Here is a 57,556-nt window from a genome sequence, read left to right on the forward strand (position 1 = left end):
GGCTTCGGGCTTCGGGCTTCGGGCTTCGGGCTTCGGGCTTCGGGCTTCGGGCTTCGGGCTTCGGCAGGACGATGCCCCTACGACACTCTCGACGCTAAGGTTTTGGCTCGTGGCTCGTGGCTCGCGGCTCGCGGCTCGTAGCTCGTGGCTCGTGGCTCGCGGCTCGCGGCTCGTAGCTCGTAGCTAGAAAGGCCAGACCAGCGGTATCAGCACGACGGCGGTGATACCTACGATCAGGCTCAAGGGTGCGCCAAGCCTCAGGTAGTCGGTAAAGCGATAGCCACCGGGGCCCAATACCATCAGGTTGGTCTGGTAGCCCAGCGGAGTCATGAAACTGGCCGAGGCAGCAAACATGATGGCGATGACGAAGGGCATGAAACTCACGCCCAACTGCTCGGCAACGGCCACGGCGATGGGAAACATCAGCACGGCGGCCGCGTTGTTGGTGATCAGCTCCGTGAACAGCACCGTCATGAGATAGACGAGGGCCAGCGCCAGCCAAGGCGCCGGGTTGTCTATCAGCAGCAGCCATTGGGCCACCTGGGCGGCGGCTCCGGTTTTCGTCATGGCGGCCCCCAGCGCAAAGGAGGAGGCAATGACTACGAGTACGGAGAGATCCACATAACGGCGCGCCTTGCTGGCCGGCACGCAGCGTGTCACCAGCATGCCGCCGGCGGCCAGCAGTGCCGCTTCAAGAATGCTCAGCAGGCCCGTGGCGCTGACGGCTACCATTGCCGTGAGAATGCCCAGTGCTATTGGCGCCTTGCGGAAATCCGGCGGTGTGGAATCGTGCAGCGCGCTGACCAGCAGGAAATCCTTGCGGTAGCGATACTGGTCGACGAAGTCCTGGGCGGTTTCGATCAGCAGCGTGTCACCCACCTGCAGGCGTACATCGCCGAGCTTGCCGGGCAATCGCTTGCCATGGCGGGAAATCGACAGGATCACGGCCTGATAGCGCGAACGAAAGCGCGATTCACGTACCGTTTGATTGAGCCCACCGAAATCCGGCCCGATCACGGCTTCCACCAGGCAGCGCTGATGGTGGGCAATATCGAGCTTGTGAACGTCACCACTAGCCGGCTTCAAACCATGAATGCGGCGCAGCTCGCGGGCGCACTCAGGGGCACCGATGAAGATGAGAATATCGCCGGCCTGCAATTCGGTGCTCGGCGGCACGGCGGTGAGCAGGCGGCCGTGCCGTTCGATATCCGCCAGGTAGCCAAAGCCCAGATGGCGTAGCCCGGCATCGGCAATGCTCTTGCCCACCAGCGGCCCTTTCTCGTCTACCACTACCTCAACCGAGTATTCACGCGCCTGCTCGAGCTGCTCCAGCACACCCTGCCGATTCGGCAGCAGGCGATCGGCGAATAAGTAGAGAAAAGTGCCACCCACCAGAACGATGGGTATGCCGACCCAGGCAAGCGAGAACATGGCCAGCCGGATGCCCTGTTCGCTTTGCAGGAGACCGTCCACCACCAGGTTGGTACTGGTGCCGATCAGCGTGCAGGTGCCGCCGATGATGGCGGCATAGCTGAGCGGCAGCAACAGCTTGGATGGCGGCAGCCTTAGCCGCCCCGCCCATTCCTGAATGGCAGGGATGAACATGGCCACCACGGTGGTGTTGTTCATGAAGGCACTCATACCCGCAGCCGGTAGCAAAACGCGCAGTTGAGCCTGTCGCAGACGCTGTGGCTGCCCTAGCATGCGGTGCGCCAGCCACTGAATGGCGCCGGTCTCCTTCAGGCCCGCAGCCACGACGTAGAGCACGGCAATCGTCATGACACCCGGGTTGCCGAACCCAGCCAGGGCTTCGCCGGGTGTCAGAATTCCCGAGATGATGAGGATGGCCAGGGCTGCCATGAGAATCGTATCCGGCGCGAACCGGCTCAAAGCCAGCGCAAGCAATACCGATACGACGATTCCTAACGTGAATACCGCTTCAATAGGCATCAGGCGCTTAACGACTTACCGCCCTACCGAGTAATAAGTAAAGCCCTTCACCGCCATGCGCTTCGGCTCGAACATGTTGCGCCCGTCGAAGATCACCGGTGCGCTGAGCTGCTGCTTTATCATCTCGAAATCCGGGGCGCGGAAGCTTTGCCATTCGGTGACGATCACCAGGGCGTCGGCGCCGCGCAGGGTGGCTTCCTTGGTCCCGCAGAGGGTGAGGTCGTCGCGGCTGCCGTAGATGCGCTGGGCTTCTTCCATGGCTTCGGGGTCATAGGCCTGTACCTTGGCGCCGGCTTGCCATAGCGCTTCCATCAACACGCGGCTGGGGGCTTCGCGCATGTCGTCGGTATTGGGCTTGAAGGCCAGGCCCCAGATGGCGAAGGTCTTGCCTTCCAGGTTGCCCTGGTAGTGCTTGTGAAGCTTCTGAAACAGGGTGGTTTTCTGCTCCTCGTTACGGGCTTCCACGGCCTTGAGCACCTTGGCGTCGAAGTCGATGTCGCCGGCGGTGCGAATCAGCGCCTGCACGTCCTTGGGAAAGCAGGAGCCGCCGTAGCCCACGCCGGGGTAGATGAAGTGGTAGCCGATGCGCGGGTCGGAGCCGATGCCCTGGCGCACCATCTCGATATCCGCGCCTAGGCGTTCGGCCAGGTTGGCCATTTCGTTCATGAAGCTGATCTTGGTGGCCAGCATGCAGTTGGCAGCGTATTTGGTCAGCTCGGCGCTGCGCACGTCCATCACGATCATCTTGTCGTGCTGGCGGCTGAAGGGCGCGTAGAGTTCGCGCATCACGTCTTCGGTCTGCTTGCTGGAGGTGCCGATGATGATCCGATCCGGCCGCTGGCAGTCGCCTACCGCACTGCCCTCCTTGAGAAACTCGGGGTTGGAGACCACGTCGAAGCGCAAATCCTTGCGGCCGCGGGCTTCCAGCACGCCATCCACCTTGTCGCGCACTTTGTCGGCGGTGCCCACCGGCACGGTGGATTTGTCGATGATGATCTGGTCGCGTTCCATGTGCTGGGCGATGGTCTCGGCCACGGCCAGCACGTACTTGAGATCGGCGCTGCCGTCTTCATCCGGTGGGGTGCCCACGGCAATGAATTGCACCTGGCCGTGCTTCACGCCGGCGGCAGCATCGGTGGTGAACTGCAGCCGGCCGGCGCCGTAGTTCTCCTTTACCAGCGGTTCCAGACCCGGTTCGTAGATGGGTATGTCGCCGTTCTTGAGGCGCTCTACCTTGGCGGCATCCACATCCACGCACACCACGTGGTGGCCCACGTCGGCCAGCACGGCCCCTTGTACCAGGCCAACATAGCCGGTTCCGAATACGGTAACGTTCATTGCCGTCCCTTTATAAAGGCTCTTTCAAATAGAAATGCTGATTGGCAAGTGCTTGGTCAAAGCAACTCGCCTTGTTCTCTCGCCCGCTTGTGTATGCCCTGCTCGCCGAGGTTCGGTGCACTCACAGGGTACATCGACCTTGCGACCATGCATGGCGCCCATGATACGCACGCTAAGCCGAGCGGATACGAGCGGATAGTTGTGCGGGATGCTCCACGGGTTCGCTGAGTTCGACGAACAGGTCGATATCGCCGCCACGTGCTGTGTCATCAAGAGGTGGGGCTCTTCATGAACGACCCTTCGGATGGTCTGGCACTGGGTATCTGTCAGGCGCATGGGTAGACCACGCTATGACTCACAGCCACTCCCTCAGATCCGGCACCTTGCTCGACGGCTCTGAGTGAAGCACTGCTCCTACACGAATGCCGTGCGCCCTTTCAAGCCGTTCGATTGCCGGCTTGGATAGCATGCCGTTACTCACGATGAATGCTTTTTCAACCATCTGGCCAGGACCGGAGGTATCAAGCAGTTGCTTCAACTGACCGTATTCGGCTCGCTGAAAGCGCGTGTAAGCAAGCTGCTCAAACGCATGTGGGATATCGCCTGCGCCCTTCAACTCCACTAGCGCCACTACCTTCTTGTTGTGGCCCTTGAACAGGTACATGGCATCGCACTTCATGGCGTTATTCGTGAAAACACAGCCATCGAGCACCAACGCCTTTGCCTCTTCATTTGCGCGTAGGCTCAGGGAAACCTTCTTGCCTTGCTCTTCCAGCATCAAATCGGTCTTGCATACCGAATGGATGTTCCCCATCCGTACGCACTCGCAGTGACTATACGGACCTGTGTTGATCATCCATTCGATTCCATTCGATGTCGCGCATACGATCGTAGAGCACGTTGATGTCGTTGAAGTGCATCAGCAAGGTGTCATCCACCAGCCCGGTTTCCTCATCGACCAGTGAGTGCTTGGCGCTGCTCTCCATCAAATAGGCACGCACATCGTCACTGGAGAGAGGCATCAAATGGTCGATTTCCTGATCCCCGGTCGCTGGTTCACCCAGTTGGTGGCGCTTCAGATGGTTGTTCAACGCTTCCACGATAAAGGGGCTATGCGTAGTCAGTATGAACTGGGTATTGCTGAAAGTGCGTAACAGGTCTGCCAATACGCGGCGCTGCCATGAAGGGTGAAGGTGGAGATCCACCTCATCGATCATCACCACCGCCTCCGCACTCAGGGGATTACTCAGGTGTGGATTGGCTAGCCCCATGCGCATGCTCAAATCGATGACAAGGCCTAGCAAGGTCTTGTATCCATCGCTGAGCTGCATCAAATCCAGCGTCTCGCCGTTGAGCGTTACGGCGAGCCTAAGAGGATTGGCTTCTATATGGGGGTTGCTGATGTCCGGAAACACTTGGCGGATGGCGCTACGGACGGCATCCAGCTCCTTGAGTGTCACATCGAAGCTTCGCCGTTCTTTCTGCAGGCGGCTCTCTTCGTTTTCCTTGTTGTAGAACCAGATGAATGCAGACTTGAAACTGCTGTGCGCCTCCAGCGCGTTTTCCAGGGCTTCCATGCGCGTATGGCTCTTGGGAAAACCTTTCCGCCTGAGCGGCACCTGCAGCACGGCTCGGCTCACACCGTAGTAGGCCACCAAGGGTAGATCGTATTGCTCTTCAGCATTCAGGGGATCGATGACGGTGCCGTCGAGGTAGGCTTCCAGCTCCTTGAGCCCCGTGGCTTTCGGCGTAGCGGCTATCGTGGCCTTGCTCTTGTCGCGTCGCTGTATACGGTCCCACTTCACGCCTGAGCGCAGGGTAAGTGCCACGCGGGTATAAGGCGCAAGCGCATTGCCCTGCTGGCGAATGTCTCCCGTTTTCCTGAATGTAATGCCCGACACCGATGGCAGATGCGTCAGTGCAGCCCCCAGGCCAATGGCAATGCCATCCAGCACGGAGGTCTTGCCACTGCCATTGTTACCCAGCAACACTGTCAGGCGCCTGCCCAGCTCAATCTCGAGCTGTTCGCAGGCACGGAAGTTCTCAAGCCTCAGGCGGTCAAGGTGCATAGGCTGTCTCGGGTAGTTTCTCTTCGTACAGATGATCCGCCCCCAGCGTCACGCTCATCTCATGCCCTGCCCCTGCGGCCCACTCCAGCAGCTTGGCCTTGAGTGCCGCCTGGGCGTGGGGGTCGCCGTGTACCAGGCGCACTTCCCTGGGGGGTTGGCGCATGCGGCGTACGAAGTTGAGCAGGTCCTGCTGGTCGGCATGGGCCGAGTAGCCGCTGACGGTTTCGATACGGGCGCGAATGTCGATGCGCTGGCCATCCAGCATCACCCAGCCGCCCTGGGGGCCGTAGCGCTGGATGTCCCGCCCCGGTGTGCCGTGGGCCTGGTAGCCGGTAAAGAGCACGCAGTGGCGTTCGTCGCTGAGCATGCGCTTGAGATAGTTCACCACCCTGCCCCCGCTGACCATGCCGCTGGCGGCGATCACCACCGCGGGCCGGCCGGTCTCACTCAGGTATTCGACGGTGCGCTCGTGGGCTTCGTGGCTGTCCACGGTGTAGAGGTTCTCGAAGCTGAGCGGATGGCGGCCGCTGCGCAGCATCTTGTGGGCTTCGGCGTCCCACCAGGGTTTGAGTTCGCGGTATACCTCGGTGAAGCGGGCGGCCAGGGGCGAGTCGACGATGATTTCGAGTTCGCGCCAGCGCTCGCTGCGTGCGTTGTGTATCAGCCCTTCCAGTTCGTAGAGCAGCTCCTGGGTGCGGCCCACGCTGAAGGCGGGTATTACCACGGTGCCGCCGTTCTCGAGTGCCCTGTCGATGGCGGCCTTGAGCCTTTCGCGGCGGTGGCGCCTGTCTTCGTGCTGGCGGTCGCCGTAGGTACTTTCCAGCACCAGCACGTCGGCGCGATACGGCGGCTTGGGTGCCGGCAGCAACGGCGCGTAGGGGGCGCCCAGGTCGCCGGAGAATACGGTGCGCTGGCCCTTTCCCTGGAGCTGCCCGCTGGCCTTGTCCTGGGTATCCACTTCCACGTAGGCGGAGCCGAGTATGTGCCCGGCGCGCTGCAGCTTGACCCGAATGCGGTGACGCTCGTCGTCGAGCACGGTGTGCCAGGTCGTGTAGTCCAGTGCCACCAGCCGCCCCTGCACTTCGGCCAGGAAGCGCTCGATTAGCGCGCGGTCACGGGTGAAGCCGATTTTCAGGGCGTCTTCTATGACCAGTGGCAGTAGCCGGGCCGAGGGTACCGAGCACAGAATCGGCCCCTGATAGCCCGCCGCTAGCAGGTAGGGCAGCCGGCCGATATGGTCGATGTGCACGTGGGTGACCACCAGCGCCAGCAAATCTTCGACCGGGAAGTGCACCTGATGCTGCGCGAGGCTGTCGAGGTGCTCGGCGTCCTGCCCCTGGAAGATGCCGCAATCGACGAGCAAGGCCCTATCCGCTGCGATCTGCAGCCGGTGGCAGCTGCCGGTGACGCCTGCTCCGCCACCGTGGTGGAGTATGTCCAAGAAGTCATCCCTTACTTATTATTTTTTAGACAAAAAAATCAAACGCCATAGAACCCGCGATACCACTCGACGAAGCGCTTCACGCCTTCTTCCACTTGCATCTTGGGCCGGTAGCCGGTGGCCTTGAGCAGCGCTTCGGTGTCGGCCCAGGTGCGCGGTACGTCGCCGGGCTGCATGGGCAGGTATTCGCAGATGGCCTCTCGCCCGGTGGCGGCTTCCAGCGCGCGGATGAACGACATCAGCGAGACCGGTGCACCGTAGCCGATGTTGTACAGTGCATAGGGGGCGGTGCTTCGGTCGGGCCGGGCGCTGGCGGCGGCACGATCGGGGTTGGGCTGCGGAATCACGTCCTGGATGCGCACGATGCCTTCGACGATGTCGTCGATGTAGGTGAAGTCCCGCGACATGTCGCCGTGGTTGTACACCTGGATCGGCTTGCCTTCGAACATCGCCTTGACGAACTTGAAGATGGCCATGTCGGGCCGGCCCCAGGGGCCGTACACGGTGAAGAAGCGAAGCCCGGTCATCGGTACGCCGTAGAGGTGCGCGTAGGTGTGGCTCATCAGCTCGTTGGCCTTCTTGGTGGCCGCGTAGAGGCTGACGGGATGGTCCACGCTATCGCCGGTATCGAACGGGGTCTTGGCGTTCATGCCGTACACCGAGCTGGAGGAGGCATAGACCAGGTGCCCCACCTTGTGTTGCCGGCACCCCTCCAGCACGTTGAGGTGGCCGATCAGGTTGGAATCGGCGTACACATGGGGGTTTTCCAGCGAGTAGCGCACCCCGGCCTGGGCGGCCAGGTGGATCACGCGATCGAATTCGTTCTCCCGGAACAGGGCGGCCATGCCCTCGCGGTCGCCCAGGTCCATATGGATGAAGCGAATGTCGTGGCAGTCGGCCAGGTCGTGCAGGCGCGCCTGCTTGAGCGAGACATCGTAGTAGGTGTTGAGGTTGTCGATGCCGACGATCTCGTGACCCTGCCCGCTGAGGCGCTTGGCCACGGCGTGGCCGATGAAGCCGGCAATGCCGGTGATCAGCAATTTCACTCGCTTCGTTCCCTTGCGTATGGGCTTTCTTCGAAATCTGCTTCGGAACCCTTGGCTATTTTTTTGTCAGCTGAGCGACAAAATTTTCACTTTCAGGCATGTGGCTCACTTTTTCTTGACCTGCCGCAGCGCATTAGGCAGGCCGCCACCGTTCGGGCACGCTACCGCCCTGGGATTGTTCCGGGCGGTTCCCTGGCCCTGCTGCGAGGCGATACCAGAACGGGAACGGAACGTTGCGGAAATGCGTACGGGAAGCCTCAGGGCAAGAGTCAGCCCAAGGCGCCACTTCTCACGGTCCGTCGCCGAGCTGACGCTCGACACGTCTGAAAACACAGCATGGAAGCTGCGCTTCCTGGTCCCTGCTGGGTATCGTTATTGGAATGACATAATTCTACGGGACTCGAGCGCGATGCTCTACCGCTGAATGCGGCCGAATAATGCCGAACAGTCAGTCATTTGTTCGCACTTTACGAAAATATGACAGCGAGTCGCACAAAGTAGTGGGAAGTAATCTCAGCAACGCTGACTCAACGGCAGCGCCACACGGCCAGCCGATGGATGAGCGCAAGCAGGATCAGGCCGGCGGCAAGCCAACCCAGGCCGGCCACCAGGGCATTGAAGCCACTGGGTACGCTATGAGGCGGGCGAAAGCTCATGCCGTGTTCGGCAAGGCGCGCCACGAGATAGGTAGGCGCCGCCACCAGGGCCAGCGCGGTACTGGAGTGCCATTCGGCCAGGCGCCGGGTAATGCGCCAGGGCTCGCTGGGCGGCTTGGCACCAGCCTTGGCCTTGCTCCTGGTACCGGCGCTGGCGCTACGAGACGCCTTGGCCGCGCCGGCTTGGCGCGTAGCACCGCGCCTGACGGGCTTGCGCTTGGCCTTGCCGCCACCGCCCGGCAGGCCGCCAGCTATCCAGCGCAACAGGCGCGAAAGCGCCCAGCCAAGCGTGAACAGGACAGACAGCACCAGGCTGCCCATCACCAGGAAGTACGTCATTGGCGAATCAGGCGATGTGGCCGAGCGTTTGCATGGTGCGCAGCAGGTCGGCCACGCTCTCCCTGGGCTGGGCGTATTCCTTCATCAGCGTCTTGAGCTGCGTTTCGAACGCCTGCTGGCGCTGCTGTTGCTCTTCCGCCTCCAGCTCCGCCAGGCTGCGCACCGGCGGCCCCGTGGGGATGTCGAGGCGTGAATTTGGCTTTTCCAGTTCGCGAAGCGCCTGGGCAAAGGCGTCATCGAGCTCACGAAACTTGCGTAGTTTCTCGCGCTCGTCCATGGAGCGGTTGGGTTTCTGGTTTCTCATATATATCCGTAATTACTCAAGTACCTGAGGAAACGCTGCGCCAATGGCTGCGCCTCCTGGACGGCACTCGGTGGTGATCGGCCCGAGTATACCGCCAAACCGTGTGGTAGCGAAGGCTGACCATTACGCTACCCTGAGAGATACATGGACTCACGAACGAGGAGCGTCGCATCGTCCGTAGCAACAATTATGCACAAACGGTCAAACTCTCTAACCAAACTTGCCTTTGCCTCCTGCGAAAGCGCATAAAGAGACGCACAAAAACCATAAAAACAGCGGGCGTTATGCCTGCCAGGCATTGCCCAGGCGCCATTGAGGGCACCAGCGTTGATATGGATGCAGCAACCTTCACTTTGCTGCGGGATCAAGCAAGGGACAGTTATGTTTAACGAGATGATGCGGGCGGAGATCTGGCTGCAGGACCATTTGGATAGCCAGCAGGGTATAGAAGACCTCGCCAGCCGACTCGGTTATTCGACCTCACAGGTCCGGCGCAGGTTCAAGCAGTGCTTTGGTCTGTCCCCTAGCGCTTATCGCGACTCCCTGCGATTGGAGAAGGCTGCACGCCTGTTGGCGTTCACCCCTTTCTCCATCCAGACGATTGCGACCCGGTGTGGCTATCAGAATCATTCCGCCTTCAGCCGTGCTTTCCAACGATACCACAATCAAACGCCACGCCAATACCGCCAGGCGCTGCGCGTGAAACTCCACCATAACCCCTACTGCCAGGGGCATGGCGGCAATCCTCCCGAATTCGAAATCTGCAATACACCTTCACGCCAGGCCCTGGTAACACGCCTGTACCGAAAGGAACGAAGCCACCCCCTCGGAATGCTGCGAAAGTGGACCCATCATGCCAAAGGGGTGGAGAGCCTGCCGGAGCGCTTGCGGCAAGGGCATACCATCGCCCTGATGCACAACATTCCGCTGCCCAGCGACATGGAGCGCATCGATGTCGGCCCGATCGTCAATGGGAACGAGGCACCGGGAATCGCCATTCCCGCCTCCTTTCGCTTGCTGAATCTCCCGGCCCAGCAGCACGCTTGCGTGAAACTGGAAGCCATGGAAGTGATTCCAGACATCGTTGAGTACCTGGTTTGCGAAGGCCTTCCGAAACAGAGCCTTCACGCCAGCGGCGATGCCGTTCAGGTGGAATGGGGCACGAAGGGAATTCTGGTCAGGCTGCCGGTTCAACCAGCCTGAATGCCTTTGCAAGAGGGCTCGCGCGGCTTACGCGAGCCCTCTCTTGCCTGCCCTTTCGCTCCAGTGTTCCAGAACCATCGCTCAGGGCTGCTAGCTCCGGGTTCGTCGATCAGGACTCGACGCGAACCAGCCAACCTTCCACTGTGTCGGAACCGAATTCGTCCTTCCACGCCTTGAGCGTTTTCTGGTTACCGCCGCGGGTTTCCACCACTTCGCCGGTCTTCGGGTTCTTGTAGATCTTCAGCTTGCGCTTGCGGCGCCCGGTGCTGGAGGAAGCCGCTGCCTTGGCCGGCGTGGATTTGCCGCCTTGCGGCTCCAGCAGGCCGATTACATCAGCGGAACTCTTGTTGAACTCACGCATCAGCGCTTCGAGCTTATCCTTGAATTCCAGCTCGGCCTTCAGGCGGTCGTCGTTCTGCAGCCGCTCCATTTCAGCCTGAAGCTGCTTGAGCTGCTGTTCTTTCTGCATGAATTCGCTGAGAAGAGACATATGCACGGTCCTTGCAAATGAGAGAATTTTGGGATGCCGCCTATAAATACAACAACCCGCAGCGAATGACAATACTTTCAGCTTAGTTTTAGTCGAACCACATCGGCAGCGTCAAATAGGGAGGCCTATTTGAACGGCGACTAAAACGGTGGGTAACGGCACCTTGCGTTACTCAAGTATGCTCAAACTGAAACGAACGCGGTTGTCAATCACGCAGGTCATGTTCCGCGCTAACTCGGCTCACCTTACCTTGACACCATCTTCGGCGTAGGCTCATTCCGCGGCGAGCCTCCCAGGCTGGAACTGCCCGAATCCTATCGCTCTCGAATACGTTGAAATTTCGCTAACCGGGGGCACAGCGCCCCTCCCTTCCGCCATGGCAGCAAGGATTTAGTACCCTCTGGATTCGCTATCCGCTGGGTTCGCCACCCCCAAAATCAGGCGACATCAAAAAGCAAATTAAATAAGTATACGCTTATCAAGAAATTTGTATACCTCAAGGCCTTTGTTACACTAACTCAGGACACGATCCTAGTATGCGATCGAAAGAAACGACGTAAAGGATGACATGCATTTGCTCCATAACTTCAAGGCGATCAATGACTTATGCGCCGAAGACAAGCGCATATTCGACAGCCATATCGGCCCCGTGCGAGAGGTGAAGAAAGGAAGCCACCTGGCACGCGAAGGCGATACGCTGGAATGCCTGCACCTCATCGAGAAGGGCTGGGCTTGTCGCTACAAGATGCTGCATGACGGCAGCGAGCCCATCACTTCGCTACTGCTGCCGGGCGATATCAGCGATAATGGCCAAGGCCTGTATAGCAGGCTGGAATTTTCCATCAAGGCCATTACGCCGCTTCGCTTCACCACCATCGATTCGGAAAGTGCCGAGCGGCTGTTCGAACGCCCAAGAATACTTCGCCTGTTCAGGGCGTCGGGGCATATCAGCCATAGCGTGGCCTTGAACTGGATCATCAATCTCTCGGTGCGCAGCGCCGAGAGGCGCATCGCCAACTTGCTGTGCGAGTGCTATGCCCGCTCTCACGCCGCCGGCCTGACATATAAGGGGCGTTACTTCTTCCCGCTCACGCAAACGGAAATATCCGACGTACTGGGGCTCTCCAGCGTTCACGTAAGCCGCTCGATGGGCAAGATCAAGCGCAAGGGGCTGATCGAGAACTGCGACAACAAGCAGATCCAGATCAAGAACTGGCACGGTTTGGCCACGCTGGGCGATTTCAAGCGTGAAGACCTGGAGCTTTACCTCTAGACCCGTTTTGCTTGGCGTGCCGGGCGCGGCACATCATTAATCAGCAAGGCTGTGAGCATGTGGCGACACGCGGCGAGGCAACACCCTACCAGAAACGTGGGTAACGCCGATGGCGGGCGAGATTATTGACCAGTATGGCCACCAGCAGCATGACGCTGCAGCCGATACCGATCGGCATCAAGGGATACCACCAACCCAGCGCGGTGATCGGGGAACCACCGATGACAGCCCCCAGCGCTGCGGCTGCACCAGGAGGGTGCACGGTGTGGGTGAGCTGCATGACAAGCACCGAGAGGGATACGGCAAGCGTGACCGCCAGCGGGGTACTGCCCAGCAGCTTGAAGCAGGCCACCCCCACCAGGGCGGAGAGCATGCTACCCACCAGGACATTACGCGGCTGGGCAAAGGGACTGTCGGGCGCGGCATAAATCAGCACCGAGGTGGCGCCGAAGGAAGCCACGATCAAAAGGTGATGGGAAAGCCAGTGCGCGCTTAGCCAACAGATCGCCCCCATGCCGATGAACGCTCCGAACCACGACCACAGGGCATCCTGCCAGTCGGGGCTGGGAGCTCGCGTTCGTTCGGCGCGCATCTTGCCGAGGTAGGTCTTCATGTCCGTCTCTTGCACAAAATAGGTGCAGGAGTCTCGCAGAGCGCACTGCGAAAGTGAAGGCAAGTTTTTTTATAAGAACATGCCAATCCGTTGACCGGGGTCAGCTTTTTGCGGGGAGAAGCGCGCCCTAGGCACGCCCCTATCAGGCTCAATAGAAAATATCGCGCAGTATCTCGTAGATGATGGCGTTGGCAGCATCCACTAGAATGACGTCGGGACCGACCCGGCGCCATTCGTAGCCGTCGTAGCGCGGCAGGTCGCGCAGGATTCGCTCATCGAGCTGCATGGCGATACCGGGAGGCAGCGGTTTGCCGCGCTCCAGGTTCATGCGAATGCCCGGCGGCAGGCTTTCGCGGCTGCGGTCGATCTCGATCCAGTCGCGGCGCTCCAGCAACAGGCGGCGGATCTCGCGCTCATCGATGCGCGGCCCATGGGAAACATCATGCCGCTCCGATCGCCCGTCGCGGTGCCAGTCATCGCTTTCGCGAAATGAACGCTCAGGCTCGCCCGCCTGGCCGCGGCCGGGCTGAGCCTGCGCTGCACCCTGCCCCTGGCCTTTTCCCTGATTGCCGCCCTGGTTCTGCCATTGGCCTTGGCCCTGACCCTTTTGGCCCTGGCCACGATTCTCGGGCGGCTGGGCCTGTAGCCCTGCCCCTCCGAGCACCAATCCAAGTACCGTGGCGCTCAAGAGCAGTGTGCGTTTGGCATGCAGCATTGGCCTGTCCTCCTGAATCCGGTTTCTTTCAGCCTAGGCAGGAAATGCGCAGCAAGCGTGCAACGAAATGCCACATTTCGGCGTATTGTGGAGCCGCTTGGGCAAGTTCTGCTCAAGTTTCATACTGGCTTGCCGATGACAATCAAATCGATCAGCTGACAGGACAATACCATGCAACTCCGCAGGAAGAGTGCACTTGCCCTGATCGTACTCACTTTGGCGCCACTGACCTCTCCGCCTGCTCATGGCAGCGATGCCTATCACGAAGCCATCGCCAAGGGGCATGAGATGGGCTGGGCTTGCTACGAGAGTTCCCGGCATACAGAGCGATGGACCACGGCATGCCGGGCATTTCTCGCCTTTGCCGAGCAGGGTATCGCTTCGGAGATCATGGAGTTCAAGCAGGGCCTGCAGCAGGCCGGCGTTCGATTCCTGCTGGCACAAAATGGCGCTCGTATGCAGGAAAGCGCTATCAAGGCGCAGGACATGTCATACCTGCTGCTCTACGCCAGGGGGCTGCGCACCCGGTACGTAATAAGCTGGAAAGGGGTCCTGCTGCCAGAGTGGCTTCATGGCTCGATTTTGCATTGAAGATCAGCGCCATGACCAGAACAGCCAATGATCCGGGGCAATCATCTGCATGCATTCCAAGCGACCCTGGGCCCAGAAGCGGGGAAACAGATGCAGCCGACCTTCCTTCTGCATGCAAATTAATTGGGAATCCAAGGATAACCAGTACATCTCCAATCCCGCAAATAGCAAATATGCCAGGATAAGCATAACTCCACCCCAAGCCATTCCGCCGTAAAACCTATACTGCATTTTCAATGGTGGGGTATCTACCACACTCTCACTTCGAAACCCGAATACAAACCCTACCGCCACAATAATGATCACGGCACTGGAAGGTGCAATATGCGCACCCGAAAATTGCAGATTAACCATCACAGCCACGAATGACATGATCAAGCAAGCATAAAGCGGTTTCTCTGCATCTGGCACCTCTACTGCACGACGCAAGATCACCAACCCACCCTTGACCAGAACAACAGCCAAGATCACTGCAAGGACAGCCCCCCATTCTGCGGCTGTATTCAAGATCAGGTTATGCGCACTACCACCACGCATTACACCATCACCCGCATACTGCATTGGACCAATGCCAAGTGGAAAATTATCATAAGCATAAAAAATCGCATCTCGCCATAATTCCCAGCGACCCGAGCTATTCTTGATGTCCCGCTGAAACACTTCCCCTGTGCTTTTTTTAACCATCGGGTTAAAAACAAGCCAACCCATTAGACCAATAACTGCTGACAGCAAGAGCACAAAGATCGGAGCCAGCACCGCCTTGCGATATAAGGCCGCCACCACTAACACAGCAAGAATCAGAGAAAGTATTCCAGCACGGCCCTCGCTAATAAAAAGGAGGTACCACCAAACTGCCAGTGGTGGCACACTCAAAGATATAGCGAATACAGACAATTTCTTCCTTGAAACCGAATACAGCACCGCCAGCGGGACAACCCCGGCCGCCATATCCGAGAAGAGCCTATCATGTGCAAAACCGGGAGTCGCGTCATGCCGAGTCATGAAGGAGTGGCGTAACGATATAGTATCTATAGCATACACAGAATGCACCAGAACAAATACCAATAACAATCCGCCAATCACTCTCCACACAACCAAAGACCTTATATTCCTTGAAGCAACACAAACCAGCCAGGCAGACACTAAAAGGCCTACAACATAAGACAACTCTAGAAATGCGACAAACGGCGCAGGACCAAGAAGAACAGCCAGCAGCGCCATAACAAGAATAGTGCAGCAGAGCATTCGCTCATTACTGCAACTAAAAATCAGCTTACCAATGAATTGGGCACGCCAGAACCACCCAAGAAAACCAAAGGAAAGTAAAAAATAAAAAATTAGAATAAGGCGAAAAAAATCTACTTGCAGCATAAAAAAGGCCGGCTTTAAACCGGCCACTCATGAAATGACAGAATAATCAGAAAGAACCGAAACCGAGATCGACTACCTGAGCGTCAACACCAGGAGAGTTAGGTGTTCCGGTAACAACAGTCCCAGAAGCTACAATGCTCTGGCAGGCCGAATCCCCTGAAATTACAGTTGATAAATCTGGTGCTGTTGTTGCCCCCTGGTTGGCAGCAATACCGACGGCTGTTGCATACGCCCGGGTATCAGCTAAGCAGGCATTCTCGGCAGATCGGATCGTATAATTCTGATACTGCGGAATCGCTATCGCCGCCAGAATCCCGATGATCGCCACGACGATCAGCAGTTCGATCAAGGTGAAACCGCCCTGGCCTCGCTTGGCGGCTGCTCGCTTTTGCATCAATTCTTTTACACTCATCGCAGTCGTCCCCTGCTCTAGTGGTGCCCGTTGGCCGCTTTCGGCGGCCCTGGGCGGTTTGCACCTGCGGCGCAGTAGCCGCTTACATCGTGGCTCGGCCCAGCGGGCCTCGCTCGTTCCCTTGCCGGGCTTTCTCAAGCTTATGCCGTAAATGCCTGAGTTCGCGCCCTTCTTCACGGCTACGTGAGCCTTGTTCTTACATTAGATGACTCAGCCTCAAACCCGCAAGCGCTACCTACGTAGGCATGAGGCCAGCTCCATCATAAGTCATTATAGTGTTAATACCAGTTGGTGGGACGTTTGTCAGCTTGCTGTGATGGGCCACGCCAACGGGCTAGAATGCCGGTAACCCTATCTCTCACCGCCCTTGCGGGCCTATGCCTGAGGCGCCATGAACGACTATCGAACGGCAGAACCAGCCAGTGAAGATACCGCCCAGCAGCGCGCGGTCGATGTCGGGGGGCTGCGCGGCTTCGCTCGCAGACTGGTGGAATATGGGATGCTTACCCGTGCAGCGGCCGAACGGGCGGAGCACGAGGCGCGAGAGGCGGAGATCGGCCTGCTGCAGCACGTCATCGATGCCGGCCTGGTCACGGCCCGCCAGGGTACGCTGTGTGCGGCCTGGGAGTATGGCCTGCCGCTGGTCGACCTCGATGCGCTACGCCTGTCGAGCCTGCCCCCGGCCAACGATTACCCTGAGAAGCTGCTGCGCAAGCTGTGCGTGGTGCCACTCAGCCGCCGTAGCCACCGGCTAACCGTGGCGGTGCCCTACCCTTCCACCCTGGCCCTGCTCGACGAGCTGCAGTTCGCCACCGGCCTTGGCATCGAAGCCGTGCTGTGCCCGGTGGACCAGCTGATGCCGGTGCTCGAGGCCTACCTGGCCCAGCACGAGTCCAGCATGATGGACGAGCTGGCGGGTGTGGACGATGCGGTTAGCCAACTGGAATTCGATGAAGGCGTCGACATCAGCGACGAACGCGCCAGCGATGCCGCCGCCAGCGGTGCCGACGATGCACCGATCGTCAAGTTCGTCAACAAGGTGCTGCTGGATGCCATTCGCCGCGGCGCTTCGGACATTCACTTCGAGCCCTACGAGACCAGCTACCGGGTGCGCATGCGCGTGGACGGCATGCTGATGGAGTCGGCGCGCCCGCCCTTTGCCATGCGTTCGCGCATCGCCGCGCGCCTGAAGGTCATGGCACGGCTGGATATCTCCGAGCGCCGCCTGCCGCAGGATGGCGCGATCAAGCTCAAGGTATCGAAGTCCCGCTCGATCGATTTCCGCGTGAACTCGCTGCCTACCGTATACGGCGAGAAGATCGTGTTGCGTATTCTCGACCCCGCCTCGGCGCAGATCGGTATCGATGCGCTGGGCTTCACACCGGAGCAGCGCGCACTGTACGAAGGCGTGCTGGACCACCCCCAGGGCATGATCCTGGTCACCGGCCCTACCGGCAGCGGCAAGACGGTGACGCTCTACACGGGGTTGAACATGCTCAACGAAGTGCAGCGCAACATCTGTACCGCGGAGGACCCGGTGGAGATCAAGGTGCCGGGGGTCAACCAGGTCAACGTGCTGCCCAAGATCGGCCTGGATTTCGCCAGCGCCCTGCGCGCCTTCCTGCGCCAGGACCCTGACGTGGTGATGGTGGGTGAGATCCGCGACCTGGAAACCGCCGAGATTGCGGTGAAGGCGTCGCAGACCGGCCACCTAGTGCTTTCCACGGTACACACCAACTCCGCCGCGGAAACCCTCACCCGCCTGGCCAACATGGGGGTGCCGCCGTTCAACATCGCCAGCTCCGTGAGCCTGATCATCGCCCAGCGCCTGGCGCGGCGGCTGTGCAAGCATTGCCGCCAGGAGGCGGCGCTTCCCCACGAGGTGCTGCTGCAGGAGGGCTTCACGAAAGAGGAAGTGGATGGCGCCACCGTGTATGAAGCAGTAGGCTGCAAACACTGTACCCACGGCTACAAGGGGCGCGTGGGTATCTACGAGGTGGTGCCGATCAGCAATGCCATGAGCCAACTGATCATGCGCAACGGCAATTCGATGGACTTCGACAAGCTGGCGCGGGAAGAGGGCCACCCGGACCTGCGCCGCAGTGGTCTGCTGAAGGTGATGCAGGGTATAACGAGCCTGACCGAGGTCAATCGAGTCACGAAAGACTAACAAATCGCAACAATTTATTGCTGCGTAACTCCATGAAGAACACTTATGTCAGGCACACTTGGGTCGATAATAATTAGGAAAGAAAAACCGACTATCGAAACTGCAGCAGGGAATCTATGGCAACCAGAACGGCTAGAGCGCCAAGGAAGCTGAAACTCCACCGCTGGCGCTGGACGGGCAAGGGTCCCGGTGGGCGCCTGGTCAGCGGGGAGGTCGTGGCCGCCGAGAAGTTCGAGGTGGAACGCGAGCTGGCCAATCAGAACATCATCGTCAAGAGCGTGCGCCGCAAGGGCGGGCTCACCGGAGGGATGGGCACGATCAAGCCCAGGGACGTGATGCTGTTCGCCCGCCAGATGGCCACCATGATTCGTGCCGGGGTGCCGGTGCTGCAGGCCTTCCAGGTGGTGGCCGAGAGCATTCGCAAGCCGGCCATGAGCGCCGTGGTGCAGCAGATGATGAACGAGGTGGCGGCCGGCTCGAATTTTTCCCAGGCGCTGCGCAATCACCCCGAGCACTTCGACAGCCTGTTCTGCAACCTGGTGGAGGCCGGCGAGAGTTCCGGCTCGCTGGATCGCATGCTCGACCGTATCGCCACCTACAAGGAGAAGGTGGAGTCGCTCAAGGGCCGGGTGAAGAAGGCGCTGTGGTACCCCATTGCGGTGATCCTGGTGGGTATCGGGGTCACGGCGCTGCTGCTGATCAAGGTGGTGCCCCAGTTCGAGAGCCTGTTCCATGGCTTTGGCGCCGAGCTGCCGGCCATGACCCGCATGACCATCGCGCTTTCCGAATTCGCCCAGCAGTACTGGCTGTGGGGCCTGGGCGGGATGATCGCCTTCGTCTACCTGATGCGCCAGGGCATCAAGCGCTCGCCGGCTTTCGCTTATCGCGTGCATGCGTTCCTGCTCCGGGTGCCGGTGCTAGGCGATATCTTCGACAAGTCGGCCGTGGCGCGCTATTCCCGCACCCTGGCCACCACCTACGGGGCCGGCGTGCCCATGGTGGAGGCGCTGGACATCGCCGCCGGGGCCACCGGCAACCTGGTGTACGAACGTGCCACGCGGCAGATCCGCGAAGACGTCTCCACCGGCCAGCAGCTCCACTTCGCCATGCGCCTGACCGAACGCTTCCCGGCGCTGGCAGTGCAGATGGTGAGCATCGGCGAGGAATCCGGCGCGCTGGATGCCATGCTCAACCGCGTGGCCGATTACTACGAGGAGGAGGTCGACAACAAGGTCGACGCGTTGACCTCGCTGCTGGAACCCCTGATCATCGTGGTACTCGGCGTACTGGTCGGCGGCCTGGTGGTTTCGATGTACCTGCCGATCTTCGAGCTGGGCACTGTGCTGTGAGGAAGGCGCTGTATTGTTATTGCTGTGCGCGCTACGATCATTCTGATGTACAAAGCACGGGACAAGAGCATGGCGCCTGACGTACTAGAGCGATTGATCTCACTTGCCCGGAAGCGGGATGACCTGGCCGCTCTTTGGCTGTACGGTTCCCGCGCTCGTGGCGACCATGGAGAGCAAAGCGACTACGACCTCGCTGTCGCCTTTACCGATTGGCTGAAGTCGCCCTTGGAACGCAGGCTTCGGCCAGAACTCCTTGCGCTCGATTGGCAACGTGAGTTTGGTCTCTCTGAGAGCCAGCTCAGCGTAGTGGATCTTGGCATCTGCTCCATTCCACTGGGCTGGAGCATTCTCGAACAGGGGCGGCTACTCGTCGATAAACACCCGCAGCTACGGATGACCCAGGAAGCGCGCATCATGTCCCGCTGGGAACAGGATTACTACCACCAAGCGAGGCGTTATGGCTGACTCAAGCCCTGGCATCGCCTATTTGATCTCGCTTCGGCAGCATATCGCGGAATGCGAGACGGATATCGCCACACTTGACCGCATCGCCAAGGATCGTCCTTGGTCGCGCCTGGAAAGACATGCTGCGGAGCGCACGCTGCAGATCTTGATTGAAGGATGCATTGGCGTTGCCAAGCACTGGGCCAAGCGAGAGACCGGCATGGTGAGCCAGAATGCTCTTAGCGCCTTTGAAGCGCTTATTGAACAAGGCTTGATCGGTCATGAGGTCCCATGGCGTAAAGTCGTTGGCCTGCGTAATGCGCTAGTGCATGACTATTTGGAGGTTGATGACCAAATCGTGGCCGAAGTCATCGAAGCTGGTTATTACCGCCCCTTAGTTGCCTTTGCAAGGCAGGCGATCCAGGCACTCGAACCTTGAGAAAATAAGGACTGCCTTTTGCTTGACCTTTCCCCCTCTATCCTCTGGCCGCTCGTGGCCGTACTGGGCCTTTGCCTGGGTAGCTTCCTCAACGTGGTGATCGTGCGCTTGCCGGTCATGCTGATGCTTGGCTGGCGGGCCGAGGCCCGCGAGGCGCTGGAGCTGCCCGAGGAGGAATCGCCCCGCTTCAACCTGCTGGTGCCGCGCTCGATCTGCCCCCGCTGTGAAGCGCCCATTGCCTGGCACGATAACCTGCCGGTCGTCGGCTGGTTCAAGCGCCGCGGCCGCTGCGCTTCCTGTCAGACACGTATCAGCCCTCAGTATCCGCTTGTGGAGCTGGCCGGCGCCGGCCTGGCGCTGGCCGTGCTGGCACTTTACGGGGCCACTTGGCAGGGCCTGTTCGTCTTCGCCGCTTGCCTGGCACTGCTGGCTCTCGCCGTGATCGACCTGCGCACCCAGTTGCTGCCGGATGTCGTTACCCTGCCGCTGCTGTGGGCGGGCCTGCTCTACCAGCTTCTGTTCCAGCCGCTGATGCTGCCCAGCGCGGTGATCGGCGCCATGGTGGGCTACCTTGCCCTGTGGAGCGTCTACTGGCTGTTCAAGCTGATAACCGGCAAGGAAGGCATGGGCTACGGCGACTTCAAGCTGCTGGCGGCACTGGGCGCCTGGCTGGGCTGGCAGTACCTGCCGATGGTGCTGATCCTTTCCGCCGGCGTAGGGGCCATCGTGGGCATCGCCATCCAGCTCGCCCTGCCCCGCCTGCGTGGCGCCCCGATGCCCTTCGGGCCCTACCTGGCCAGCGCCGGCTGGATCGCGCTATTGGTGGGTGAGCCGTTGATGGCCGTCTATGTCGGCATGACACTCTGAGTGAGGGTTGGTGAGGGAGAAGCTGCTTTGATCGTTGGCGTAACGGGCGGTATCGCTTCCGGCAAGAGCACCGTGGCACGGGCCTTCGCGGCGCTGGGCGTGCCGTGGGTGGATGCCGATGACGTGGCTCGCGAAGTGGTCGAACCGGGTGAGCCGGCGCTGGCCGAGATCGCCGAGCGCTTCGGCGGGCAGGTACTACAGGCCGATGGCAGCCTGAACCGCCGCGCGCTGCGCGATATCGTGTTTGCCGAACCGAGCGAGCGACTGTGGCTCGAATCGGTCACCCATCCGCGCATCCGCCAGCGCATCGTGGCACACCTGGAGCGGCTACAGGCCGAAGGCGCGCCCTATGTACTACTGGTCTCGCCGCTGCTGTTCGAATCCGGCCAGAACGAGATGGTGGACCGCTGCCTGGTGATCGACGTGCCGGAGAGCCTGCAGTTCGCCCGCACCGCCGCCCGCGACGATGTCGATGAAGCCCAGGCCCGCGCCATCGTGGCCGCCCAGATGCCGCGCAGCGAACGCCTGGCCCGCGCCGACGACGTGATCGACAACAGCGGCAGCGAGCAGGATCTCGCCGCCCAGGTCGCCGAACTGGATCGACGCTACCGGGAGACCTCTTGAAAGATCTATTAAAAGACCTATAATCTGGTCTCGAAGATCAGGAACTGGAGGCTCCCATGCCCCACACTATCCTTGCCAATACCACAGCCAGTATTTCTGAGCTAAAGAAGAACCCCATGGCGACCGTAGCTGCGGGCGGGGGCTTCCCTGTTGCCGTACTGAATCGGAATGAGCCTGCTTTTTATTGCGTACCGGCAGCTGCTTATGAAGAATTGCTGGAAAAACTGGAAGATGCCGAGTTGAACCGGATCGCCGATGAGCGCAGCTCGCAAGCGGAGATCACGGTGACTCTGGATGAGCTATGAGCTTCGCTTCCGAGAGGAAGCATTGAAGGAGTGGCGTAAGCTCGATGATAGCGTACGCTCACAATTCAAGAAGAAGTTGGCTGCCATTCTCGACACCCCTATCCGGCCAGCGGCTCAACTTTCCGGAAGCAAGTGTCGCTACAAGATCAAGCTTCGCAGCGCTGGTTTTCGCCTTGTTTACGAGGTTCGCGACCAGGAGCTTGTCGTGCTGGTCATTGCCGTGGGGAAGCGCGAACGCAATGGTGTCTATCGCAAAGCCGATCGTCGCCATTGATGAAGCCATGGATCTGGTCTTCTGCCCGCATTAATAGCTAGACTTTACTAAACCATCACACATCCAGGTTTCATGAGCCAACACAACCAACGCCCCCTGACCGTCGCCTGCCCGCAATGCCAGAAGAAGGTGGTGTGGAGCGAGAAGAACCCCTACCGCCCCTTCTGCAGCGAGCGCTGCAAACTGATCGACCTGGGTGCCTGGGCCGATGAGTCGCACCGCATTGCCGGCGAGCCGGCACTCGACGAGAGCAACATCGACGAGTGGCTGGCCCGCGCCGACCGAGGCGACGAGCGGTGACCCTGGCCCCGGCGCCGACCTATCGGCTACTGGCCGAACTGGAGGTCGCCTTCGATATGCTGATCGAGCGCACCGAGGCGCTGCTGGAGGCCTATGCCGCTTCCCCCGCCGAGGCCTGGGCCTTCCAGGCCGAGGCCAGCACCGAGTGGCTGCGCCGTGCATTGCTCGACTTCTGGTACACCGACGGCCAGGACGGCCGCGCCACTCGCAGTCACGTCGGCCTGGTGGCCGCCGATGAGATGTTGATGGCCAGGGTGGTGGAGGTGAATGCGGCCAAGGCCGAATTCGCCGAGCAGCTGGCTCGCATCAAGGCCGAGGATCCACCGCTGCTGGCCGAAGCCAAGGCGGTGCTGCCGTTTCGTCACCCACAGCTGCACGACCACCTGCGCGGTAGCGGCTTGGCACGCTTGCACCTCAAGCAGTGCTGGCGGGCCATTCCCGTGGCCGAGGCAGCCGTGGCCCGGGTGCGCCTGGCCTGGTACTCGAGCGGCCGCTCGATCAAGCGGCTGACGGTACGCGAGGTGGAAAAGAAGCTGCTGGCGCTGGACAGCGACGCACCCCACGTGCGCATCCAGCTACGCAAGCTGGCCGCCCTTCCCTCGAGCGAACCGCTGGCCCAGGTACAAAGCCAGGCGCCCCTGATGCGCGCCAACCTGTTCTACTGCGAGCCGCTGGAGGATGGCCGCACCCGCCGCGCCATGAACGTGGCGCTGCCACTGTTCCTGCCCGCGCCGCGCGGCTGCCTGCCCGACCACAACCTGCCCCCGGCCGCGCCACCGCAGAGCCGCACCCGTGCCCGCCGCAGCGACGAGAAGCTCGAAGATACGCCCTACCTGCCCAGCCTGCGCATCTACCGCTACCGCTGACGTGAGGCTGCGCCCGCTCACTCCTCTTCCATCCGCGCTTCGTACCAGTCGAGTGCCTGTTCCATCCGGTCGTAGCCCCAGAACGGCTCGTCGCCGGCCATGAAGAACGGCGCTCCGAAGATACCTAGTGCCTGGGCCCGCTCCGTGGCTTCCCGCAGCGCCTCCTTGGCTTCGGGCCGCTTGCCCTCTGCCAGCAGCACCTCGGCGTCGAGCTTGAGTTCCGCCAGGCAGTTGGCAATGACCCGAGGGTCGGCAATGTCCTCGTCGTGTTCGAAGTTGGCACGGTAGACGCTGCGCACGAACGCCGGCACCCACTCCTCCTCGGCATGCCAGTTGGCAATGCGCGCCGCCAGCAGGCCGCTGCGGGGAAACTGCGAGGGGCGGTGAAAACGGATGCCGTCGCGATCGCACAGGCGCTCGATGTCGCGCCACATGTAGCTGCCCTTGGCTGGGTACAGCTTGAAGGGCGTGTCGTTCCAGCCCTGGGCCTGGAAGATCGGCCCCAGCAGGAAGGGCTGCCAGCGCACCTCGATATCCCGCTCGGCAGCCAGGTGTTCGAGCCGCATCGCGGCCGGGTAGGAGTAGGTGCTGGCGAATTCGAACCAAAAGGTGAAAGTCATAATGGTGGTCTCCTTGTCGGCAGCCGTGCGAGCCCGCCCGTCATATTGATCTGCATCATGCAGGCTTGTCGCCTCTCCTCCATACTGGACTGTATTAGAGGATAAGGAGAACGGTTGGTGAACCCCCTGGAGCCCTTGAACGCCACACAGGTCTATCGCGCCTGCCCCGAGGACGCCTTCGATTTCGAGATTACCAGTGAACTCGAGTCGTTGGATATGCTGAGTGGCCATGCCCGCGCCCGCGATGCGTTGGATTTCGGCACCTCCATGCGCAGCGAGGGTTTCAACCTCTATGTGCTGGGCCACCCCGGCCATGGCAAGCACCAGTTGGTGGGGCGTTTTCTTGCCGAACGCTCGCGCGACGAACCTACCCCCCCGGACATTGCCTACCGCTACAACTTCGAGGACCACACACAGCCGCTGCACCTGCTGCTGCCCACCGGCATGGGCCGGGTACTGCGGGCCGACCTCGAGCAGTTGGCGGAGGAGTTGCGTTCGGCCATCCCCGCCGTGTTCGAGGGCGATGAGTACCAGAACCGCCTGCATGAGCTGAAACAGGCCATGGGCGAACGCCAGCGCGATGCCATCGAGGCGGTACGCCGCGAGGCCCGCGAACATGACATCCTGCTGCTCTCGACGCCCAACGGTTTCACCTTCGCCCCGGCCGGCGGTGACGACAAGATGATGTCGCCCGAGGAGTTCGAAAAGCTCGAGCGGGACGAGCGTGAGCGCATCGAGGGCACGGTGCAGGTGCTGCAGAAGAAACTCGCCAAAGCCATTCGCCACATGCCACGCCTGGCCAAGCAATTGCGCGAGCAGACCGCCGCGCTCAACGGGGAGATGCTGCAAACGGCCATCGACGCGCCGCTGGCCGAACTGGAAGAGCGCTACACCGACCACGACGGCGTACTGAACCACCTCAATGCGCTGCGCGAGGCCATGCTGCTACACGTCGACTCGTTCATCGCCGATGAACCCGAGTTGCCACCCGATGCGATCTTCAATCGCTTCCAGATCAACCTGCTCGTCGACAATACCGGCTGCGAAGGTGCCCCGGTGGTCTATCTCGACCTGCCGACCCATCAACACCTGGTAGGGCGTATCGAGCATCACGTTCACAACGGCACCCTGCTGACCGATTTCTCGCTGATTCGTGCCGGTGGCCTGCATCGGGCCAATGGCGGTTACCTTGTGGTCGACGTGCGCGCCATGCTGATGCACGCCGGTGCCTGGGAAACGCTCAAGCGGGTGCTGCGTGCCGGCGAGATTCGCACCGAATCGTTGGAGCAGGCCTATGGCCTGATGAGCACCACGACGCTCGAGCCCGAACCGGTGCCGCTGGACCTCAAGGTGGTACTGCTCGGCGAGCGCCTGTTCTATTACCTGCTGTGCGAACAGGATCCCGACTTCCTGGAGCTGTTCAAGGTGCAGGCCGACCTGGAGGACGAACTCGAGCGCAATCACGGCAACCAGCCGCTTTATGCACGCATGGTGGCTACCCTGGCGCGGGATTCGGCGCTGCGACCGCTGGACCGTAGCGGCGTGGCGGCAGTGATCGAGCGGGCCAGCCGCCTGGCCGACGACCAGGGCAAGCTCACCGCCCGCCACCGGGCCTTGAGCGACCTGCTGGAGGAGGCCGACCACTGGGCCGATCGCGACGCCGCCAAGGTGGTATCGCGCCGCCATGTCGAGAAGGCCGTGGCCCAGCAACTGTGGCGCGCCAGCCGCATTCACGAGCGCAGCCACGAGGCGATTGTCCGCGGCACCGTGGCGATCCAGCTCGAGGGTTTCCAGGTCGGCCAGGTGAATGGCCTTTCGGTGATGAGCCTGGGCGACTACGCCTTCGGTCAGCCGACCCGCATCACGGCTACCGCCCGGCCCGGGCCGGGCCATGTGGTGGATATCGAGCGCGAAGCACGCCTGGGCGGGCGCATCCACTCCAAGGCGGTGATGATCCTGTCGCGCTGCCTGGCCAGCCGCTATGCCCCGGATACGCCGCTGTCGCTTTCCGCCAGCCTGGCCTTCGAGCAGTCCTACGGCGGCATCGAAGGCGATAGCGCCTCGGTGGCCGAAGCCTGCGTGTTGATTTCGGCCATCGCCCGGGCAGGCATCGACCAGCGCCTGGCGGTGACCGGCTCCATCGATCAACATGGGCGCGTTCAGGCCGTGGGCGGCGTCAACGAGAAGATCGAGGGCTTCTTCGATATCTGCCAGGCGCGCGGCGGCGTAAAGGGGCACGGCGTGCTGCTGCCCGCCACCAACGTGGAGCATCTGATGCTCAAGCGCGAGGTGCGCGATGCCATCGCCGCCGGCGAGTTCAAGGTCTATGCCATCGAGCACCTGGACCAGGCGCTGGCGCTGCTCACCGGGATGACGCCCGGCGAGCGCGATGGCGACGGCGAGTACCCTGCCGGAAGCCTGAACGCCCAGGTCGTCGAACGGCTCACGGCCTTTCACCAGGCGGTGAAGAAGAGCAAGGGCAAAGAGAGCGAAAAGGCGAACGACGAGCAAGACAGCAAGGAGAGCGAGGGCGAGGCACAACGCGATGACGAATGACGATGCTCCGCACGGCGGCAACCCTCAGACGCCAATGCTGGAAGTGGTGCGAGTGCTGGCCCTGCTCGATGCCTCGCGCCACAGCCTCGCGGCCCTTGCCGCGGCGGTGGACCTGGCCAGCCAGCGCCACGCCGAGCTGGTCGCGCTCTACGTCGAGGACCTGGACCTGCTGAGCTGCGCCGCCTTCCCCTTTTCCTGCGAGATCGGCGCTCAGTCGGGGCTGACACGCCCGCTCACGACCGATTCACTGGAAGCCAGTATCGCCCATCAGCTGCAGCGCGTGCGGCAGGCGCTGGCCACGGCGGTGGCCGGGCGCAACCTGCGCCATCGGCTCGAGGTCAGCCGTGGGCAGATAGCCGCCGAGGCCCTGACCAAGGCCGGGCCGGGCGACGTGCTGGTGCTTGGCAAGGCCGGCACCAGCGAGCGCTGGGGCAGCCGCCTGGGCTCCACCAGCCGCCGGCTGATTCTCGAAGCCCCCTGCACGGTGCTGCTGTGGGATGAGTCACACCCCTTCCGGCGTGGCCCGTTGCGCTGGCTGGCAACGGGGGGTGGCACGCAGGCCCAGGCAGACGCCATCCCTTCTATACCGGGGTGGCTGGCATCGCTGTTCGATGGCGCTGCCCCCCTGCCCACCGCTCACGCCGGAGAGCTGGAAAAAGCGCTGGCCCATGCCAATGCCGGCGGGCTGCTGCTGCATCGAGACGAGCTGGAAACCCTGTTGCGAGAGGATGAGGAAGTGATTGCCAGGGTGCCGCTGCCGGTTCTGATCGTACCCTGACTACAGCTCTTTGCCCTCTTCCACCCGCCGCCGTATCCAGGCACCGATCAGCAGCAACAACGCCAGGGCGAACAATGGCAGCAGGATGTCGAAGGTGAAGGCGTCGTCTTCGCGACTGACCGCCTGCAGCCCGCTATGGATGGCGCTGGCGTAGATGGCCCACTTGATGCCCAGGCCCAGGGCCGCGGCAAGCACGAAGGTGCCGAGGGGAAGTCGGCAAAGGCCGGCGGCGTAATTGATCACCGAGTGCGGAAAGCCCGGCAGGACACGCAGCGCACACTGGGTCAGCAGGTCGCTGCGCACCGTGAGCATCCGCATGATCTTGCGGGTCAGGCCCTTGGGGTTCCAGCGATTGCCGACGCGGGCCGCCAGGTGATAAGCGCCCAAGGCACCGCTGACACTACCGAGAATCAGCATCGGCGTGGCGATATGCGGCGGATAGAAGGGAGCGATCAGCCATAGCCCGATGCTGCCGGGCAGACCTATGGCCAGGGTAATGGCCATGGTCAGCATGACGCCGATGACGACCAGCGGGTGATGGGAGGTTTCCTCGACCCAGTGTCGCATGGCCGAGAGATCCGGTGAGTGCCAGAACCACACATAGGCGGCCATGGTCACGCTGGCGCCCAAGGCAACCCAGCGCCAGCGGCGGCGAAGTGACGAGTCATTCGGCATCGGCAGGTTTCCATTCGGATTTCGGCAATGGTGACATGCCCGCCGTGAGAGGTCACTTCCCGCCCGGTAAGACGATCCATGCAGTGGAGGTCAGGCGTCGAGTTCGCCCTGCTTTTCGAAGGCCGCCGACTCACCCGGTACCGAGCCCTCGACAGGCTCCAGCGGCGGCTCCTTCAGCCGTTCCATCGTGGCAACGCGCAGATCGATATAACGCAGCAGCCCGAGTTGAGCGAACAGCACCGCCATGCACCACATCAGCCCCTTGATCACGCTCACGATGCATTCCTCGACACTAGCGGAAAGACCTGAGGCCGGCTTTGCCTCGTTGAATCGAGTTTAGTCCTCGCCGAGGAAAAGAAAAAGATAGGCGCCTAACTTTAATCCAGCCTGGCCTCGACCCGTTCCAGTATCTGTCGGCTGACCTTGTTCACCAGCGGCTTGGCAGCCTTGGTAACGGCCTTCTCGACCAGGCGGTTGCGTATGGTATAAGTCAGCGTGAAGGACACTTCGGTACCCGCCTCCACCGGGCTGAGCCGATAACAGCCCTGGTTGTGAACGCCATCCACCGATTCCCAGGCCAGCACTTCGGGCGGCCGGTTCTCGGTGATGGCCACGTCGAAGGTCCAGTCCATGCCCACGGCATGCACGTGCCAGCGATAGCGTTCGCCGCCGAGCGGCTCGATCGCCTTGATCAGGTCGGAGTAATCGACGAAGTCCTCGACCCGTTCCAGCAGGGCAAATACCCGCTCCGGCGGGGCCTTGAGAATTGCGCTGTGTTCGATCGTGGCCATGCGGTTCCCTATGCTGCTGTACGACGCTAAAATGCTCCACTTTCATTCCGCAGGTTACTCGTCCTGCTGACCGATAGCTAACGCGAATAGCTAATCTTCGCTTACGCAAGCATTTGTTCAAGGTAACCCAACAAATCGCCGAGCGAGATGAAGCACCCATTTTTCCTCTGAGGTAGTACATGCCCACACCCAAGGTCGGTTTCGTCTCACTAGGCTGCCCCAAGGCGCTGGTGGATTCCGAGCGTATCCTGACCCAGTTGCGCACCGAGGGCTACGAGATCGTGCCCAGCTATGACGACGCCGACGTGGTGGTGGTCAACACCTGCGGCTTCATCGATAGTGCCAAGGCCGAGTCGCTGGACGCCATCGGCGAGGCCATCGCCGAGAACGGCAAGGTGATCGTTACCGGCTGCATGGGCGTGGACGAGAGCGCTATTCGCCAAGTTCACCCCAGCGTGCTGGCAGTGACCGGCCCGCAGCAGTATGAGCGGGTGGTCGGCGCCGTGCACGAGGCGGCGCCGCGCAACCACCGGCACGACCCGCACCTCGACCTGGTGCCGGCCCAGGGCGTGAAGCTCACCCCACGCCACTATGCTTACCTGAAGATTTCCGAGGGCTGCAACCACAGCTGCAGCTTCTGCATCATTCCCTCCATGCGCGGCAAGCTGGTGAGCCGCCCGGTAGGCGATGTACTGAAGGAGGCCGAGGGGCTGGCCAAGGCCGGCGTGAAGGAGCTGCTGGTGATCTCCCAGGATACCAGCGCCTACGGCGTGGACCTGCGCTATGCGCCGAGCGAATGGCGCGGCCGCGAGGTCAAGACGCGGCTCACCGAGCTGTGCGAGGCGCTCTCGGAGCTGGGCATTCGCGTGCGGCTGCACTACGTCTACCCCTATCCTCACGTAGACGAGCTGATTCCACTGATGGCCGAGGGCAAGATCCTGCCCTACCTGGACATCCCCTTCCAGCACGCCAGCCCCAAGGTGCTGAAGGCGATGAAGCGCCCCGCCTTCGAGGACAAAACCCTGGCGCGCATCAAGCGCTGGCGCGAGCTGTGCCCCGAGCTGACCATCCGCTCCACCTTCATCGTCGGCTTCCCCGGTGAAACCGAGGAGGACTTCCAGTACCTGCTCGACTGGCTGAGCGAAGCCCAGCTCGACCGCGTGGGCTGCTTCCAGTACTCCCCGGTGGAGGGCGCGCCGGCCAACGAGCTGGGCCTGGAACCGGTGCCCGATGAGGTCAAGCAGGAGCGCTGGGAGCGCTTCATGGCACACCAGCAGCAGATCTCCGCCGCCCGCCTCGAGCAAAAGATCGGCCGCGAAATCGAGGTGCTGGTGGACGAGGTCGACGAGGAAGGCGCCATCGGCCGCAGTGAAGCCGACGCCCCCGAGATCGATGGCATGGTGTTCCTGGAGTCCAAGCGCACCCTGCGCCCGGGAGATGTCGTCCGTGCCCGAGTAACCAACGCCGATGAATACGATCTCTGGGCAGAGGTAATAGAAGAAGAGAAACCGGTGAAGTTCATGGACTTCTATTCGGCATAAGCGATAGCCAGACGCAAAAACGCCACCCTAGGGTGGCGTTTTTCTTGGCTGTAAAGCCTGGTTCGGGCTCCGCGAGCGGAGCCCGAGGGACGATCAGTCCTGACCCATCTGCTGCTTGATCAGGTCGCCGATGGTGGTCGGGCCACCGGTCTCGACTTCCTGCTCGCGCAGCTTCTTCAGGTTCTGACGGGTGTCGTCCTGGTCCTTGGCCTTGATCGACAGGTTGATCGCGCGGTTCTTGCGATCGACGCTGACGATGCGGGCTTCGACGGTGTCGCCTTCGCTCAGCACGTTGCGCGCGTCTTCGACACGGTCGGCGCTGATCTCGGAAGCCTTGAGCACGGCAACGACGTCAGTCGCCAGCTCGACGTGAGCTTCCTTGGCATCGACTTCGACCACACGGCCGGAGACGATGGAGCCCTTGTCGTTGACGGCCAGGTACTCGGCCACCGGGTCGGAGTCGAGCTGCTTGATACCCAGCGAAATGCGCTCGCGCTCCGGGTCGATGGAGAGAATGACGGCTTCGGCTTCGTCGCCCTTCTTGAAACGGCGCACGGCTTCTTCGCCAGTCTCGGACCAGGAGAGGTCGGAGAGGTGAACCAGGCCGTCGATACCGCCTTCCAGACCGATGAAGATACCGAAGTCAGTGATCGACTTGATGGTACCGGACACGCGGTCGCCCTTGTTGTACTGGGCATTGAAGGTTTCCCACGGGTTCGCGGTGCACTGCTTGATACCCAGGGAGATACGACGACGCTCCTCGTCGATGTCGAGGATCATGACATCCACGTCGTCGCCGATGTTGACGACCTTGGACGGGTGGATGTTCTTGTTGGTCCAATCCATCTCGGAGACGTGAACCAGGCCTTCGACACCCTCTTCCAGCTCGGCGAAGCAGCCGTAGTCGGTGAGGTTGGTGACACGCGCCTGCACCACGGTACCCTCGGGGTAACGCTCGGTGATGCTGACCCACGGATCTTCGCCCAGCTGCTTCAGGCCCAGGGAGACGCGGTTGCGCTCGCGGTCGAACTTGAGCACCTTGACGTTGATCTCGTCGCCTACGGCAACGATTTCGCTCGGATGCTTGATGCGCTTCCAAGCCATGTCGGTGATGTGCAGCAGGCCATCGACGCCGCCCAGGTCGACGAAGGCGCCGTAATCGGTCAGGTTCTTGACGATACCGATGATCTGCTGGCCTTCCTGCAGGGTGGCGAGCAGGGCTTCACGCTCGGCGCTGTTCTCGGCTTCGAGCACGGCGCGGCGGGAAACGACCACGTTGTTGCGCTTCGGGTCGAGCTTGATGACCTTGAAGTCGAGTTCCTTGTGCTCGAGGTGCGTGGTGTCGCGCACCGGACGCACGTCGACCAGGGAACCCGGGAGGAAGGCACGGATGGAGTCGATGTCGACGGTGAAGCCGCCCTTGACCTTGCCGTTGATCACGCCCTTGACGATTTCTTCTTTCTCGAAGGCCGCTTCCAGGATCTTCCACGCCTCGGCGCGCTTGGCCTTCTCGCGAGACAGGCGGGTCTCGCCGAAACCGTCTTCGACGGCTTCCAGGGCGACACTGACTTCGTCGCCAACGGCGATGGTGAGCTCGCCGTTATCGTCGCGGAACTGCGCCGCGGGAATCTGCCCTTCGGACTTCAGGCCGGCATTGACGGTGACCCAGTCACCCTCGATGTCGACGACAGTAGCCGTGACGATGGCGCCCGGCTCCATGTTGATGTCCTGCAGTGACTGTTCAAACAGTTCAGCAAAGCTTTCGCTCATGATTTTCCTACGTGATCAACGGTGTTGAGGCGTTGCCGCCTTCTCCGCACCACCAGCGAGTGCGGGCCTTATTTACCAAACCCCCGAGGATGTTAGCGCTGGTTGGACCTGACCGGGCTTGCAAGAGTGATGTTGCCCGGCCATGCCATGACATCCGTTCGAGGGCGCCGCAAGGGAGATCAAGTCTCGGGGACGAGGCCGCGCTCGGCCAGCCACTCCGTCAACCGTTCCACCACTTCCGGTATCTTCAGGCTCGTGGTATCAAGCGTTATGGCATCGATGGCCGGCTTGAGTGGAGCCACGCTGCGCTGCATGTCGCGTGCATCGCGTGCCTGAATTTCCTTCAAAAGACTCGATAGACTAGCATCCACTCCCGCCTCCTGCAACTGAAGGTGGCGCCTGCGCGCACGTTCCTCGGGGCTTGCGGTGAGGAACACCTTGAGTTCGGCATCGGGGAATACCACGGTACCCATGTCGCGACCGTCGGCCACCAGCCCTGGGGCCTTCCTGAAGTCGCGCTGGCGCTGCAGCAGCGCCTGGCGCACACCGTTCAGGGCGGCGACCTGGGAGGCGGCATCACCCACCTGCTCGGTGCGGATCTCATGGCTGACGTCGTCGCCTTCGAGCAGCACGCGGGTCTTGTCCTCCTCGGCGAGGAAGACCACGTCCAGCTCGGCGGCTACCCGCTCCAGGGCCGGCTCGTCATCGAGCGTCACGCCGTGCCGCTGCGCCGCCAGCGCCGTCAGGCGGTACAGTGCCCCGCTGTCGAGCAGGTGCCAGCCCAAGCGCTCGGCGACCAGACGGCTGATGGTGCCCTTGCCCGCGCCACCCGGCCCGTCGAGGGTCAGCACCTTCGCCGTTTGACTCATGCGCCTGCCTCCAGGTTTTTCGCTGAAGACTCTTCGCTGACTCTGAGGCCCACCGTGCGCGCGAGTTCCGTAAAGCCGGGGAAGGAGGTGGCGACGTTGGCGCAGTCGTCGATGACGATCTCTTCGCCGGCGCGCAGGGAGGCCACCACGAAGGCCATGGCGATACGATGGTCGCCCAGGCTATCGATACGCCCGCCGCCGTAGGCCACTTCGCGATCGCCGGCACCGATGATGTCGATGCCGTCTTCCAGCACGGTATGCGCCACACCCAGGGTGGCCAGGCCGTCGGCCATGGCCTGGATACGGTCGGACTCCTTGACCCGCAGCTCCTCGGCGCCACGCAGGCGGGTGGTGCCGGTAGCACTGGCGGCGGCAATGAACAGCGCCGGGAACTCGTCGATGGCCAGCGGCACCTGGTCGACGGGGATGTCGATGCCCTTGAGCGGGGCATAGCGGATGTGCAGGTCGGCCACCGGCTCGCCGCCCACTTCACGCTCGTTGGTCAGGCGCAGGTCGGCGCCCATCAGCTTGAGGATGTTGATCACACCGATACGGGTGGGGTTGATGCCGACGTGCTCGAGGATCAGGTTGGAACCCGGGGTGATCGCCGCGGCCACCAGGAAGAAGGTGGCGGAAGAGATGTCCGAGGGCACGTCAATGGGTGCGGCAGTAAGCTTGCCGCCACCTTGCAGCCAGCAGGTATCGCCTTCGCGGTGAACCTCATAGCCGAACCCGGTCAGCATGCGCTCGGTGTGGTCGCGGGTGGGTGCCGGCTCGCGCACGCGGGTTTCGCCCTCGGCATAGAGCCCGGCGAGCAGCAGGCATGACTTCACCTGGGCGCTGGCCATGGGCATGTCGTAGTCGATGCCCTTGAGCTGCTGGCCGCCGTGGATCTTGAGCGGCGGGCGCCCGCCTTCGGCGGTGTCGATCCTGGCGCCCATCAACCGCAGCGGGTCGGCCACGCGGCCCATGGGGCGCTTGGTCAACGAGGCGTCACCGATCAGTTCGGTATCGAAGCCCTGCCCTGCCAGCAGACCGGCGAACAGGCGCATGGCGGTGCCGGCATTACCCACGTAGAGCGGGCCGGATGGCGCCTTGAGCCCGTGCATGCCGACGCCGTGCACGGTGACGCGGCCCTGGTGCGGCCCTTCGATGGCCACGCCCATCTCGCGGAACGCCTGCAGGGTGGCCAGGCTGTCCTCCCCTTCCAGGAAGCCCTTCACTTCGGTCACGCCCTCGGCCAGCGCACCGAGCATGATCGAGCGGTGGGAGATCGACTTGTCGCCCGGCACGCGAATGCGCCCGGCGACACGGCCACCGGGCGCGGCCCGGAAGGTGAGTTTGCCTTGTTCTTGCATCTGGTATTCCGCCTGATAACTGGTCTGGTTCAGGAGAGAGTCGAAATAATGTCGCGCGTGGCTGGCACGGTCGAAAATGGAGAGCATAGCATCGCCGTCGCCCGCTTCCACTGCCTGGCGCAACCGGCCAAGCCCCGCTTCGAAGTCATCGAGAGAGGCCAGCACCGCATCGCGATTGGCGGTGAAGATGTCGCGCCACATGACCGGGTCGCTGCCGGCGATGCGGGTGAAGTCGCGAAAGCCACCGGCGGCGTAGCGGAATATCTCCAGCCGCTCGTCCTGGCGCGCCAGGGTATCCACCAGCGAGAAGGCAAGCAGGTGCGGCAAATGGCTGGTACGCGCCAGCACCTGGTCGTGCCGGTCGACATCCATCTCCAGCACTTCGGCGCCGCATGCCCGCCACACCGCACTCACCCGGGCCAGGGCAGCAGGGGCCGTCTCGGCAGCGGGCGTAAGGATCACCTTGTGGCCGGCGTAGAGCCGCGGGTCGGCTGCCGCCACACCGCTCTTCTCGGAGCCGGCAATGGGGTGGCCCAGCACCAGCCCCGGCGGTAGCCGGCCGAAGGCGGCCTGGGCGCAGTCGCGCACCGCCGCCTTGGTGCTGCCCACGTCGGTGATCACCACGCGGGGCGATTCGCCCTCCAGCGCCCCTGGCGGCAGCGCTGCGGCGAGCTCGGCCATCACGCCTTGCATGGCCAGCACCGGCACTGCCAGCACGATCAGCGTGGCGCCTTCCACCAGCGGCGTGAGCCGGGTGTCGCCGTGATCGATCAGGCCCATCTCGATGCCGCGCTCGATCTCGCCGGGGTCCGGGTCGCAAGAGTGGATGCCCGCCCCGAACCCGGCGGCACGCAGCGCGGCGGCCAGCGAGCCGCCGATCAGCCCCAGGCCGACGATGAGGATGCGCGCTTCGTTCACGGGTGTCGTACCGCCCACCACGCTTACAGCACACCTACGGGGTAGGAACCGAGCACCTTCACTTCGGAGGCGCGCAGGCGCACTTCCTCGAGCACCGCGGCGACCCGGGGCTCGTCCACGTGGCCCTTGAAGTCGATGAAGAACACGTAGTTCCACACCCCGGTGCGCGAGGGGCGCGTCTCCAGGCGCGTGAGGTCGATACTGTGCCGGTGGAACGGTTCGAGCAGGTCGTGCAGCGCACCGGGCTGGTTGCGCATGGCCACCACGATGGAGGTCTTGTCCTCGCCGGACATGGGCACGTGCTGGCTGCCGATGATCAGGAAGCGCGTGGAGTTGTCGGGGCGATCCTCGATCTTCTCGGCCACTTTCTCCAGGCCGTAGAGCTTGGCCGCCATGTCGCCGGCGATGGCGGCGCTGTGCCACTCGCCCTTGATCATGCGTGCCGCCTCGGCGTTGGACGATACCGGCACCCGTTCGGCTCGGGGATAGTGGGCATCGAGCCACTTGCGACACTGCGCCAGCGACTGCGGGTGCGAATAGACCCGCGAGACCTTGTCGCGCAGCGTGGTGTCGGCCACCAGTAGGTGGTGGTGGATGCGCAGCACCACCTCGCCGCAGATGCGGATCGAGGAGTCCATGAACGAATCCAGGGTATGACTGACCACGCCTTCGGTGGAGTTCTCCACCGGCACCACGCCGTAGTTGACCGCCCCGGCTTCCACTTCACGGAAGACTTCGTCGATGGCGGCCATGGGCATGCTCACCGCGCTCTCGCCGAAATGCTTGAGCGCGGCCTGCTGGGTGAAGGTGCCTTCCGGACCGAGATAGGCCACCTTGGTCGGCTGCTCCAGGGCCAGGCAGGCGGACATGATCTCGCGGAACAGCCGCGCCATCTCCTCGCTGTTGAGCGGCCCCGGGTTGAGTTCCATGATGCGGCGCAGCACCTGAGCTTCGCGCTCGGGCCGATAGAAGACGGCCCCGGGGTCGCTCTGGGTCTTGACCTCGGCGACCTGCTTGGCGCACTCGGCACGGGCGCTGATCAGGCGCAGGATCTCGTTGTCGAGGTCGTCGATGCGTTCGCGCAGCGAGTCGAGATTGGTGGGGGTATCGGTCATGGCTTATCCCCTGCGTTGTTCGAAGTCGGCCATGAAGTCGATGAGGGCATCGACGGCCGCTTCGGGCACGGCGTTGTAGAGGCTCGCCCGCATGCCACCAACGCTGCGGTGACCCTTGAGGTTGAGCAACCCGGCCTCGTCGGCCTCGGCCAGGAACGGCTTGTCGAGGCGCTCGTCGGCCAGCACGAAGGGCACGTTCATGCGTGAACGGTTGCGCGGCGCGATGGGGTTGGAATAGAGGCCACTTTCATCGATCGCCGCATAGAGTTTGGCCGCCTTGCGCGCATTGAGGGCAGCCATGGCGTCGAGCCCGCCGATGTCATGCTTGAGCCATTGGAACACGAGCCCCGCCAGGTACCAGGCGTAGGTGGGCGGGGTGTTGACCATGGAACCCGCTTCGGCCACGGCCTGGTAGTCGAACAGGCTGGGAATGCGTTCGCAGCGCCGCTCGAGCAGGTCGTCGCGCACCAGTACCAGGGTCAGGCCCGCGGGACCGATGTTCTTCTGTGCCCCGGCGTAGATCACACCGAAGCGCGACACGTCGAGCGGCTCGGACAGGATGCTCGAGGAGTAATCGCACACCAGCGGTACGCTGACGTCGGGAATGTAGTCGAACTCGAGCCCGCCGATGGTTTCGTTGGCGGTGTAGTGCAGGTAGGCCGCGTCATCGGACAGCGCCAGGTCCGCCTGGGCCGGCACCTCGCTGTGACCGCTGGATTCACTGGAACCCGCCATGTGGACCGCAAAGCCAAGATGCTTGGCTTCCGCCAGCGCCTTCTTGCCCCAGATCCCGGTGTACAGGAAATTGGCCGTGCCGCCCTGCCCCAGCAGGTTCATCGGCACCATGGAGAACTGCAGGCTGGCGCCGCCCTGCAGGAACAGCACCTTGTAGTTCGCCGGCACGGCGAGCAATTCGCGCAGGTCGGCCTCGGCCTGCTCGGCGATGGCCACGAACTCGGGCGAGCGGTGACTCATCTCCATCACCGACAGCCCGCGGCCGTGGTAGTCGAGCATCTCTTCCCGCGCGCGCTCCAGCACCGCGGTGGGCAGCGCCGCGGGACCGGCGCAGAAATTATAGTGGCGTGTCATCAGCGTCGTGGTTCCGTTCTACTCATATCGTGTCGAGGCGAGATGAGCGCCGGGGACAAGCCGCAGCGAGGGTCTTTTGCCATGGATGGCAAAAGTAGCGCCCATGGATGGGTTCACAGCGCCCTCGCGAGGCTTGTCGCCGGAATAGCTCATCGCTTTCCGGGTGATGCAAACGCACTCATTCGTCGTCGTTCTGGGACTCGCTGTTGGCGTCGTTCGCGTTTGCGTCCGGCCCATCAAGCGATTCACCCTCCCCTTCGATGATTTCGCTCTCGACCTCCTCCGGCTCGTCGATGCGCACGGTCTTGACCAGTTTCTCGTCGTTGCCCAGGCGGATCAGCATCACGCCCTGGGTGTTGCGCGAGGTGATCGAGACTTCATCGACGCGGGTACGCACCAGGGTGCCGCGGTCGGTGATCAGCATCATCTCGTCGGCCGAGTAGACCTGCATGGCCGCCACCAGGGAACCGTTGCGCTCGCTGGTCTGCATGGCGATCACGCCCTGGCCGCCGCGGCCGCGCAGCGGGAATTCCTCGAGCCGGGTACGCTTGCCATAGCCGTTCTCGGAAGCGGTGAGGATGTAGATCTGGCCGCCGTTGCCGTTCTCCAGTGCGGCGCCCTCTTCGGCTTCCGTCTCGCTGTCGGCGTCGGCATCGATCTGCTGGCTCTGGGGAATGATCAGGCTGATCACTTCGGCATCACCGAGCAGCCGCATGCCACGCACGCCTCGAGCGGTACGGCCCATGGCACGCACGTTGGTTTCCTCGAAGCGGATCGCCTTGCCGTTGGACGATAGCAGCATGACATGGTCGTTGCCCGAGGTGATGGCGGCGCCCACCAGGCGGTCGTCTTCTTCGATGTCGATGGCGATCAGGCCGACACTGCGCGGGCGCGAGAACTGGTCGAGACTGGTGCGCTTGACCGTACCCTTGGCGGTGGCAAAGAAGATGTAGCAGTCGGGGCTGTAGTCCTTCACCGGCATGATGGCGTTGATCGCCTCGCCTTCATCCAGCGGCAGCAGGTTGACCAGCGGCTTGCCGCGGGACCCACGACTGGCGGCCGGCATTTCGTAGACCTTGAGCCAGTAGACCTTGCCCTTGTTGGAGAACAGCAGCACGGTATCGTGGGTGGAGGCCACCAGCAGGTGCTCGATGACGTCCTCGTCCTTCATGGTCGTTGCCGACTTGCCGCGACCGCCCCGGCGCTGGGCCTGGTAGTCGGAGAGCGGCTGGGTCTTGGCGTAGCCGGTACGCGAGACCGTGACCACCATGTCTTCCTCGGCGATCAGGTCTTCGATGGAGAGATCGAGGTGGCTGGCCTGGATCTCGGTACGCCGTGCATCGCTGAACTGATCGCGCACCGCGGTGAGCTCCTCGCGGATCACCTCGAGCAGGCGCTCGCTGGAGGCCAGGATCGCCATCAGCTCGGCAATCTTCTCGAGGATGCCGAGATACTCGTCGAGCAGCTTCTCGGTCTCGAGCCCGGTCAGGCGGTGCAGGCGCAGCTCCAGGATGGCCTGGGCCTGGGCCGGCGAGAGGCGGTATTCGGTGCCGGTGGTGTTGAGGCCGAAGCCCTCTTCCAGCTCCTCCGGCTTGCACGAGGTGGCGCCGGCGCGCTCGAGCATGGCGGTGACCTGGCCGGGCGGCCAGACCTTGTCGAGCAGCTTCTCCTTGGCCTCGGCGGCGCTCGGCGAGGCCTTGATCAGCTCGATCACCTCGTCGATGTTGGAGATGGCCACGGCCAGGCCTTCGAGGATGTGGCCGCGCTCGCGAGCCTTCTTCAATTCATACAGGGTGCGTCGCGTGACGACTTCACGACGGTGCCGAATGAAGGCCTCGAGGATTTCCTTGAGGTTGAGGATCTTGGGCTGGCCGTCCTCGATGGCGACCATGTTGATGCCAAAGACATTCTGCAGCTGGGTCTGGGCGAAGAGATTGTTGACCACCACCTCGCCGGATTCGCCGCGTTTGACCTCGATCACCACGCGCAGGCCGTCCTTGTCGGACTCGTCGCGCAGCTCGGCGATGCCTTCGATCTTCTTTTCCTTGACCAGCTCGGCAATCTTTTCGATCAACCGCGCCTTGTTCACCTGGTACGGCAGTTCGGTGACGATGATGTGGTCACGGCCGGACTTGTCGTCGTGCTCGATGGTGTGGCGGGCACGCACGTAGATGCGGCCGCGGCCGGTGCGGTAGGCCTCGAGGATGCCGGCGCGACCGTTGATGATGCCGGCCGTGGGGAAGTCGGGGCCGGAGATGTACTCCATCAGATCGTCGACGGTCAGGGTGTAGTCGTCGATCAACGCCAGGCAGCCGTCGATCACCTCGCCCATGTTGTGGGGCGGGATGTTGGTGGCCATGCCCACGGCGATACCCGAGGAGCCGTTGATCAGCAGGTTGGGCACCTTGGTCGGCAACACGTCGGGGATGCGCTCGGTGCCGTCGTAGTTGTCGACCCAGTCGACGGTATCCTTGTCGAGATCGGCCAGCAGCTCATGGGCGAGCCGGGCCATGCGCACCTCGGTGTAACGCATGGCCGCGGCGCTGTCGCCATCGATGGAACCGAAGTTGCCCTGGCCATCGACCAGCACATGGCGCATGGAGAAGTCCTGGGCCATGCGCACGATGGTGTCGTAAACCGCACTGTCACCGTGGGGGTGATACTTACCGATGACATCGCCCACTACACGGGCCGACTTCTTGTAAGGCTTGTTCCAGTCGTTGCCGAGTTCGTGCATGGCGAACAGCACGCGCCGATGCACCGGCTTGAGGCCGTCGCGCACGTCCGGCAGCGCTCGGCCAATGATCACGCTCATCGCGTAGTCGAGGTACGACTGCTTTAGTTCGTCCTCGATGTTGACTGGCAGAATCTCTCTGGCGATGTCACCCATGGGTCGTCGAGTCCTTTGCGCTACAGCGATTTGGCGCCAAGAAACACTCCACGAATGCCTGCGCGAGCGAATTGATGCGTTACACGGCACCGAAGCGTCGGAATCCTCACATATACCCCATATGCTCCGTTTGACTCGAAGCCTGCGGCTTCTCGCCCCTTCGGGGTCATCCTACGGATGCTTGTCACTATGCTCGGTTCTGCGCTCCGGGCGCCTTGTGCTTCATCTCGCTCGTCGTTTCGTGCAGCGTTTCTCCTGATACGGAGCACCATTAACAGCCTGCCATCATACCACTTCGACAACACAAAGGCAGCGTGCTGGAGCGTGCGAAGGGGTAGGTCATGGCCCGCGAGAGATTGTTGTTGCTTATGTTTCTTTAGGTAGGACCAGCGGCTCCAGGGCTTGACGAATCTCGCCTTCGATGGCAAGGGACTGCTCGGCGCGTACGTCTAGCAGCACGAAGGTGAGGTCGGCATCGGTGATCTGCTGGCCGTCGCCGAGGCGGCGAATCTCCTGGTACAGGCGTGCGCTGCGACTGCCCAGCTTCGCCACGCGGGTGAGCACTTCGAGGTCGTCGCCGGCCACCGCTGCCTGGCGGTAGTTGATGTTGAGGTTGACCGCCACCAGCGCTGGGTTGCCGGAAGCGAAGTGCCGGGCAAGCTCGGGGCGGTCGTCGAAGTAGCCCCAACGCCCTTCTTCGAGAAATTCCAGGTAGCGGGCGTTGTTGACGTGACCGTAGCCATCCAGGTGGTAGCCACGTACACGCAGAGTGACGCGGGAAATGCGGTTGTCCATGGGTGCTGTCTCTTCTCTTAATCTCACAAGGGGATGATCCCGCTCGATTCTAGGCCTGCCACCGAACCTGATTCAAACAAGAGTTTGAATTCTGACGGGAGATGGGGGCCGTTTGCCACTGGAACCGCCGCCCCCCCTTCGCCATAATATGCGTCCTTTACGCTCAGGAAATGCGCCATGTGGTTCAAGCACTTGCACCTTTACCGCCTGCACGGGTCGACGGGGATTCCCGCAGCCGACCTGGAAGCCGCGCTGGCCGAGCAGGTAGCACGCGCCCCCGGCACCCAGGAGGCCAGGCGCGTGGGATGGTGCCCGCCCGCCGGGCGAGCCGGTACCGCGTTGCTGCACGAACTGCAGGGGCAGCGCTTGATGACCATGCTGCGCCATGAGCGGCTGCTGCCGGCCGGGGTGGTACGCGAAGAGCTTGAAGAACGCAGTGCCGACATCGAGGCCAGCGAAGGTCGCAAGCTGCGCCGCCAGGAGAAGCAGGAACTCAAGGAACGGATCTACGAGGAACTGCTGCCGCGCGCCTTCATCCGCAGCCAGAAGGTCGACCTATGGTGGGACACCCGGCGCAACCTGATCGCGGTGAATACCAGTTCGCGCAAGCGCGCCGAGGAGGCGCTGGACCTCTTGCGCGAGACCCTGGGCAGCCTGAAAGTGACGCCGCTGGCGACCCAGACCCTGCCGATGCGCGCCATGACCCAGTGGCTGGCCGAGGAGGATTCGCGCCCCGCCTCGCTGCAGCTTGGCGATCAGGTCGAACTCAAGGCCAAGGGCGACGATGGCGTACTGCGCGCCCGTCAGGTGGATCTGGACAGCGATGAGATCCAGCAGCTGCTCGCCACCGGCCGGCAGGCCAGCCGCCTGGCGGTGGAAATCGAGGGGCGGCTCGCCTATGTGCTGCACGACGACCTCACGCTCAAGTCCCTGCGGTTCAGTGACGCCCTGATCGACGAAGCGGGCGAGATCGAGGACGATGGCGATGCTACCGTGCGCCTCGAAGCCGATTTCATGCTGATGACCCAGGCCCTGGCCGAAGAAGTCGAACAATTGATCGCCTGGCTGGGCGGCGAGGCCAATGCCGCCCCGCAGGATAGTGCATGAACCAACCCGGCAACCAAGACATACCAATGACCGACACTGCGACAGGCACGACTTCAACGGATCCCTGGGCCGACATCCGCCCCTACCGGGACGACGAGGTAGCAGCGGTACTGGCGAACCTGGCCACCAACCGGGAGTTGCTCGACGCCCTGACCCGCTACCGGCTGCCACGGCTGAGCCGGACGCTACCCTGGCTGGCCCGCGCCTTGGCCTCCTACGTCATTCGCCGTGAAACGCGCGACGTAGCCAGTGTGCACGACTTCCAGATGCGCGTGGCCCACTACATGGCGCGCATGATTCGCACCTCGACCGACGACTTTCGCGTCGAGGGGCTGGAGCACCTGAATCCCGATACCGCCTATCTGTTCATTGGCAATCATCGCGATATCTCGCTGGATCCGGCCTTCGTCAACTACGCGCTGCACCAGGCGGGACGCGATACGGTACGCATCGCCATCGGCGACAATCTGCTCAAGAAGCCCTACGTGACCGACCTGATGCGGCTCAACAAGAGTTTCATCGTGCCGCGTGCCCTGCGCGGCAAGCGCGCCATGCTGGCCGCCTATCAGAATCTCTCGAGCTATATCCGCCACTCGATCACTGCGGACAACCACTCGATATGGATGGCCCAGCGCGAAGGGCGCGCCAAGGACGGCATCGACCGTACCGATACGGCCATCATCAAGATGCTGACCATGGCCAGGCGCCAGGAAGATCGCAGCGCACCCATCGGCGATGCCATCGCCGAGCTGCGCCTGGTGCCGGTGTCGATCAGCTACGAGTATGACCCCTGCGACCTGCAGAAGGCGCGCGAACTGCACGCCATTCACAGCCAAGGGCGCTACGAGAAGAGCGAATTCGAAGACATCCGCTCCATCGTGGCGGGCATCACCGGCCACAAGGGACGCGTGGAGCTACGCTTCGGCGAGCCGCTGGGCACCGGCTTCGATACGCCGGAAGCCGTGGCCGCCGAGATCGACCGCCAAGTGGTCGGCGGGTACCACCTGTTTCCGACTCACTACCTGGCATTGGAAGCGCTGGGCGATGCACCGGAACTGCTGGACATGAGCGAGGTCAGCGACGTCGACCGGGCACGCTTCCAGGCACGCCTGAACGAGGTGCCCGCCGAGCTGCGCAGCTGGTGGCTGGCCCAGTATGCCAACCCGGTGCGCAACAAGGCTGCCCAGCTCGCCGGCCGAGACCTGACGTCGCCGTGAGCGCACATACTCACCTGCCGCCCGACCGCGGCGCCCAGACCCGCGAGGCCCACCGGGTCACCCTGATCGGCGCCGTGGTCGACCTCGCGGTCGGCCTGCTCAAGCTCGTGACCGGCATGCTGGTCGGCTCGGCCGCGCTGATCGCGGATGGCATTCACTCCTTCTCCGACCTGGTGACCGACGGCTTCGTACTGGCGGCGACCCATTTCGGCCGCCAGGCACCCGATAGCGATCATCCCTACGGCCATGGCCGGATCGAGACGTTGGCCACGTTGTGGTTGGGCAGCGTGCTGATCTTCGTTGCCGGCGGTATTGCCTGGGCCAGCCTCACCCGGCTGATGGCAGGCGAGCCGATTTCCGCCCCGGGGCTGTGGGCCATCGCGGTGGCCGTGGGTTCCCTGCTCGCCAAGGAGTGGATTTACCGCTACACCATCGCGGTAGCAAAGCGCGTGCGCTCGCGGCTGCTGGAAGCCAACGCCTGGCACTCGCGTTCGGATGCACTCTCCACCGGCGTGGTACTGGTCGGCCTGGTGGCGGCGCAGTTCGGCGCCGGCTGGGTCGATGCAGTGGCCGCCATCATCGTCGGCGTCATGGTCGGCCAGGTGGGCTGGCGGCTGCTGTGGGAGTCGGGGCGCGAGCTGATCGACACCGCCCTGCCCGAAAGCGATCAGGTGCAGATGAAAACCATCGCGGAAGCGGTACCGGGCGTGGACAGCGTGCACGACCTGCGCACCCGCTCGGTGGGCAGCCATGTGGTACTCGACCTGCATATCGTGGTGCCACCACGCCTGACCGTTTCCGAAGCGCACGAGATCGGCAATGCGGTGAGCCGGCAGTTGCGTAACGCCTACCCCGAGCTGGCCGACGTCACCTTCCATATCGATCCCGAAGACGACTCCGACCAGATCGAACACAGCCTGCGCCCCGGCCTGCCGCTGCGCCAGGACGTCGAGGCCATGCTCGATGAGGCCTGGCAGGATTGCCCCGTCTGGCAGGACCGCGTTGCCCTCGACCTGCACTACCTGGCCGAACAGATCGACGTATCGGTCTACGTGAACGAGCTGCCGCACGAGCAGAGTCTCGAAGACGCCGCCCGCGAACTGCGCGCCGCCTCTCACATGCTGACCTGGCTCGGCAGGCTGCGGGTGTGGCAGGGGCCGGGCAAGGGGTAGGTAGGCAGCCGCGCCTGCCCTGCGTTCGCCCAGCTTAAGCCATTCCCAAAGTTCCAGTATGTGAGATGTCATCTCTATCGTATTGGCAACGTGCTCCTCTATACTCGCCCTAAGGCTTACATTCCTTAACACTCTTGCGGCGCCTTCGATGACGCATCGCCCTGCCCCACATGGCATCAGTTCTATCCCCAGGCCCAGCCGTCGCCGCTTCCTGGCCGGCCTGGGGGGGCTTTTGCTGGCCGTTGGGCTGGGACTCTCACCGACGACGCTCGAGGCACGCATCGACCGCGCAAGATTGCGCAACAGCATGCAGCGGCTGTACGGCAGCGCGGGGCTCGCCATTCTCGAGGAGTGGTTCGCCCTGCTCGACCGGCTGCAGGGTGCCGCTCTCGACACCCAGCTGCGCGAGGTCAACGATTTCTTCAATCGCCGTGTGCGCTGGGTCGATGACATCGACAACTGGGGCGCCGAGGATCACTGGGCCACACCGCTGGAAACCATGGGCCAGCGCCAGGGCGATTGCGAGGACTATTCGATAGCCAAGTACGTCACCCTGAAGGAGCTTGGCGTACCCGGCTCGAAACTGCGCATGATCTACGTGCGTGCCCGTATCGGCCGCAGCCAGATCACCCAGGCGCACATGGTGCTGGGCTACTACGAGACGCCCACGGCGGTACCCCAGGTGCTCGACAATCTGGTGCCTTCCATCACGCCCGCCACCCAGCGGACCGATCTCGACCCCGTGTTCAGCTTCAACAGCGAGGGCTTGTGGGCCGGCGGCTCCAGCCAGTCGCGAGCCGACCCGGTGGCACGGCTGTCGCGCTGGCGCAGCGTGATCGAACGCATGCAGCAGCAAGGATTCATCTGATGACGACGCCACACAACAAGAAACGAACGACACAACGGAACGAATCAGGGCGTTCATTCCCGGGGGGAACGAAAACATGTCATTGATCAAGCAGCTCTGGCTGACCATAGCGACCCTGCTGTTGCTGGCCTTCGTGGGCAGCCTGCTCATCGGTGTGACGAGCAGCCGTCATTACATCGAACAGGAAATCGAGATCAAGAACAACGACAACGCCAATGCCCTGGCCTTGTCGATGAGCCAGATGGAGAAGGACCCGGTCATTCTTGAGTTGTTGCTGGCCGCCCAGTTCGACACTGGCCATTACCAGCGCATCGAGCTGCGCGACGCCGAGGGCGACGTCATCGAGCAGCGCACCGCCGGCGAACATATCGATGACGTACCGGCCTGGTTCGTCGGCCTGGTGCGCTTCGACGTGCCAGCGGGCCATGCAGTGGTACAGGATGGCTGGCAGCAGTACGGTACCCTGGAACTGGAAAGCCAGCACAGCTTCGCCTACCGCTCGCTGTGGCGCAGTACCCTGGAACTGGCCGGCTGGTTCGCCATTGCCGGCGCCATCAGCCTGCTGCTGGCGAGCTGGATCGTGAGCACGATTCGACGCCCGCTGCGCAATGTGGTCAGCCAGGCCCAGGCCATCGGCCAGCGCCGCTTCATGACGGCCAGTGAGCCGCGTACGCGCGAGCTGCGTGAGGTAGTGCAGGCCATGAACCAGCTTTCGTTGGCCGTACGCCAGATGCTGGGCGAAGAGAGCGACAAGCTCGACCAGCTGCGACGGCGCATGCAGCACGACCCGGTGACCGATACGCTGACGCGCGCCCCCTTCCTGGACCAGTTGCAGGCACACCTGAAGAGCGAGAAGGACGATGCCAGCGGCACCCTGGCCATGGTGCGCGTCGCTCACCTGGCCGAACTCAACCAGCAGCTCGGCCATGCGGCTACGGATGCCCTGCTGGCGCAGTTGGCTCGCCGTCTCGAGCAGATCGCCAAGGCTCATGGACTTGGCACGGTTGGCCGCCTCAACGGCAGCGATTTCGGCGTGATCCTGCCGCGCCACCACGACCTCGAAGCGATCGGCAAGGCGCTACAGCAGCATCTCGAAGCCTTGGGTGGTGAACAGGCCGCCAGCACTTCTCTGCCCTCCGCCTTGCGTCAGTACAGCCAGGGCGAAAGTCAGGCCGAGCTGTTGGCCAGCCTCGATGGCGCGCTGGCCTCGGCGGAGGCGCGCGGCGAAAACGGCCAGGAAATCCTCGACCTGCCCGCCAGCACCGTGCTCTTCACGCGGCATGACGAGTGGCGCCAGGCGCTTGGCGATGCCCTTCAGCAAGGGGTCTTCCTGGCGCATTATCCGGTACTCGATGCGCAGGGCCAGCTGCTTCATTACGAGGTCCCTTCGCGACTGCGCCTGAAAGGCGAATGGCGTCCGGCGGGAGTCTTCCTGCCTTGGGTATCGCGCCTGGCGATGGCGCCGACCCTCGACCTGGCCGTCGTCTCGGCGGCGATGGCGGATGTCGAATCCAGCGGCAAGCCGGTAGCAATCAACCTTTCTGCCGAATCGCTCAACGATGGGCACTTCGTCGGTGAGCTGCTCTCTCGCGTTGGGGCGCACCAGGGCATTGCCGACAAGCTGTGGTTCGAGCTGCCGCAGTCCGTTGCCATGCAGCAACCCCAGGCGCTGAAAACGCTCTGCCATGCCCTTCTTGGGTTGGGCTGCCGGGTCGGCCTAGAGCACGTTGGCACTCAGTTCGGCAAGATCGAAGGGCTACAGGACCTGGGCCTGAGCTTCATGAAAATCGACGGCGCGCTGAGCCAGGAGATCGAGAGCCGCCGCGATCAGCAGAGCCTGCTGCGCGGCATGGCCACGCTGGCCCACTCGCTCGGGATCATGGCCATTGCGGAAGGTGTTGAGAGCCAGGGAGCTGCTGGGACTCTCTTCGAATTGGGGCTGGATGGGGTGACGGGGCCAGGGATCCGGCATCGCGAAGGCAGCGGCGAGAGCGACGCATGACAGCAGCATGACTTCAAGAGGCCGGCAAACGCCGGCCTCGTCATTTCAACCTTGCCGTTTCAACCAAAAGCGTCTCAGATGATGCCGTCGTCGCTATCCGACATCAGGCCCACGCTGTTCCTGCGCGCGCGCAACGACTGGCGTTCCATCAGCTTCTGCTGGGCGGGCTCGGGCAGGTCGGTGAAGCTGATCACGCCCTTGTCCATCAGCACGTTGATGACGTCCTCGAGCACCCGCACGAAGGCCAGATCCGACTTCGACAGCGCCACGCTCTCCAGGTCTTCATCGTCGGAAACGAAGGCCTGCAGCTCCGGTGAACAGGGTGGTACGAATTCCTTGCACTCATCGGTCGCATCGCGACTGACCTGAACGACCTGACCCGATTCGTTGCGCTTGATGAACATGGCTCTACCCTTGAAGGACCTTTACGTAGAGTAACAAACGCCCTGCCTGGTGTCTCCAGGCAGGGCGAAGGTATGGCTCACCGCAGCGTTTACTACTCGATGTTGAGCTGACCGTTGTTCAGCATTTCCTGGAGAAAGTCCGAAGAGGTTTCGGCATCACCCATGCTGAAGTTCTCCAGTACGATCACCTGCGTGGCGTTGCTACCGTCCGCGCCTATCTCACCCTCATGATTGACGTAGAGCACGGTGTTGGCCCCTTCCTGCACCGCAAAGATGAAGCTATCGATGGTCTCGACACTTTCATTTTGCAGAAGATCTGCCAGATCCAGTACGTCTGCACCAAAGCCGAAGTCCTTGACGGTATCGATGGCCGGGGCAGCGCTGCCCCCCTGGTCGCCCAGGTTCCACTGGAACACGTCGTCGCCATCGCCACCGATCAGGGTGTCGTTTCCCGCACCGCCGATGAGGATATCGTCGCCCTCGGTACCATGCACCACATCGTCTCCATCAGTGCCGGTGATTTCATAAGTGCCGTCCTCGGTGGTCTTGACGGAGACCGTAAACGCCGCGGTCGCAAGATCCCCATCTGCATCCGAACCGCTCAGCTCGAAGTCGAGCTGGTAATCATCCGGATAGATCTGGGTGACATAGCTGGTCGAGATGCCATCGATCTTGAAACTGTTGTTACCAGCCGGGCGCAGCTCCATATAGTCGACGTTATGCGACGGGTCGATATTGAAGACAAACTCCCCATTAGCGGTCGCCAATGTGGCCGTATAGACCTGCGATGAGCCATCCTCGTCGTAGACCGTCAGCTTGGCCTGGTCACCCGCCTTGGTGCCCCCCGTGCCGGACACACTGAAGACGAAGGAGGAAATACCGATCACTCCTGCATCGTCCACGGGCCGAACGTCAAACCTCAGCATGTCATTCTTGTTGCCTTGCACCACGTTGGAATGCACGCCGAGGTCCGTTGAGGACAGGCTGACATTCTCTCGACTACCGTTACTGAATGCCTCGACGGCGAGTTCGAACTTGCCATCGAAGACATCCGCCGAAAACAAGTAGGCGTCCTTCCCCTCTTCCTTGTAGAAGCCATCGGGATCGAAGGCACTCAGCAAACTCTCTATTTCCGTCTCGACCACAGGAGCGGGAGATACCAGTTCGAAGCTGTAAGTCCCGTTCGCATAGAGCGTGAGATTGAAGAATTCGAAGGATCCCGACTGTGCGGTATAGGTGATCGAAGTGTCCGTAGAGCCAGTAAGGGTCAGCTCGTAGCCTGCCGGCATGCCCGTCCAGATCAGCGAACCCTCACCGAAGCTGTCGAGGAAGCCTTGTGCGTCCGCTCCAATATCGAACTCGTAGGTGCCTTCATACGTGCCCGCCACGTTAGCAATGGCGAGGTTGAGGCTGGAGAGACTGGGACCGTCATCCGCGAAGACGATGTTGCCACCCAGATCCAGCGCCACGCTGCGGCTGGCGGTATCACCATCGGCATCGACAACGGTGGCCGTACCGGTCAGTACCACCAGGCCATTGGCCAGCGCGACGGTGTCGCTGGCGTAATCGCCGTTGTCCGCGCTGTCATGATCGATAGCAGCGTGCTGGGTCAAGGTGACGTTGGCATCCCCATCTACGGAGATGGTAAACACCGTATTGCCGGACGCAACATCAATGGCCTGCGTAGCTGTCGAGCCAACGATGCCGCCCTCATGGAGGTAGAGGTAGATCGGCTGCCCACCACTGCTCAACCCTGAGTCCACTCCGTCCGCCACTCCCTGGGCAAGCGCCAAGGAGTAATCCCAACCGACGCTCCCCTCGCCGTCGGCGCCATGACTGAGGGTGGCGATGACGAAGGCGGCGGCGAAGCTGGCGGAATGGCTGCCGGTTCCACTGACGGTATCGGCATCTTTCGTCATCAGACCGATGCTTTCATCACCCAGCTCCAGGGTGATATTGGGTACGTCGTCGACGATGATGATACTGCCGCCGAGGTCGGCGGTGAGGGTGTCCGTGGCAGTATCGCCGTCACCGTCGGTCACGGTAACCGTGGCGCTCACGCTCACCAGACCGGCCGGCAGGGAGAGGCTGTCGGCACCTTGGGCGGGGTGATCCACGGGACCGGACTGGGTCACGGTAACCTCACCGCTGGCGGCATCGATCTCGATGCGCAGTACTTCAACGCCGTCGGCAGTCCCGATGACGACGCCATCTTCGAGAGTGAAGACGATCGGCTCGCCGCCGCTGGTGAGGCTGTGCTCGGCCTCGCCCAGGCTCAGGGCGTAGCCGTCGACGACGACGTTGCCGGCGCCGTCGGCACCGTAGCTGGCAGTGACCGCGCTGGCAAAGGCCGTAGCCACGCTGCCCGTCGCGGTAGAGGTGCCGTTGACTGTCTCCGCATCGAGCGTGGTCAGCTCAAGGCCGCTCAGGTCGACACTGCCCAGCTCGACACCGGGTACGTCGTCGTCGATGGTGATACTGCCACCCAGATCGACGGTGAGGGTGTCCGTGGCAGTATCGCCGTCACCGTCGGTCACGGTAACCGTGGCGCTCACGCTCACCAGGCCGGCCGGCAGACCGACACTGTCGGCACCTTGGGCGGGGTGATCCACGGGACCGGACTGGGTCACGGTGACCTCACCGCTGGCGGCATCGATCTCGATGCGCAGTACTTCAACGCCGTCGGCAGTCCCGATGACGACGCCATCTTCGAGAGTGAAGACGATCGGCTCGCCGCCGCTGGTGAGGCTGTGTTCGGCCTCGCCCAGGCTCAGGGCGTAGCCGTCGACGACGACGTTGCCGGCGCCGTCGGCACCGTAGCTGGCAGTGACCGCGCTGGCAAAGGCCGTAGCCACGCTGCCCGTCGCGGTAGAGGTGCCGTTGACTGTCTCCGCATCGAGCGTGGTCAGCTCAAGGCCGCTCAGGTCGACACTGCCCAGCTCGACACCGGGTACGTCGTCCACAATCGTGATGTTCAGCGTACCGCTCGTCGTGCCGCTCGAGCTGGTGACGGTGTAGATCAGGCTGGTGAGTGCTTCGTCCATGCCTTCTTCATGCAGGAGATTGTTCACTTGGGTGAGAGTGATCTCCCCGGTGGCAGGGTTGACCTCGATGGTGAAGATATTGAGTTCACGCGCAGGCGAGAAAGCAGTCAGCGTATTGGTGGAGGCATCCCAGCTATAAACGATGGTTTCCTGGCCGACCTGGTTTTCGACGCCATGCATGCTGGCGAAGGTGATGCTGCCATTTTCCCCATTACCGAAGGAGAACGGCAGCGTGCCAGTCATGACGGAGCCGGACTCACTCAGCGTTTCGACATCAAGGAGCGTCGCCTCGAAGCTGCCAGCACTCGGCGGAATGACGACAAGCTCTTGGGGTTCCTCCACTTCTTCCGCTTCGCCAAGCAGGAGGGCCCCGCCCTGCTCTTCGGGCGGGCCACCCAGGGCATTCATGCCGAAGCTGAACGCCAAGGGATTCACATCCTCGGCGATACGGGCCAGACGCACGAAACTGTGGCCTCCATCGGCGGCACCGCCAGGACCGGCGCCCGCAGCCGTAGCATCGAGCACGTCGAGCAGATCGATGGAATCGTCATCCAGCGCCGCCAGCAGGGCTTCGAGATCCTCGTCAAGAGCTGCGAAGTCGCTCGCACCGACCTGCTGGTCGGCATCCAGCTCCGGATTCATGACCACCTGTTCGCCACCTTCGACCAGGGCCGGGTCCAGCCCGTCACCGAAGTCGAGCTGAACGCTTCCGTTATTAGAAGTGACCAGCACCTCACCTTCTTGAAGCGTATCGCCCACGCGCAGTCCGCGCAGGTTACCCTCGGCGTCGCGTGCCCAGGCTTGACCGGTAATGGAAATGATCGTGGCAATGGCCATGACATGTCTCCCTGCTTCGTTTGAATTGTTATTGGCGTACCCAAGGATCGAGCCCTTGGAGTACTGTCAATAGAAAATTAGGTTACATGCCGTAACTTTCATATTGGACTGAAGGACAAGGAAAACTTAGGCCAGTGACAGTTAATCGAAACGGCCCACCAAGAAGACAAGCCGTTGAAAGTTCGATAAAAAAAGCCCCATCCAGCAGTGCTGGATGGGGCAAGCCAGGATTATCGGATCTGAATTACGAGTCGATATTTAGCTGATTGTGCTCCAGAAGGAACTGAAGAAACTCTTCGGACCCTTTGCCTTCCATGCCATAGCCCTCCAGCACGATCATCTGGTCAGCATTGCTGCCATCAGCAGCAAGCCCACCATCATGCTTGATGTGCAATAGCGTATCTTCGCCAACCTGCTCAGCGAAGACGAAGCTACCGAGGCTATCTGCACTCTCTCCCTGCAGCAGGTCCGCCAGGTCGAGAACGTTCTCTCCCACTGAGAAGTCCTTGACCACATCCTTGGCAGGATCGTTGTCGCTTCCCTGGTCGCCGAGGTTCCACTGGAAAACGTCATCGCCCAGACCGCCGATCAGGACATCGTTGCCGGAACCGCCGATAAGGATATCGTCGCCGTCACTTCCGGCTACTGTCGTGACACTATCCACGACGATGGGCTCGCCCGCGTCATCGAGGCCGATGACCTCCTTGGCCGTGGTACGTGCCACTACGCTGAACGTGTCGGCATCCTCCAATGGCACCCGTGCCAACAGCGTCAGGTCAGTCAAAGCTGTCAAGTCGGGGTTTGTCAGAACCCAGCTGCCATCCGCCCCCGACTCCACCGACACTCCATCCGGAGCCGTGACGAGTTCGATACTGGCGCCGGCGGGAATGCCGGTCAGGGTGATGTCCGACAGGATCTCGCTGCCGTCGGTGTCGACCAGTTGCGCCGCAAGCTCGATCAGGAACTCCTGGTAGGCATCACCGCCAGGTACGGTCTCGATCTCAGGCGCATTGGGTGTCGCATAGCTGCCGTCACCAAAGATCACGCCATCAAGATTATTGCTGACCTGGTTGATGAGAGAACCCGACCCGCTCTGATTCGTATAGCCCACCCATACACCGTCCAGCGTGTTGACGTGGGTGTCCGCATTGTTGTTCGTGCTCCAGCCTACCTGGTATTCGAACCCTTCCTCTTGCATGACGAAGATATAATCGCCGTAGGCATTCTGGTCATCTTCCATGCGATTGCCATGTACGGAGTCCAGGCCCCGCAACTCTTCGTGATCCCAGTCGGACTGGGTATAGAACCAGCCACTGTTCGAGTGCACCACGAAGATATCGGCATACTGGCCTTCTCCTCCATGGTTGCCCTGTTCGTAAAAAGCAATGACACCGGCATTGTCGGAACCGGGGTTGGCGATCCCAGGCGTTGAATCGCCCTTGGTCAGCCAGACTCGGACATTGTCGCCGATCCGGACGATCTGGCCATCCTGAACGTCGAAGCCACCCGCGACTTCACTGCCGCCATTGACCTTGATGATCTCTGCACTGCCACCATGGGTCTCTCCCGGGGTGAGCATCAGAGAAACGTCCGGTGCATCGGCAACTGGCTCGATATCGATAACCAATGTCGCTTCCTCGCCGACATTGTGGCCATCGGTCGGCTTGAACTTCACCTGCGCATAGTCAGCCTGCTGATTACCGACCCCATTGCCGCCGTAACCGTCGAACCCTGACGCGTTGGCTTCCGGCATGAAGCGCAGGTTTCCGCCATCGATATCCGCCTTGGTGAACTGGTCGCCGACGGAGACGGCTGTCCACTCACCAGCAACGTTGAAATGAAGCACGCCAGCCTCTGGCAGTTCGGTAATGACGATACCGAGAGACGCTCCCGGCGAATCGGCAGTGATATTGAAATCCTGCCACTGAAGCACCAAGGCGGTATCCTCGCTGCCTTCCACCTGCCCACCCGCGGCTTCGGGAAGCGTGTCGGGATTGGCTGGCCCGTCCGGAGACGTCGCCGGGCCAGTCAAGATCACGTCGATGCCGCCCTCAGCCGTGTCGCCGTCGGCATCGGTAAGCGTGTAGGCCAAATCCAGCGGGATATCGTCGTTGTAGTTGTTAGCCACAACACCTGACAGGCCAATACGGAAATCTCCGGACACGGCTGTCACAACCAAGGTGGAGAAATAGGCAGCTCCAGCATCCAGCGGGATAGTGAAGTCTGTCGCCTTATTGCTAGAGCCGTCGAAGGTTCCAGACCAAGTCACGCTATCGCCCTGCGCATCGACTCCAGTGGCCTCCCAATGCAGGGTATAGCTATCTTTAGGGCTATTACCTGAACCTTGCACGGACAGTTCCATGCCGCGCACCTGCCCCGGATTGTCACCGGGATCGGCAAACCCCATGGTGAGTTTCTCGCCCGGGTTGAACCAGTTGCCGCCGACGCCAATCCAGCTGCTATTCGAGTTTACCGTCGAGACAACCGTCTCCCCGCTTTTGCCATCAATTGCCGTTGACGTCATGCTGTTGATGAGGAAGTCACCGAAACTCACTACATAGTTTTCGCTGTTGCCGCCGGATATCTCGGTATAACCCTTCGCATCCTCCTCGGCACCGAGCTTCCCGAACGAATTGAGGAGTTCGAAGCTGTAGTGGGGGTTGTTGTCGGCATTGGCCTGGCTCGTATCGATTTGGACACGGAAGACCAGCGTGCCGTCGTCCAGTTCACCGGTCAGCATGCCATCGCCATGGTCGACGTAGTTCACCAGCAGGCCATCAAAGACAAGCTGCGGCAGACCATCCGTGTTCCAGGACACACTGGTCAGGTCGTTAGAGAGCGTCGCCTGGGACAGATATCCCGACGTTGCGAAGTCGCCGTCGTTCTCGGTCTCGATCGCCAGATTGCCCGATACCACCGGCGCGTCGTCAAATACCGTGATCGTGAACTCCGAGTCGGTAATGACATTGCCGCTGGCATCCAGCGCAACCAGGGTCAACGGGATATCGAGGCTATGATCGGCGCCCGCAATGTCCGGGTGATCAATGGCCTGGAACTGCTGATAGACGTATTCGCTATTCGGCGGGTCCAGAGTCACGATGAATACAACGCCGGAATCCGTGCTGGCGGTCAATGTCTGGGCATCGGCGTTCCAGCTGTATCCGATCGACTCGCCATTGGAAGTCAATCCAGATGCATTCGATCCATCGATCGCCAGCGTCACATCGGGTGAGAACTCACCCTCGATGTTCCCCTTATAAACGATGTCTGTCTCGGGATTGTCATCCTGATTGCCGTTGACATCCTGATCCGATGCCTCCAACACGCTGGTGACAGAGAAGGTATCGTTGTCCAGGATGGTTCCGGTAGCGGTGACACCACCCACGGTCAGTGTGAAGGTCTCGGTGCTCTCCACTAGATTGTCATCGACGGTGGCCACGGTCACGATAAATTCGGTCACGCCCGCCGGCACGGTGATCTGGCCGGTACCGCTATCGTAGATAACTCCGTCGCTGAAGGTGAGTTCCCCGCTGAAATCCTCGCCCTGGGTCGCCGTGCCACTGGAAAGCTGCAGGGAGTAGGTGGTTTCGTGCGGGCTCGCGTTCGACAGCTTCACCGTGAACTCTGCCGAGTCGCCTTCCTCGACCGTGATGTTATCGACGTCGGAATCGACGGCGCCAACATGAACAATGTCAGGGACTACGTCGTAGCCGCGCTCGGCGTCGGCGCGGTAGGGATTGCCCGCGGCGTCGCTGCCGGTCACCTCGGCGGTGACACTGTCATGCTCGGCCAGCAGTGCGCCCGGGACGTCGATGGCGTAGGTCAGGTCCTCGCCCACCTCGCCGGTGAAGGTCTCGCCGCCCACGGTGAGGGTGACGGTGTCGCCCTGGCTGGCGTCGCCACCCACCGTGCCGGTGATGGTGACGTTGCCCTGGGCCTCGTCGCCATTGATCACGCCGTCACCGGCGATGGGGTCGATGGTGATCTCGGCCTCGCCGCTGAGGTTGACGCTGTAGTCGCGCTCGGCGTCGGCGCGGTAGGGGTTGCCGGCGGCGTCGCTGCCGGTCACCTCGGCGGTGACGCTGTCGTTGTCGGCCAGCAGGCTGCCGGGTACGTCGATGGCATAGGTCAGGTCCTCGCCCACCTCGCCGCTGAAGGTCTCGCCGCCCACGGTGAGGGTGACGGTGTCGCCCTGGCTGGCATCGCCGCCCACCGTGCCGGTGATGGTGACGTCAGCTTCGGCTTCTTCGCCGTTGACCACGCCGTCGCCGGCGATGGGGTCGATGGTGATGGTGGCGGTGGCCTCCAGGTCGACGCCGTAGCCACGCTGGGCGTCGGCGCGGTAGGGGTTGCCGGCGGCGTCGCTGCCGGTCACCTCGGCGGTGACGCTGTCGTTGTCGGCCAGCAGGCTGCCGGGTACGTCGATGGCGTAGGTCAGGTCCTCGCCCACCTCGCCGCTGAAGGTCTCGCCGCCCACGGTGAGGGTGACGGTGTCGCCCTGGCTGGCATCGCCACCCACCGTGCCGGTGATGGTGACGTCGCCTTCGGCTTCTTCGCCGTTGACCACGCCGTCGCCGGCAATGATGTCGATGGTGATGGTGGCGGTGGCCTCCAGGTCGACGCCGTAGCCGCGCTCGGCGTCGGCACGGTAGGGGTTGCCCGCGTCGTCGCTGCCGGTCACCTCGGCGGTGACACTGTCATGCTCGGCCAGCAGGCTGCCCGGGACGTCGATGGCGTAGGTCAGGTCCTCGCCCACCTCGCCGGTGAAGGTCTCGCCGCCCACGGTGAGGGTAACGGTGTCGCCCTGGCTGGCGTCGCCACCCACCGTGCCGGTGATGGTGACGTCACCTTCGGCTTCCTCGCCGTTGACCACGCCGTCGCCGGCGATGGGGTCGATGCTGATCTCAGCCTCGCCGCTGAGGTTGACGCTGTAGTCGCGCTCGGCGTCGGCGCGGTAGGGATTGCCCGCGGCGTCGCTGCCGGTCACCTCGGCGGTGATGCTGTCGTTGTCGGCCAGCAGTGCGCCCGGGACGTCGATGGCGTAGGTCAGGTCCTCGCCCACCTCGCCGGTGAAGGTCTCGCCGCCCACGGTGAGGGTAACGGTGTCGCCCTGGCTGGCGTCGCCACCCACCGTGCCGGTGATGGTGACGTCACCTTCGGCTTCCTCGCCGTTGACCACGCCGTCGCCGGCGATGATGTCGATGGTGATGGTGGCGGTGGCCTCCAGGTCGACGCTGTAGCCACGCTCGGCGTCGGCGCGGTAGGGGTTGCCGGCGGCGTCGCTGCCGGTCACCTCGGCGGTGACGCTGTCGTTGTCGGCCAGCAGGCTGCCGGGTACGTCGATGGCATAGGTCAGGTCCTCGCCCACCTCGCCGGTGAAGGTCTCGCCGCCCACGGTGAGGGTGACGGTGTCGCCCTGGTTGGCATCGCCGCCCACCGTGCCGGTGATGGTGACGTTGCCCTGGGCCTCGTCGCCATTGATCACGCCGTCACCGGCGATGGGGTCGATGCTGATCTCGGCCTCGCCGCTGAGGTTGACGCTGTAGTCGCGCTCGGCATCGGCACGGTAGGGGTTGCCCGCGTCGTCGCTGCCGGTCACCTCGGCGGTGATGCTGTCGTTGTCGGCCAGCAGTGCGCCCGGGACGTCGATGGCGTAGTTGCCGTCGGCATCGACCGTGCCAATGAAGGTCT

At 62.3% G+C, this 57,556-nt stretch carries 48 protein-coding genes; 21 read left to right on the plus strand and 27 right to left on the minus strand.

Going from position 1 to position 57,556, the window contains the following annotated elements; genetic code table 11:
* Window positions 1–183 precede the first annotated feature (183 nt).
* The 8 genes from ACUY1T_RS20695 to ACUY1T_RS20730 all read right to left on the minus strand — a co-directional run bounded on the left by ACUY1T_RS20695 (window position 184) and on the right by ACUY1T_RS20730 (window position 9,143).
* Window positions 184–1,950: an SLC13 family permease gene (locus ACUY1T_RS20695; RefSeq protein ID WP_446025457.1), complete on the minus strand. Its 1,767-nt coding sequence runs from the start codon at window positions 1,948–1,950 to the stop codon at window positions 184–186.
* A 15-nt stretch (window positions 1,951–1,965) separates the two neighbouring features.
* Window positions 1,966–3,288, minus strand: coding sequence for a UDP-glucose dehydrogenase family protein (locus ACUY1T_RS20700; RefSeq protein ID WP_446025458.1), 1,323 nt, complete (start codon window positions 3,286–3,288; stop codon window positions 1,966–1,968).
* A gap of 355 nt (window positions 3,289–3,643) precedes the next feature.
* Window positions 3,644–4,066, minus strand: coding sequence for a hypothetical protein (locus ACUY1T_RS20705; protein WP_434233285.1), 423 nt, complete (start codon window positions 4,064–4,066; stop codon window positions 3,644–3,646).
* Between the two features lie 55 nt (window positions 4,067–4,121).
* The gene (locus tag ACUY1T_RS20710; RefSeq protein WP_446025459.1) at window positions 4,122–5,357 is read right to left on the minus strand and encodes an AAA family ATPase; all 1,236 of its coding nucleotides are present in this window, start codon (window positions 5,355–5,357) and stop codon (window positions 4,122–4,124) included.
* Window positions 5,347–6,798, minus strand: a complete 1,452-nt coding sequence (locus ACUY1T_RS20715; protein ID WP_446025460.1) for an MBL fold metallo-hydrolase RNA specificity domain-containing protein — start codon at window positions 6,796–6,798, stop codon at window positions 5,347–5,349. Before ACUY1T_RS20715 ends, ACUY1T_RS20710 begins: the two co-directional genes overlap by 11 nt.
* Window positions 6,799–6,836: 38 nt before the next feature.
* The gene (locus ACUY1T_RS20720) at window positions 6,837–7,844 is read right to left on the minus strand and encodes an NAD-dependent epimerase (RefSeq protein WP_446025461.1); all 1,008 of its coding nucleotides are present in this window, start codon (window positions 7,842–7,844) and stop codon (window positions 6,837–6,839) included.
* Between the two features lie 527 nt (window positions 7,845–8,371).
* Entirely contained in the window at window positions 8,372–8,839 is a 468-nt protein-coding gene (locus ACUY1T_RS20725) for a hypothetical protein (RefSeq protein WP_446025462.1), read from the minus strand.
* 7 nt (window positions 8,840–8,846) lie between these two features.
* Window positions 8,847–9,143, minus strand: coding sequence for a hypothetical protein (locus ACUY1T_RS20730; protein WP_446025463.1), 297 nt, complete (start codon window positions 9,141–9,143; stop codon window positions 8,847–8,849).
* Window positions 9,144–9,524: 381 nt separating this feature from the next.
* Here ACUY1T_RS20730 and ACUY1T_RS20735 point away from each other — a divergent pair, with 381 nt between their 5' ends.
* The gene (locus tag ACUY1T_RS20735) at window positions 9,525–10,346 is read left to right on the plus strand and encodes a helix-turn-helix transcriptional regulator (RefSeq protein ID WP_446025464.1); all 822 of its coding nucleotides are present in this window, start codon (window positions 9,525–9,527) and stop codon (window positions 10,344–10,346) included.
* 109 nt (window positions 10,347–10,455) lie between these two features.
* On the opposite strand, the gene ACUY1T_RS20740 is transcribed toward ACUY1T_RS20735, so the two are convergent.
* Entirely contained in the window at window positions 10,456–10,836 is a 381-nt protein-coding gene (locus ACUY1T_RS20740; RefSeq protein ID WP_446025465.1) for a histone-like nucleoid-structuring protein, MvaT/MvaU family, read from the minus strand.
* A gap of 568 nt (window positions 10,837–11,404) precedes the next feature.
* On the opposite strand from ACUY1T_RS20740, the gene ACUY1T_RS20745 reads away from it, so the two are divergent.
* A complete protein-coding gene (locus ACUY1T_RS20745; protein WP_446025466.1) occupies window positions 11,405–12,109 on the plus strand; it encodes a Crp/Fnr family transcriptional regulator in 705 nt (234 codons plus the stop codon).
* Between the two features lie 85 nt (window positions 12,110–12,194).
* On the opposite strand, the gene ACUY1T_RS20750 is transcribed toward ACUY1T_RS20745, so the two are convergent.
* Together ACUY1T_RS20750 and ACUY1T_RS20755 are read right to left on the minus strand one after the other, a co-directional pair.
* Complete coding sequence (locus ACUY1T_RS20750; protein WP_446025467.1) at window positions 12,195–12,722, minus strand: HPP family protein; 528 nt, start codon at window positions 12,720–12,722, stop codon at window positions 12,195–12,197.
* 148 nt (window positions 12,723–12,870) lie between these two features.
* Window positions 12,871–13,437, minus strand: coding sequence for an anti-virulence regulator CigR family protein (locus tag ACUY1T_RS20755; protein WP_446025468.1), 567 nt, complete (start codon window positions 13,435–13,437; stop codon window positions 12,871–12,873).
* A 171-nt stretch (window positions 13,438–13,608) separates the two neighbouring features.
* On the opposite strand from ACUY1T_RS20755, the gene ACUY1T_RS20760 reads away from it, so the two are divergent.
* The gene (locus ACUY1T_RS20760; RefSeq protein ID WP_446025469.1) at window positions 13,609–14,028 is read left to right on the plus strand and encodes a hypothetical protein; all 420 of its coding nucleotides are present in this window, start codon (window positions 13,609–13,611) and stop codon (window positions 14,026–14,028) included.
* 3 nt (window positions 14,029–14,031) lie between these two features.
* Here ACUY1T_RS20760 and ACUY1T_RS20765 read toward each other — a convergent pair whose 3' ends face one another.
* Window positions 14,032–15,399: an O-antigen ligase family protein gene (locus tag ACUY1T_RS20765; RefSeq protein WP_446025470.1), complete on the minus strand. Its 1,368-nt coding sequence runs from the start codon at window positions 15,397–15,399 to the stop codon at window positions 14,032–14,034.
* Between the two features lie 46 nt (window positions 15,400–15,445).
* On the minus strand, window positions 15,446–15,811 hold the full coding sequence (locus ACUY1T_RS20770; protein WP_446025471.1) for a pilin: 366 nt from the start codon (window positions 15,809–15,811) through the stop codon (window positions 15,446–15,448).
* 391 nt (window positions 15,812–16,202) lie between these two features.
* Here ACUY1T_RS20770 and pilB point away from each other — a divergent pair, with 391 nt between their 5' ends.
* From pilB to ACUY1T_RS20820, 10 genes are all read left to right on the plus strand, one after another.
* Window positions 16,203–17,981 (plus strand): type IV-A pilus assembly ATPase PilB, encoded by a 1,779-nt coding sequence (gene pilB / locus ACUY1T_RS20775; RefSeq protein ID WP_446025472.1) that lies wholly within the window; start codon window positions 16,203–16,205, stop codon window positions 17,979–17,981.
* 116 nt (window positions 17,982–18,097) lie between these two features.
* Window positions 18,098–19,330 (plus strand): type II secretion system F family protein, encoded by a 1,233-nt coding sequence (locus ACUY1T_RS20780; RefSeq protein ID WP_446025473.1) that lies wholly within the window; start codon window positions 18,098–18,100, stop codon window positions 19,328–19,330.
* A gap of 69 nt (window positions 19,331–19,399) precedes the next feature.
* Window positions 19,400–19,795, plus strand: coding sequence for a type VII toxin-antitoxin system MntA family adenylyltransferase antitoxin (gene mntA, locus ACUY1T_RS20785; RefSeq protein ID WP_446025474.1), 396 nt, complete (start codon window positions 19,400–19,402; stop codon window positions 19,793–19,795).
* Window positions 19,788–20,213 (plus strand): type VII toxin-antitoxin system HepT family RNase toxin, encoded by a 426-nt coding sequence (gene hepT, locus ACUY1T_RS20790; RefSeq protein ID WP_446025475.1) that lies wholly within the window; start codon window positions 19,788–19,790, stop codon window positions 20,211–20,213. The genes mntA and hepT overlap by 8 nt, the downstream gene beginning before the upstream one ends.
* Before the next feature lie 18 nt (window positions 20,214–20,231).
* Window positions 20,232–21,080 (plus strand): prepilin peptidase, encoded by an 849-nt coding sequence (locus ACUY1T_RS20795; protein WP_446025476.1) that lies wholly within the window; start codon window positions 20,232–20,234, stop codon window positions 21,078–21,080.
* Window positions 21,081–21,107: 27 nt separating this feature from the next.
* Window positions 21,108–21,704, plus strand: coding sequence for a dephospho-CoA kinase (gene coaE, locus ACUY1T_RS20800; protein WP_446025477.1), 597 nt, complete (start codon window positions 21,108–21,110; stop codon window positions 21,702–21,704).
* 56 nt (window positions 21,705–21,760) lie between these two features.
* Complete coding sequence (locus tag ACUY1T_RS20805) at window positions 21,761–22,009, plus strand: type II toxin-antitoxin system Phd/YefM family antitoxin (protein WP_446025478.1); 249 nt, start codon at window positions 21,761–21,763, stop codon at window positions 22,007–22,009.
* The gene (locus ACUY1T_RS20810; RefSeq protein WP_446025479.1) at window positions 21,999–22,283 is read left to right on the plus strand and encodes a type II toxin-antitoxin system RelE family toxin; all 285 of its coding nucleotides are present in this window, start codon (window positions 21,999–22,001) and stop codon (window positions 22,281–22,283) included. The genes ACUY1T_RS20805 and ACUY1T_RS20810 overlap by 11 nt, the downstream gene beginning before the upstream one ends.
* Before the next feature lie 72 nt (window positions 22,284–22,355).
* Window positions 22,356–22,583, plus strand: coding sequence for a DNA gyrase inhibitor YacG (yacG, locus tag ACUY1T_RS20815; RefSeq protein ID WP_446025480.1), 228 nt, complete (start codon window positions 22,356–22,358; stop codon window positions 22,581–22,583).
* Window positions 22,584–22,585: 2 nt separating this feature from the next.
* Window positions 22,586–23,449 (plus strand): DNA replication terminus site-binding protein, encoded by an 864-nt coding sequence (locus ACUY1T_RS20820; protein WP_446025503.1) that lies wholly within the window; start codon window positions 22,586–22,588, stop codon window positions 23,447–23,449.
* A gap of 17 nt (window positions 23,450–23,466) precedes the next feature.
* Here the strand turns inward: ACUY1T_RS20820 and ACUY1T_RS20825 are convergent, their stop codons facing one another.
* Window positions 23,467–24,069: a DsbA family protein gene (locus ACUY1T_RS20825; protein ID WP_446025481.1), complete on the minus strand. Its 603-nt coding sequence runs from the start codon at window positions 24,067–24,069 to the stop codon at window positions 23,467–23,469.
* 117 nt (window positions 24,070–24,186) lie between these two features.
* Here ACUY1T_RS20825 and ACUY1T_RS20830 point away from each other — a divergent pair, with 117 nt between their 5' ends.
* Together ACUY1T_RS20830 and ACUY1T_RS20835 are read left to right on the plus strand one after the other, a co-directional pair.
* Window positions 24,187–26,625 carry a Lon protease family protein gene (locus tag ACUY1T_RS20830; protein ID WP_446025482.1) on the plus strand — a complete coding sequence of 813 codons (2,439 nt, stop codon included), beginning with the start codon at window positions 24,187–24,189 and terminating at the stop codon, window positions 26,623–26,625.
* Window positions 26,615–27,403 carry a universal stress protein gene (locus ACUY1T_RS20835; protein ID WP_446025483.1) on the plus strand — a complete coding sequence of 263 codons (789 nt, stop codon included), beginning with the start codon at window positions 26,615–26,617 and terminating at the stop codon, window positions 27,401–27,403. The genes ACUY1T_RS20830 and ACUY1T_RS20835 overlap by 11 nt, the downstream gene beginning before the upstream one ends.
* On the opposite strand, the gene ACUY1T_RS20840 is transcribed toward ACUY1T_RS20835, so the two are convergent.
* From ACUY1T_RS20840 to ACUY1T_RS20850, 3 genes are all read right to left on the minus strand, one after another.
* Window positions 27,404–28,078, minus strand: a complete 675-nt coding sequence (locus ACUY1T_RS20840; protein WP_446025484.1) for a TVP38/TMEM64 family protein — start codon at window positions 28,076–28,078, stop codon at window positions 27,404–27,406.
* 90 nt (window positions 28,079–28,168) lie between these two features.
* The gene (locus ACUY1T_RS20845; RefSeq protein WP_446025485.1) at window positions 28,169–28,354 is read right to left on the minus strand and encodes a hypothetical protein; all 186 of its coding nucleotides are present in this window, start codon (window positions 28,352–28,354) and stop codon (window positions 28,169–28,171) included.
* Between the two features lie 101 nt (window positions 28,355–28,455).
* Window positions 28,456–28,869: an SRPBCC family protein gene (locus tag ACUY1T_RS20850; protein WP_446025486.1), complete on the minus strand. Its 414-nt coding sequence runs from the start codon at window positions 28,867–28,869 to the stop codon at window positions 28,456–28,458.
* Between the two features lie 179 nt (window positions 28,870–29,048).
* Between ACUY1T_RS20850 and rimO the strand changes: the two genes are divergently transcribed.
* On the plus strand, window positions 29,049–30,410 hold the full coding sequence (gene rimO / locus ACUY1T_RS20855) for a 30S ribosomal protein S12 methylthiotransferase RimO (RefSeq protein ID WP_446025487.1): 1,362 nt from the start codon (window positions 29,049–29,051) through the stop codon (window positions 30,408–30,410).
* Window positions 30,411–30,503: 93 nt separating this feature from the next.
* On the opposite strand, the gene rpsA is transcribed toward rimO, so the two are convergent.
* From rpsA to ACUY1T_RS20890, 7 genes are all read right to left on the minus strand, one after another.
* Window positions 30,504–32,180, minus strand: coding sequence for a 30S ribosomal protein S1 (rpsA, locus tag ACUY1T_RS20860; RefSeq protein WP_446025488.1), 1,677 nt, complete (start codon window positions 32,178–32,180; stop codon window positions 30,504–30,506).
* Window positions 32,181–32,359: 179 nt separating this feature from the next.
* A complete protein-coding gene (gene cmk / locus ACUY1T_RS20865) occupies window positions 32,360–33,049 on the minus strand; it encodes a (d)CMP kinase (protein WP_446025489.1) in 690 nt (229 codons plus the stop codon).
* Window positions 33,046–35,325: a bifunctional prephenate dehydrogenase/3-phosphoshikimate 1-carboxyvinyltransferase gene (locus ACUY1T_RS20870; RefSeq protein ID WP_446025490.1), complete on the minus strand. Its 2,280-nt coding sequence runs from the start codon at window positions 35,323–35,325 to the stop codon at window positions 33,046–33,048. Before ACUY1T_RS20870 ends, cmk begins: the two co-directional genes overlap by 4 nt.
* A 23-nt stretch (window positions 35,326–35,348) precedes the next feature.
* A complete protein-coding gene (gene pheA / locus ACUY1T_RS20875) occupies window positions 35,349–36,440 on the minus strand; it encodes a prephenate dehydratase (RefSeq protein WP_446025491.1) in 1,092 nt (363 codons plus the stop codon).
* 3 nt (window positions 36,441–36,443) lie between these two features.
* Entirely contained in the window at window positions 36,444–37,529 is a 1,086-nt protein-coding gene (serC, locus tag ACUY1T_RS20880; protein WP_446025492.1) for a 3-phosphoserine/phosphohydroxythreonine transaminase, read from the minus strand.
* A gap of 178 nt (window positions 37,530–37,707) precedes the next feature.
* Window positions 37,708–40,419, minus strand: coding sequence for a DNA gyrase subunit A (gene gyrA, locus ACUY1T_RS20885; protein ID WP_446025493.1), 2,712 nt, complete (start codon window positions 40,417–40,419; stop codon window positions 37,708–37,710).
* Between the two features lie 366 nt (window positions 40,420–40,785).
* A complete protein-coding gene (locus tag ACUY1T_RS20890; protein ID WP_446025494.1) occupies window positions 40,786–41,214 on the minus strand; it encodes an acyl-CoA thioesterase in 429 nt (142 codons plus the stop codon).
* A 177-nt stretch (window positions 41,215–41,391) separates the two neighbouring features.
* On the opposite strand from ACUY1T_RS20890, the gene ACUY1T_RS20895 reads away from it, so the two are divergent.
* The 5 genes from ACUY1T_RS20895 to ACUY1T_RS20915 all read left to right on the plus strand — a co-directional run bounded on the left by ACUY1T_RS20895 (window position 41,392) and on the right by ACUY1T_RS20915 (window position 47,580).
* On the plus strand, window positions 41,392–42,321 hold the full coding sequence (locus tag ACUY1T_RS20895; RefSeq protein WP_446025495.1) for a recombination-associated protein RdgC: 930 nt from the start codon (window positions 41,392–41,394) through the stop codon (window positions 42,319–42,321).
* 26 nt (window positions 42,322–42,347) lie between these two features.
* Complete coding sequence (locus tag ACUY1T_RS20900; protein WP_446025496.1) at window positions 42,348–43,538, plus strand: 1-acyl-sn-glycerol-3-phosphate acyltransferase; 1,191 nt, start codon at window positions 42,348–42,350, stop codon at window positions 43,536–43,538.
* Window positions 43,535–44,710: a cation diffusion facilitator family transporter gene (locus ACUY1T_RS20905; protein ID WP_446025497.1), complete on the plus strand. Its 1,176-nt coding sequence runs from the start codon at window positions 43,535–43,537 to the stop codon at window positions 44,708–44,710. The genes ACUY1T_RS20900 and ACUY1T_RS20905 overlap by 4 nt, the downstream gene beginning before the upstream one ends.
* A gap of 148 nt (window positions 44,711–44,858) precedes the next feature.
* Window positions 44,859–45,578 carry a transglutaminase-like cysteine peptidase gene (locus ACUY1T_RS20910; protein ID WP_446025498.1) on the plus strand — a complete coding sequence of 240 codons (720 nt, stop codon included), beginning with the start codon at window positions 44,859–44,861 and terminating at the stop codon, window positions 45,576–45,578.
* 76 nt (window positions 45,579–45,654) lie between these two features.
* Entirely contained in the window at window positions 45,655–47,580 is a 1,926-nt protein-coding gene (locus ACUY1T_RS20915; protein WP_446025499.1) for an EAL domain-containing protein, read from the plus strand.
* Between the two features lie 74 nt (window positions 47,581–47,654).
* Here the strand turns inward: ACUY1T_RS20915 and ACUY1T_RS20920 are convergent, their stop codons facing one another.
* The 3 genes from ACUY1T_RS20920 to ACUY1T_RS20930 form a co-directional block, all read right to left on the minus strand.
* Window positions 47,655–47,984 (minus strand): tryptophan synthase subunit beta like protein, encoded by a 330-nt coding sequence (locus ACUY1T_RS20920; protein ID WP_446025500.1) that lies wholly within the window; start codon window positions 47,982–47,984, stop codon window positions 47,655–47,657.
* A 92-nt stretch (window positions 47,985–48,076) separates the two neighbouring features.
* Window positions 48,077–51,865 carry a retention module-containing protein gene (locus ACUY1T_RS20925; protein ID WP_446025501.1) on the minus strand — a complete coding sequence of 1,263 codons (3,789 nt, stop codon included), beginning with the start codon at window positions 51,863–51,865 and terminating at the stop codon, window positions 48,077–48,079.
* 244 nt (window positions 51,866–52,109) lie between these two features.
* On the minus strand, window positions 52,110–57,556 hold a 5,447-nt coding region (locus ACUY1T_RS20930; RefSeq protein ID WP_446025502.1), incomplete at its 5' end, for an Ig-like domain-containing protein.

The organism is Billgrantia sp. Q4P2 (assembly GCF_052806135.1).

What these genes read in the sequence shown, in the direction of transcription:
- ACUY1T_RS20695 (WP_446025457.1), bottom strand. Translation starts at nt 1,950, where the DNA reads ATGCCTATTGAAGCGGTATTCACGTTAGGAATCGTCGTATCGGTATTG.
- ACUY1T_RS20725 (WP_446025462.1), bottom strand. Translation starts at nt 8,839, where the DNA reads ATGACGTACTTCCTGGTGATGGGCAGCCTGGTGCTGTCTGTCCTGTTC.
- ACUY1T_RS20920 (WP_446025500.1), bottom strand. Translation starts at nt 47,984, where the DNA reads ATGTTCATCAAGCGCAACGAATCGGGTCAGGTCGTTCAGGTCAGTCGC.
- ACUY1T_RS20840 (WP_446025484.1), bottom strand. Translation starts at nt 28,078, where the DNA reads ATGCCGAATGACTCGTCACTTCGCCGCCGCTGGCGCTGGGTTGCCTTG.
- ACUY1T_RS20770 (WP_446025471.1), bottom strand. Translation starts at nt 15,811, where the DNA reads ATGAGTGTAAAAGAATTGATGCAAAAGCGAGCAGCCGCCAAGCGAGGC.
- ACUY1T_RS20705 (WP_434233285.1), bottom strand. Translation starts at nt 4,066, where the DNA reads ATGCTGGAAGAGCAAGGCAAGAAGGTTTCCCTGAGCCTACGCGCAAAT.
- ACUY1T_RS20780 (WP_446025473.1), top strand. Translation starts at nt 18,098, where the DNA reads ATGGCAACCAGAACGGCTAGAGCGCCAAGGAAGCTGAAACTCCACCGC.
- rpsA (WP_446025488.1), bottom strand. Translation starts at nt 32,180, where the DNA reads ATGAGCGAAAGCTTTGCTGAACTGTTTGAACAGTCACTGCAGGACATC.
- ACUY1T_RS20850 (WP_446025486.1), bottom strand. Translation starts at nt 28,869, where the DNA reads ATGGCCACGATCGAACACAGCGCAATTCTCAAGGCCCCGCCGGAGCGG.
- ACUY1T_RS20825 (WP_446025481.1), bottom strand. Translation starts at nt 24,069, where the DNA reads ATGACTTTCACCTTTTGGTTCGAATTCGCCAGCACCTACTCCTACCCG.
- hepT (WP_446025475.1), top strand. Translation starts at nt 19,788, where the DNA reads ATGGCTGACTCAAGCCCTGGCATCGCCTATTTGATCTCGCTTCGGCAG.
- mntA (WP_446025474.1), top strand. Translation starts at nt 19,400, where the DNA reads ATGGCGCCTGACGTACTAGAGCGATTGATCTCACTTGCCCGGAAGCGG.
- ACUY1T_RS20890 (WP_446025494.1), bottom strand. Translation starts at nt 41,214, where the DNA reads ATGGACAACCGCATTTCCCGCGTCACTCTGCGTGTACGTGGCTACCAC.
- ACUY1T_RS20910 (WP_446025498.1), top strand. Translation starts at nt 44,859, where the DNA reads ATGACGCATCGCCCTGCCCCACATGGCATCAGTTCTATCCCCAGGCCC.
- ACUY1T_RS20755 (WP_446025468.1), bottom strand. Translation starts at nt 13,437, where the DNA reads ATGCTGCATGCCAAACGCACACTGCTCTTGAGCGCCACGGTACTTGGA.
- pheA (WP_446025491.1), bottom strand. Translation starts at nt 36,440, where the DNA reads ATGACCGATACCCCCACCAATCTCGACTCGCTGCGCGAACGCATCGAC.
- ACUY1T_RS20835 (WP_446025483.1), top strand. Translation starts at nt 26,615, where the DNA reads ATGACGAATGACGATGCTCCGCACGGCGGCAACCCTCAGACGCCAATG.
- ACUY1T_RS20710 (WP_446025459.1), bottom strand. Translation starts at nt 5,357, where the DNA reads ATGCACCTTGACCGCCTGAGGCTTGAGAACTTCCGTGCCTGCGAACAG.
- ACUY1T_RS20810 (WP_446025479.1), top strand. Translation starts at nt 21,999, where the DNA reads ATGAGCTATGAGCTTCGCTTCCGAGAGGAAGCATTGAAGGAGTGGCGT.
- ACUY1T_RS20760 (WP_446025469.1), top strand. Translation starts at nt 13,609, where the DNA reads ATGCAACTCCGCAGGAAGAGTGCACTTGCCCTGATCGTACTCACTTTG.
- ACUY1T_RS20895 (WP_446025495.1), top strand. Translation starts at nt 41,392, where the DNA reads ATGTGGTTCAAGCACTTGCACCTTTACCGCCTGCACGGGTCGACGGGG.
- rimO (WP_446025487.1), top strand. Translation starts at nt 29,049, where the DNA reads ATGCCCACACCCAAGGTCGGTTTCGTCTCACTAGGCTGCCCCAAGGCG.
- gyrA (WP_446025493.1), bottom strand. Translation starts at nt 40,419, where the DNA reads ATGGGTGACATCGCCAGAGAGATTCTGCCAGTCAACATCGAGGACGAA.
- cmk (WP_446025489.1), bottom strand. Translation starts at nt 33,049, where the DNA reads ATGAGTCAAACGGCGAAGGTGCTGACCCTCGACGGGCCGGGTGGCGCG.
- ACUY1T_RS20745 (WP_446025466.1), top strand. Translation starts at nt 11,405, where the DNA reads ATGCATTTGCTCCATAACTTCAAGGCGATCAATGACTTATGCGCCGAA.
- ACUY1T_RS20805 (WP_446025478.1), top strand. Translation starts at nt 21,761, where the DNA reads ATGCCCCACACTATCCTTGCCAATACCACAGCCAGTATTTCTGAGCTA.
- ACUY1T_RS20900 (WP_446025496.1), top strand. Translation starts at nt 42,348, where the DNA reads ATGACCGACACTGCGACAGGCACGACTTCAACGGATCCCTGGGCCGAC.
- ACUY1T_RS20925 (WP_446025501.1), bottom strand. Translation starts at nt 51,865, where the DNA reads ATGGCCATTGCCACGATCATTTCCATTACCGGTCAAGCCTGGGCACGC.
- ACUY1T_RS20700 (WP_446025458.1), bottom strand. Translation starts at nt 3,288, where the DNA reads ATGAACGTTACCGTATTCGGAACCGGCTATGTTGGCCTGGTACAAGGG.
- yacG (WP_446025480.1), top strand. Translation starts at nt 22,356, where the DNA reads ATGAGCCAACACAACCAACGCCCCCTGACCGTCGCCTGCCCGCAATGC.
- ACUY1T_RS20915 (WP_446025499.1), top strand. Translation starts at nt 45,655, where the DNA reads ATGTCATTGATCAAGCAGCTCTGGCTGACCATAGCGACCCTGCTGTTG.
- ACUY1T_RS20730 (WP_446025463.1), bottom strand. Translation starts at nt 9,143, where the DNA reads ATGAGAAACCAGAAACCCAACCGCTCCATGGACGAGCGCGAGAAACTA.
- ACUY1T_RS20740 (WP_446025465.1), bottom strand. Translation starts at nt 10,836, where the DNA reads ATGTCTCTTCTCAGCGAATTCATGCAGAAAGAACAGCAGCTCAAGCAG.
- ACUY1T_RS20735 (WP_446025464.1), top strand. Translation starts at nt 9,525, where the DNA reads ATGTTTAACGAGATGATGCGGGCGGAGATCTGGCTGCAGGACCATTTG.
- ACUY1T_RS20750 (WP_446025467.1), bottom strand. Translation starts at nt 12,722, where the DNA reads ATGAAGACCTACCTCGGCAAGATGCGCGCCGAACGAACGCGAGCTCCC.
- ACUY1T_RS20765 (WP_446025470.1), bottom strand. Translation starts at nt 15,399, where the DNA reads ATGCTGCAAGTAGATTTTTTTCGCCTTATTCTAATTTTTTATTTTTTA.
- serC (WP_446025492.1), bottom strand. Translation starts at nt 37,529, where the DNA reads ATGACACGCCACTATAATTTCTGCGCCGGTCCCGCGGCGCTGCCCACC.
- pilB (WP_446025472.1), top strand. Translation starts at nt 16,203, where the DNA reads ATGAACGACTATCGAACGGCAGAACCAGCCAGTGAAGATACCGCCCAG.